We start from the raw sequence: 57,671 nt of genomic DNA, 5'->3' as shown, positions 1-57,671 counted from the left end.
GGCATTGCACGCAATATCCTGTGTGACCGGTTGGCACGGCTCGTGGACAACGAAGTGCTGAAAAAAGTGGAAGTGGGCGAGCACGGCTCACGCTTTGAATACCGCCTGACCGACAAAGGCCGCGACCTATTCCCCATCGTGATTGCCCTGCGCCAGTGGGGTGACAAATGGAACCCGGCACCGGACCAGGCACCGCTGGATCTGCGGGACCGCGAAACCGGACGCACCATTCCGCGAGTAGAAGTTCAAGACGCCGATGGTAACCCGCTGACGGTTCGTGATGTGTTTGTGCCGAATGGTGACGATGCCAGTCGCGTATCCGTAGGCAAAAAGAAGACGGGCTGACAATCCGCAAAACTACGCTCTCCGTCGATTTTTTGAGTTGAATCAATCCGTCAACGAACTCGCAATTCCGGGTTCGCCACACTTGCGCTATATCAAGTTTCCAATCTCCATACTCCTTAATCTGTATTCATCAATTATTCAGGTTCAAGGAGATGGTTATGTCCCGTACATTCAAGCTTGGCGTTCTTGCCGCAGCGGTTATGGCAGCTGCCCCTGCTGCTCAGGCGTTCGAGGCTGGCGATTTTATTCTGCGTGCTGGTGTAGCTCATGTGGCGCCAGATGATTCCAGCGATTCCATTACCGTAGGTGGCTCTCCACTGCTAAACGGGGCGGATTCTCAGGTCACAGTTGACGCAAACACTCAGCTTGGCCTTCGCGGTACTTACATGTTTACCAGCAACTTAGGTGTAGGTTTACTTGCTGCAACGCCATTTAAGCATGACATCAATGGCGGCGGTGATATTCCAAGCGACGTAAAACTGGGTGAAACAAAGCATCTGCCGCCAACTCTGACCTTGCAGTATTTCCCGATGCAGAGCTCTTCGGCTCTTCAGCCTTATGTTGGCGTTGGTGTTAACTACACAACCTTTTTTGAGGAAAAGACTACGGGCACTTTGGACAGTGTAGTTGCCGCAGAATACTCCATTCCGGGAGCAAGCACTTCTCTGGAGCTTGATGACAGTATTGGGGTAGCCTTCGAATTCGGCTTGGACTATATGTTGAGCGAAAACTTTGGCCTGAACGCAGCGATCTGGTGGGCAGACATTAATACTGATGCCAAAGTCAAAGTATTTGACAACGCCGGTAATTTTGCAGCAGAAACCGATGAGTTCGAAGTCGAAATCGACCCCATGGTCTACATGGTCGGCTTCACTTACAAGTTCTGATTTTCGTGCCCACCGGAAACCTCACAGGGCGTGAGTTTCCGGAAGGTACGTCCTCCAGTGCGGGGCCTTCGGGCCCCGCTTTTTTATGGAGAAAGCTAAATCAGGCGGTTTCGCGCTGGGGCGAACGCCGCGCCTGGCCACCGTTGCCATTCTGACTACGGCCTCCACTGCGACCACCCGGCTTGCTACCAAAACTGCGACCATTACCGGCAGGTTTGCCATTGCCGCCAGCATTGCGGGCACGGCTGGGATCTGGCTTGCCCTTCGGCTTCAGCGGCAGATTGTTTGTCGGCTCGAATCCTTCCATGGATTTACGCGGCAGCTGCTTCTTCAGCAGGCGTTCAATACCCGCCAGCATCTTGCCTTCGTCGGCACTGACCAATGACAGCGCATGGCCACTCTCACCAGCACGACCAGTACGGCCAATGCGGTGAACATAGTCTTCCGGAACGTTGGGCAGTTCGAAGTTCACCACCTGCGGCAGTTGTTTGATATCGAGGCCACGGGCGGCGATATCAGTGGCTACCAGTACGCGTACTTCGCCCTGCTTGAAGTCTGCCAGTGCACGGGTGCGGGCACCCTGTGACTTGTTGCCATGGATAGCGGCAGCGGTAATACCGTCGCGCTCCAGCTTCTGAGTCAGACGGTTGGCGCCGTGCTTGGTGCGGGTAAAGACCAACACCTGCTCCCAGCCGTTGTCACGCACCAGCTTGCTCAACAGAGCCGTTTTCTGGCTCTGGTCCACCGGGTAGACGGACTGCTTGATGCTTTCCGCAGCAGTATTGCGGGCAGCGACTTCAACCTGAACCGGGTTGTCCAGCAGGCCTTCCGCCAGCGTACGAATCTCGTTGGAGAAGGTAGCCGAGAACAGCAGGTTCTGACGTTTGGCCGGAAGCAACGCAAGAATCTTGCGGATGTCACGGATAAAGCCCATATCCAACATACGGTCGGCTTCGTCCAAAACCAGGATTTCCACTTCGTTGAAGCGAACAGCGTTCTGTTGATACAGGTCCATCAGACGGCCAGGTGTCGCCACCAGCACGTCCAGACCCTTGCGCAGCTTCATCATCTGCGGATTGATTTTCACGCCACCGAAAACCACGGCGGACTTGGTAGGCATGTACCTGCTGTACAGAGTCACACTGTCGTGTACCTGCGCCGCCAGCTCACGGGTCGGTGTCAGGATAAGAACGCGGGGGCCCTTACCGGTGCGCGGGTTCTCAGCCAGGCGCTGCAACAATGGCAGGGTGAAGCCTGCGGTTTTACCGGTGCCCGTCTGGGCGGCTGCCATCACGTCCCTGCCGGAAAGTACGGCGGGAATGGCCTTGGCCTGAATAGGAGACGGGGTTTCATAACCCTGGTCGGCAGTGGCACGAACCAGCTGCTCGGACAAACCGAGTGAAGAAAAACTCATATTAGATAACTCTTGATTATTCTGCCTCCACGAACACCACTGTGGGCGAATGCGGGCAGATGCCATGAAGATTCATGGAATAAAAAACGACTACAGTCACACTCCGTTAACGGGGCGACGTCCTCTGACAGGTCGTATGGATAGTTCGCAAGATGGCCAAAGCCGAGTACTGCGGAGTCCTTAGAGGCAGGATGCTGGGCACACTAACAGAGTGGTTCGGGAATAGCTATAGGTGGTTGTTTCGTTGGCAGGCGCCGGATAGGCCGAATGGAACTCCCATCCATATTACGGGTCATTAGGCGCCGTACCGTATACAAATTCCGCTGCCGATGACCGGAGAATTCATGCTCAGTGTAGGCGTTGGTCCCTTCAGCCTTTCTATGGGACATCTGTTGCTTGTTCTTGCTTTTATCGTTGCCCTGATCGTCGGGGCATTGGCCGGCCGGAAGGAAAACCTCCCGATATCCGGCGCTCTGGCGGATATTTTCCTGGCTGCCATGGTAGGTGCGCGGATCGGCTTTGTGGTCCGTTACTTTGAACACTACCAGGGTGACTGGCTGGGAATCATCGACATTCGCGACGGCGGCTTCGACATAGTGTCTGGCCTGGCAGTCGCGTTGGCCATCACCGGCTACCTGCTCTGGCGGCGCAACAACATCCGGCGGCCACTGGGTTACGCTGTGGCCTCTGGCCTGATGACATGGGCCTTCACCACCGGCGTCATCGCGTTGATCAACAACCAGACCCAGGGGTTACCCGAGGTCGCCCTGACCGACCTGAACGAACAACCAGTCAGCCTCGACGCCCTCACCCAAGGGCAGCCCACAGTGGTAAACCTCTGGGCCACCTGGTGCCCGCCCTGCATTCGCGAAATGCCGGTACTGGAAGAAGCGCAAGGCCGTTACCAGGGAATCAACTTTGTGTTTGCCAACCAGGGCGAACATCCTGAAACCATCAGCCGGTTTCTCAATGAACAGCAACTGGATCTGGAGCATGTGCTCAGCGACCGGCAGGGTGGCTTCGGCCGCGCCGCCGGCAGCCATGGCCTGCCAACCACTCTGTTCTATAACGCTAAGGGAAAACTGGTGGACAGCCACATGGGTGAACTATCCAGAGCGAGCCTGGCCCGGGGCCTTGAACGCTTCGACGCCAGCCATCTCGAACCATCACCTGCGGCAGTACTTAATCAGTAGCAGCTTTGGCAAAGCCGGCGAGCGCGCCCTTAACTTTTTCAATCACCTCATCACAGCCCTCAATATTGTGGCGCTTCTTGAGGTACCCGGGGTCGTTGTAGCCCAGCCAGACGACCCCCTCACTGTCCTCCCAGATCAGCGCTTTCTGCGGCAGATCGATAGCAACACTCTGGGCGCACTGCATCAGTGGCGTACCAACCTTGGGATTTCCGAAAATCACCACCTCGGTGGGGCGCAAATCCAGCCCCGCCTTGTCAGCGCCTTCAGCGTGGTTGATGCGGTTCATCACCCTCATGCCCTTGTCTTTTAGCACTGATTCCAGCTTGTCCGCTGTCGCCTCGGCACTGTGACTGCTTTTAACCGTCACCATGCCCTCTGCCGCTATCACAGACAGGGGAAGTGCCAAAATGACCATGGCTACCAGGCGCCTGAATACTGAAAACATCAGTCTCTCCTTCAGTTTGAAACCGTACCGACAGCATAGGCCAGTATGCAAAGCACTGCCTACATCGGTAATGGACTATAGTGATACATATTGGTTACAGACCCGTAATGAAAAAGTGAATCCAGATAATAAGAGGCCCTTGATGACTCCAAAGCTAATTGGTGTGCTGATGCCGTATTTGTTCGTTATCGCTGGTTGCAGCCAGGGTGATGCCACCTCCCTGAACAACGATGAATCTGTAGAACCGCTGGCACCACCGGAGGAAACCGGCGTTCTGGAGGTTGCTACCCGAAACGGCTCCACCACCTATTATCTGGACCGCCATGAAAACCCTATCGGCCCCGAGTACAGCCTGATTGCACAATTCGCGGAGAGCCAGGGTTGGCAGGTCAGCTGGACGATGCACGAGTCCACCTCAGAAGTGCTCAAGGCACTGGAATCCGGAGACACCCACATTGCGGCAGCCGGGCTGACCCATCTGCCCTCCCGATCTGAAAACTTCGTCCGCGGTCCGGCCCATACCGAGGTGACAGAGCAACTGGTTTGTCACCGGGAAATGCGACCAATGCCCCGCAAGCCCGAAAGCATCGCTGGCGTCGGAATTGCGGTTACCGCAGACTCCAGTTATGTGGGAACACTGAACCGGCTTGCCGTTGAGAATGAGGGCATTGAGTTCAGCGAGGACGAAGAGCGCACCACAGAAATATTACTGGCTGCAGTGGCAGAAAAATCGGTTGATTGCACAGTCGCCGACTCCAACATTGTTCAGGTGATGCGTCGCCACTTCCCTCATCTCGAGGTGGCGATGAACCTCAACACCGGCAACAACCTGGGCTGGTATCTGCCTGCCGGTTCAGAAGAACTGGCAGGCACCGCCCGCGAGTGGATGAACAGCACTGCAGGGGATGAAGCCATCGGCTATATGGAAAGCCGGTACTACGCCTACATTGGAGAGTTTGATTTCGTAGACCTGAGGGCATTGAACCGCCGCATTGACGACCGCCTGCCAAACTTTATCAACCGCTTTTCCGAGGCCGAAGCCACCACCGGCATGCCGGCGGACCTTCTGGCGGCTCTCTCCTACCAGGAATCCCACTGGGACCCTGCGGCGGTATCACCAACCGGCGTACGCGGCATCATGATGCTTACCCGGAACACGGCGCAGTCGCTGGGTGTTAGCAACCGCTTGGACCCGTCGGCTGCCATCGATGGCGGCGCCCGCTACCTGGCCGACCGTCACCGCCGGCTTCCGGATACTATCCCCGAGCCGGACCGGACTTTTCTGGCACTGGCCAGCTACAACATCGGCCGCGGCCACCTTCTGGATGCCCGCCAACTGGCGCGGGAACTGGGTAAAAACCCGGATTCCTGGGATGATATGAAAGAGGTATTGCCGCTGAAAGCCGACAAGCGTTACTACCCGAGTACCCGTTACGGTTATGCCCGTGGCTATGAGCCGGTGCACTACGTACAGCGCATTCGTAACTATCGGGATGTCATCAGCGCGTCGTTTGAATCAGCGCGGCCTCAGTAGACCTTTTCTGCGCCTTTCGGACGGGTCTTGAAGCGTTTATGCAACCACAGGTACTGATCGGGTTGTTCGCGAATCGTGTCTTCGATGTAGCGGCTCCAGGCTTCTGTGTCACTCTGTTTGTCCGCTCCAAACTCTTCCTGGATCGGTGAAAAGGTAACCCGGTAGCTTCCGTCCGGCATTCGCAGATGGCTTACACAGAGGACCGACGCACCGGATACCCTGGCAATGTAGCTGGGAGACGTTATACAACCTGCTTCTGTGCCGAAGAACGGCACGAAAAGCTCGGTCTTCTTGCCAAAATCCTGGTCGCAGGCAAACCAGACTTCACCGCCCTTTTTCAGAAAGGACACCAGCGGCCGCAATTCACGCTTGGTGAAAGGCCGGATACCGAAATGGCGCCGGCGGCCGTTTTCAATCATGCGATCGATAACCGGATTGTTATTGGGGCGGTACATATAACCCGGCTTTTTCAGATGGCAGGCAATCAGCGGCAACGCGAAATCGAAAATGCTGTAGTGCCCGCCGATCAGCAGCACACCCTTGCCTCTGGCCTGAGCCTCCTTCAAGTGCTCCAGCCCATGCACTTCAGCTTCCTCGCAATACCCCGACATGTCCCGCCACCAGGCATGAATGCTCTCCAGAAAACCACGGGTACAGGCAACGAAATTGTCCCGCACCAGTTGTTCACGGGCCGCTTCGTCGAGCTCGGGGAAACAGGTAGCAATGTTGGTATTGGCCACTTTGGCCCGGGATTTAAGCTTGCCTTCCAGAAAACGGCCCAGCCGCCGGCCAAGGCGCTGTTTGGTCGTCATCGGTAACAGGGAAAGCAGGTAGAGCGTGAATACCAGAAGCCACGAAGGCCAGAATGCGGGATGCCACAGACGCCTGCTGTTGCTGTTCTTACTGCCGGACATACATCATTGCCTGTTCAAAAGCGAGTTTGGAGCCTGCCATAGAATCCGCGCAAAGTGTACTTCCAAATGTGACCGGAAAACTGGTCCCACTGCCCTCAGGAACCGAACAGGGCAGGCTTTACGCTTTTTCCACTGGCCGAATACCATCGAACTCCAGATAACCATCTTCGATCGCTCCAAATCTCAGAGTTTTTACATCTGCTTGATAATTCTGGGTAACCCTCCAGGGGTCATGGGTTCCCTGGCGTGGCAGGCGATCATCCGCGCGACGAATGTATCCGGAGTCCAGCCCTCCCATCACTGTACCCTCGCCACGGCTATCGCCGGTATCCCGGGGCACACACACCTGATTGCCATGGGTGTCCATATGGTTCAGCAGTCGACACAGGTATTCCGCGGCAATATCGACTTTCAGGGTCCAGGAAATATTGGTGTAACCGAAAATCATGCCGGCATTGGGCACGCCTTCGACCATCACATTCTTGTAAATGACCTTTTCCCGCAAAACCACGGGCTGGCCATCAACTGCCAGATCCATGCCCCCGAGCATCTGGATATCCAGCCCCGTGGCCGGAATGATGATATCCGCCGCCAGTTCCTGGCCGGATTTCAGCCGGATACCCTGCTCTGTGAAGCTGTCAATGTGATCCGTTACAACCGACGCCCTGCCAGAGCGGATGGCCCCGAACAGATCACCATCCTTGACCACACACAGGCGCTGGTCCCATGGGTTGTAGCTGGGAGAGAAGTGGCTCATATCAGCCTTGCCGGCCAACTGCCGACGCACCAGTCTCAGCATCAGCCGGCGCATGATTCCCGGGTTCTTGCGCGAGCGGTTGTACAGGAAACGGGCAACGGCCACATTTCGCGCCCGGGTCAGGCGATAAGCAAGTTTCGCCGGAAACATTCGCTGGAGAAGCATCGCCAACCTGTCGTTTGACGGCAGCGGCATCAGATAGGAAGGCGAGCGCTGCAGCATGGTGACGTGTGCAGCCTCCTCCGCCATGGTGGGTACCAGCGTTATGGCCGTGGCTCCGCTACCGATGACCACCACGCGTTTACCTACGTAGTCCAGGTGTTCCGGCCAGTGCTGAGGGTGCACAATCTGGCCCTGGAAACGGGCTTCACCGGGGAAATCCGGCTTATAGCCGGTGTCATAGTTGTAATAACCGGTGCAACCGATCATGAAACCGGCGGTGAAGGTGAGAGTCTCACCTGTAGCCTCTCTTACTGCTGTCAGCGTCCAGCATTTGTCGGTACCGGACCATTCAGCCCGTTTCACTGCAATCCCATACTGGATGTGCTTTTCGATATCGTTTTCTGATGCGGTTTCACTCAGGTACTGTTTGATAGAAGGGCCATCCGCCAGCACCTTGCCACTGGTCCACGGGCGAAAATTATAGCCGAAGGTGTACATGTCGGAGTCGGAACGGATGCCTGGATAACGGAAAAGATCCCAGGTGCCACCCAGGGACTTCCGGCGCTCGAGAATGGTGAAAGACTTGCCCGGGCACTCCCGCTCGAGGTGACAGGCCATACCGATACCGGATACACCAGCCCCGATAATCAGTACGTCGACATGTTGCTTGTTCATAACTATCCCTTGCCGGAAACCAATAACGGCAATTCCGCCCTCTCATCGAGACATTCATCGGAACCCATTTCAAATTCCCGACAAATCCAGGGCCGATTTTCATAAATCGTGCACATGAACGTTTCTCGATCTATTGCAGAGCACCAACCATCCGCCAGTCGCAACATGGTTTCACCACCCCATTCATCGACAGCAATATGCCGGTCGGGAACACCGGTGTCGGAAATAATCATGACTTCCAGACGGCAGCAACAGGCCTGACAATTAGAGCAGGAGACTTCGGGGTTCGTTATATTTTTGATGGGAATAGACATGCGTCTATCTTATCAGCTCGGCTGCGTGCCGCAGAGGAGTTGTAAACAGCGATAAAACCACTGGGTATACAGACGCTTTACGACCATTTACGGACTGGCGGCTGGTAGTTTTTCAGGGCTGACACCAGTGCCTCCGGCTGCTGTTCCACAATCACCATATCTGCATACTCCGGCTTGAGAAAGCCCGCGCCAGACATCTTGCTGATGAACGCCAACAATTCATCGTAGTAGCCGTTGACGTTGTAGAAGGCACAGGGCTTGTTGTGATAACCGAGCTGTGCCCAGGTCCAGGCTTCGAAAATTTCGTCCATGGTACCCGGGCCACCAGGCAGCGCCACAAAAGCGTCTGCCATGTCTGCCATCAGCGCCTTGCGCTCATGCATGGAGCTGACTACGTCCAACCGGGTCAAACCTTTATGTGCCAACTCCCGGTCCCGCAGGGACTCCGGAATGACGCCATACGCCTCTCGGCCGCCCGCCAGCACGGCATCGGCCACTACGCCCATCAGGCCGACATTGCCGCCCCCGAAAACCAGGTCCAGGCCCTGACTGGCCATGTAACTGCCAAAATCTCTGGCGGCATCAGCAAACTGTTTGTCATTGCCCCGGCTGGAGCCACAAAACACTGCGATCTTCATGAGGAGTTCCTGTGACTGGATTCGTTGTTTGGCCTGATCGGTAATATACTGTCAGATACCGGCCAGGGACTGCCAGCATCACGTCATGGATTTACTGAACTGGGCAACAACGATAACGATCCGGGACAATTGCCATCAATTTTTTCAACACGCTCAAAAGCCGATTGATCCTCCTGTTTGGTGGCCTGGTTCTGGTTGCAACCGCCGTAGCAACCTGGCTAATCTCGAGCCTGGCAGTGGAAGAAGTGCGGAAATCCACCAGCCAGAACCTGCAGGAAGTCGCCGTGCAACTTCGCGACAAGATCGAGCTGGATCTGCACGAGCGTTACACTGACCTCAGCATTGCTGCTGCCATTACAAGCCAGTCCATCCTGGGTGACCAGTCCGTCAGTGTTCCCTCTATGGTAAACGCCTTGCAGGATCATTTTCCCAGCTATGCCTGGATTGGCCTGGTATCCCCCAGCGGGACTGTTATTACCAGCACCGATAACCTGCTTCAGGGCATGGATGTGTCGGAGCGGCCGTGGTTCCAGGCAGCCGCCGAGGGACCCTATCTGGGTGATGTCCATCCGGCAGCCCTGCTGGAGTCCAGGCTTGAAAATCCGTCGTCTTCGCCACTGCGGTTTGTCGATATTGCCGTACCACTATTCGCCGACGACAACTCGTTACTCGGCATTCTCGGCGCCCATCTGTATCTGGATTGGGTTGCGTCAATCGGTGAGTCATTGCTGGCCCCCCTGCAGAAGCGTTTGCAGACAGAACTGATGATAGCTGATCGCGATGGCAATATTCTGATCGGACCGGAAGACAGTATTGGTATGCAGATACCCGAAGCCCTGGCGAAAAAGGCAGATACCGCTCCCTCAGGCTACCTGACTGGCGCAATGGCGGTCGGTGAAGCTTCCGGGGCCCAGGGAGACTACCTGACCGGATTCAGCCGGCTGCGTGACAGCGAAGAATACGGCGGCTTCGACTGGTTGGTGATCGTGCGCAAACCCGCATCCACCGCATTTGCACCCGCCAATGAGCTTCGCCTGACATTGATCACGACCGGCTTTGCAGTGGCGTTGATGCTGATTTTCTTTGCATTTTTCGCAGCCCGCTGGATCACCCGACCCTTACTGAGAATGACCGAAGAAGCCAGAAACCTGGACCCGGATCAGCCCGCTACTCTGATCAAGCAAAGGGACGACTACGAAGAGGTGAGCACCCTCTCCTCCACGCTTAGAAACCTGATCCTGAGCCTGACCGCCAGAACCCGGGAGATGAACGAGCTCAACACCACCCTCGAGCATCGGGTGGAAGAGCGCACCCGGGAACTGGAAAGTGCCAATGCATTGCTGGAGGACGAGATAGTCCAGCGGGAAGCCATGCGGCGGGAACGGGAGCGACTGATCCGCCAGCTGGAAGAAACCGTGCGCACCGATGCACTTACCGGCCTGAAAAACCGCAGACACTACTTCGAATTGGGCGAGACCGCAGTGAAGAAATCCATTCGCTCTGGTGCGCCGTTGTCAGCCATCATGTTCGATGCTGACTACTTCAAAAAGGTAAACGACACATACGGCCACGGGGTTGGCGACAAGGCGCTGGTCCATCTCAGCAGGTTTGCACAGGAAACCCTCAGGGACATCGATGTGCTTGCCCGTGTGGGCGGCGAGGAGTTTGCCGTGCTTCTGGAGAACACCGACGAACAGGGCGCAGGTGAAGTAGCGGAACGGCTCCGGAGCGCCATTGAAAGCAATCCGCTCCCCCTTGAGCGGGGCCGCCTGACCCTGACCATCAGCGCTGGCGTTGCCTCCTTCCGGCCCGACCCCTCCGATGACCTGGATACCCTGCTACTCTATGCCGATAAAGCGCTCTATCAAGCCAAGGCCGGTGGGCGTAACCGGGTTTGCCTATACTCCGAGATCCAGCAGGCAACAAACAGCTGATTATCCTCTATCAATACGGTTCCCTTTCCATGAAGACTGTTTTTTCATCCCTGCACAACCGCCGTACGGCCACCACTGAACTGGACGGCGGCATCCTCATCGCGCCCCATGAGAAGCCGTCGCGGGCGGAAACCATACTCGGCCGGGTGAAACAGGAGCAACTGGGGGAGGTGCTCCCACCTCAGGAGTTTGGCCTGGAGCCTATTCTCCGCGTACACACGCACGACTATGTCGCCTTCCTGCAGCAGAGCTGGAACGACTGGGCTGCCGAGGGCAAGCCGGGAGAGGCCATTCCCGCCGTCTGGCCCGGCCGGGGCATGCGGCACAGAGTACCGAAAGACATCGACGGCCGCCTGGGCTATTACAGCTTTGCCGCCGAAACCTCCATCACCGAAGGCACCTGGGACGCCGCCTGCGCTTCCGCCAATGTGGCACTGACCGCGCAGGCCCTGGTGGCGGACGGCGAATCCGCCGCCTTCGCGCTATGCCGCCCGCCCGGCCACCATGCCCACGCTGACCTGTTTGGCGGCTACTGCTTCTTCAACAATGCCGCAATAGCCGCCCAGGCCTTCCGGGATCAGGGCGCCCGGCGGGTGGCTGTGCTCGATGTGGACTTCCACCACGGTAACGGTACCCAGAGTATTTTCTACCAGCGTGACGATGTACTGAGCATCAGCCTGCACGGCGACCCGGACCTGGTCTTCCCCCACTTCCTGGGCTTTGAGGACGAAACCGGGGAAGGTCCCGGTGAGGGTTTTAACCTCAACATTGTCTACCCGCCAGGCACGCCCTTCAGCGTCTGGCGTGAGGGGCTGGAAACCGCCTGTGCCCGCATAGCCGCGTATCAACCGGACGCCCTGGTAATCGCACTCGGCGTGGACACCTTCGAGGACGACCCGATTTCCTTCTTCAAGCTGACCTCCGCGGACTACCTGCTGATGGGTGAACGGCTGGGGCAGCTGAACCTGCCAACCCTGTTTACCATGGAAGGCGGATACGATGTGGATGCTATCGGTGTGAACGTGGTGAACGTGCTGAAGGGATTCGAATCAGTCCGGCTATGAACCGGACTCTTTCAGTTTTTCAAAGGCTTCCGGGTACCGTCGTTTCATCCGGGCCAGCCGATAGATGGTGATGAAATTGGTGACCACCACCATGCCCTCTGCCAGTGTGCCTCCCACCGAACCGATAACGATGTTGTTCAGCATCCAGGCAATGGCAGCCGCCATCAGCATCAACCGCATTGGAATGCCGCGAAGCATAAACATGCCCACTGTGCCGAAGATAGCAGCAGCAATAGCGAAGAAATCCACCGGGCTACGCCAGGTCAGCGCCGCCGCCACCAGGTTCACCGCCAGCACCGCCAGCATTACCTTCCAGCTGCCGAGATAGTGCCGGGCCAGCATGATACGGCCGATGACCAACAAGCTCAGGATGGCCGCTGTCCAGCTGCCAAACAGGGCAAACTGCGCGGCGAAGGCCACGTTGGCCGAGATCAGCAGCACCATCAGGCGGTCGTCGCGCTTGCTGGCAAAACCGACGATGCAAAAGCCAAGCGCGATCAGGCTGACCGCCTGGCCCGCCATGTCGGTATAACTCATTCCCTCAAGCATGGCGGACAACCAGCCACAACAGGGAATGGCTTTGCAGGCGCCGAATCACCGTCTGCGATAATCCGGGTCCGTCCAGCAAAGCGGCAGGGATTCCCCGGACGGAAAGTTCAGGCTGGATTTTTCAAAAGCCTCCGGGTCCTGGGCCTCCTCACCGAAGTGCAGGCTGCCCTTTACTGTCGTTTCGTTGGGATCAAACAGCGCCTTGGTATCCAGCACCTCGATCATGTGACCAGTCGATTTTTCGGCGAGAAACATAAAGCCCTCCCGGATTTCCATGATGATGTAAGAAACGGTCTAGCTCGCTAACTCTATCTTCCTGAAGTCGAGTGTATTCTCTTTGGGCGAGGCTTCAATGCCCATCACTTCGGAACGACGCTTCATAACAATGTAGACGAAGCAGCTGAAGTACAGCGCAATCACCAGTGCGCCGACCCACTGGATGCGCAGGAAATCAAGTTGGAACAGCAGGGTCAGGCCACACATGGCAACCAGGTTGCCCAGGTAGTACTTGCCCTGGCCCAGCCGCCTGGCGGTCAGGTTCAGGTTGTCGGTGTAAAGCCTTATCAGCGAGTCCAGTGAGTTGATCACCATCAGGATACCCACCGTGATCATCGCGATATTGATAAACGCGGCAATGTTCAGGCCCTCGGCATGATAGTGATACAACACCGAGAACCAGGTGCCGATGGCAATCGACGGAAACACCAGCATGGCAATCATCAGCTGCCAGGTCCGCAGGCCGCTGACGAAACGGGCGGTGAACTGGCCGATCATGATGCTCCAGGAGAACCACCAGAACAGGTAAAACTCGTGGTAGTCATTCAACGGCAGCATGAAGTGATGCAGGTTGGTGAAGTATTCACCGATCAGGCCCGCCGTGCCGAAGAAGTCCCCAACGCTGCCATTTCCGGTCAGGAAGGCACGCCCCCACATCACCGCAATCAGCGCGATAAACAGCCAGCTCGAACTCAGACTGAGTATCTTTACATATTTGATTTTACTGCTGGAATGCACCGCCGCAGCAATTGCCGCAAAGACGATCAGATAGAAGGTGGGCACCACGGTTTCACCGTCACCAATTTCCGGCAGGTACCAGGGCAGGTTGACCAGCAACAGGAACGCGGTAAAGGCACAGGTACCAATGATCACTGCATTATTAACCACTCTCACCAGCGGGATGTCGAAGAACTTCACCCGCGGCTCGATCACGCAGAAGTAGAAGCAGGTAAGGAAGTAAAAACCCCAGATCAGGAAGGCCCAGAAGCCAAACTCAACGGCCAGAGGGTTGGCAAATCCATACTCCGGGCTGGCGCTCAGGTCGCCATAGCCGGCAAATTCCGTCAGCGGGAACATGATCAGGCCCACATCCAGGCCGGAGGTAAACAGGATGGCAATGAAAGTGAACGTACGCACCGGCGTCACGCCGATGACTTTCAGGTCCCACCATTTGAACAGGATCAGCGCGATGGCCGCGAAGGTGAAAATCAGGCCTGTGGATAACCAGAGTGTCATACACACCTCCGGGCACAGGAAATCGCTAGTTTATCGGACACCATGGGTGTTCCTCCTCTACTTTGAAGCAAATGCTCATTCGAATCGGACAAAACCTGCCGGGTATGGTCAGGCGAGGTCGCGTCTGGCCCCTCCGGGGCGCTGGCGATCTTGCCATTGCTCATCCATTGCCACGGGGGCATCAGACGGATTCAGCGGCTCCAGGCCACGAATAAGATCAGCGGCACGCTCCGCCACCATGACGGTGGGGGCATTGAGGTTGCCGTTGGGAATGCTGGGGAAAATGGACGAATCCACCACACGCAGGCCAGCCAGGCCATGCACCCGGGTATCCGGGCCCACCACGGCGTGCTCGTCTCCCCCCATCTTGCAAGTACAGGATGGGTGGTAGGCGCTTTCCACCGCCTGGCGGACAAAAGCGTCGATTTCCTCATCGCTCTGCACATCAACACCGGGCTGAATCTCCGGGCCTCGATAGGCGTCCATCGCCGGCTGATTGATGATTTCCCGGGTCAGGCGCACGCAGTCACGGAAGCCTTCGCGATCATCCTCATGCTGCAGATAATTGAACAGGATGCGCGGCGGCTGGCGCGGGTCGTCTGACTGCACGTACACCGAACCACGGCTCTTGGGCTTGTTGTGGCCGATATGCAACTGGAAGCCGTCGCCGTCGAAGGCTTCCTTGCCGTCGTAGCGCATGGCCGCAGGCAGGAAGTGATACTGCAGGTCCGGCCATTCGACACCGGCTTTCGAGCGAATAAACCCGCAGGATTCGAAGTGGTTGGTGGCCCCCAGGCCATCCTTCTTCAGCAACCAGCGCACACCAATTTTGAGCTTGTTCCACCAGTCCAGCTTGCCATTGAGGGACACCGGCTGTTTGCAGCGGAACTGGAAGTAAAACTCCAGGTGATCCTGCAGGTTGCCGCCAACACCGGGCAACTCGTGATTGACCGGAATTTCAGCTTGTTCGAGCACCGATCGGTTGCCAATGCCAGAAAGCTGCAAAAGATGAGGCGAACCGATGGAGCCGGCAGAAAGGATGACCTCTCCGGAGGTTTTCACATCCACGAGCTTGCCGTCTTTCTCATAGCGCACGCCAGTGGCCTGTTTGCCATCCAGCAATACCCTGTGCACCAAGGCATGGGTGACGACGGTGAGGTTGTCGCGATCCATGGCGGGGCGCAGATAAGCGTTGGCGGTGGACCAGCGGCGGCCGTTCTTGACGGTCATGTGCATGGCACCGAAGCCTTCCTGACGGGCGCCGTTGTAATCTTCCGTGGCGAAATAACCGGCATCTACGCCCGCATCCACAAACGCCTGGTAGAGCGGATTCTGCATGTTATTGCCGTTGTTCACGCCAAGCGGGCCCTGGTCACCACGGTATTCATCACCACCGAAGGCCCAGGTTTCCGCCTTTTTGAAATAAGGCAGGCAGTGGCGGTAGTCCCAGCCATCGGCGCCCTGCTGTTGCCATTCGTCGAAATCACGGGCGTGGCCACGCACATAGACCATGCCGTTGATGGAGGAGGAGCCGCCCAGCACCTTGCCCCGGGGGCAGTGCATGCGGCGGTTATCCAGGAAGGGCTCCGGCTCGGTTTCAAATTGCCAGGCGTATTTTTTGGTGTTCATGGGGATGGACAGCGCGGTGGGCATCTGGATAAAGATGCTCTTGTCGCTGCCGCCGGTTTCCAGCAGCAGAACACGGTGGCGGCCATCCTCGGTAAGCCGGTTGGCCAGCACACAACCGGCAGACCCGGCCCCGACAATGATGTAATCGTAGATTGCTTCTTTCATACGCAGCTCCCGACAGCCCGGTTAAAAAGGGCTGTCGATATCCTCCATTCCCACATACACCGCTTTCAGCTGGGTGTAATGGTCGAGCGTGACGCGGCCGTTCTCGCGGCCAATACCAGACAGCTTGTAACCACCCACCGGCATTTCTGCAGGTGAGGCTCCGTAACTGTTAACCCAGCAAATACCCGCCTGGATACGGTGGATTACGCGGTGAGCGCGGCGGATATCGTTGGTGAACACCCCGGCGGCCAGGCCGGTATCGGTGTTGTTGGCACGGCCGATCACTTCCTCTTCATCAGAGAACGTCAACACCGACATCACCGGCCCGAAGATTTCCTCGCGGCAGATGGTCATGTCATCGGTGCAATCGGTGAAAATGGTCGGCTCCACGAAATACCCACCCGGGGCAGAAGCCGGCTTTGCCGCCTTGCCACCATGGCTGAGGGTGGCGCCTTCGGCGATGCCCTTTTCGATGTAGTCCAGTACCAGCTGTTGGTGCTTGCTGGAAATCAGCGCTCCGAAATTGGTATCAGGATCTGTCGGATCGCCCATGCGAATGTTGTTCAGCGTCCGCTCCAGCAACCGGTTCGTGAATTCGGAATACACAGCCTCATGCACAAATACCCGGGTACCATTGGTGCAAACTTCGCCCTGGGTATAGAAGTTGCCCAACATCGCTGCGGAAACGGCATTTTCAACATCCGCATCGTCGAAGATAATCAGCGGTGATTTACCGCCCAGCTCCATGGTGACGTCTTTCAGGGTTGAGGCAGCCGCTGTCATTACCTTCTTGCCAGTACCCACTTCCCCGGTGAAGGACACCTTGGCGATGTCCGGGTTGTGAGTCAGCCAGGCGCCCACGTCACCCGCGCCCTGAACCACGTTGAACACACCCGCTGGCACCCCTGCTTCGGTAAAGATCTCTGCCAGCTTCAGCGCCCCCATCGGCGTTTCCTCAGAGGGCTTGAAGATCATGCTGTTACCCGTAGCCAGCGCCGGGGCGGACTTCCAGCAGGCGATCTGCAGCGGGTAGTTCCAGGCGCCGATACCGGCACACACACCCAGGGGCTCTCTGCGGGTGTAGTAGAAGTCGCCCCCCAGGTCCTGCTGGTTACCCTCAACTGACGCTGCCAGGCCGGCAAAATACTCGAGGGTATCGGCGCCGGTAACCACATCCACTACCTGGGCTTCTTGCCACGGCTTACCGGTGTCTTTCACTTCCAGTGTCGCCAGCTCATCATTGCGTTCCCGCAACAGTGCCACGGCCCGTTGCAGGATGCGGCCACGCTGGGCACCGGTCATCGCAGACCACACTCTGAAACCCGCCTGGGCACTGTCAATCGCCGCCTGCTGGATGGATTCATCGGCAATTTCCATTTCATAGATCACCTCACCCGTGGCCGGGTTCACAACCGGAAAGGTCTCGCCGGAGGCGTTGGCCAGAGGCTGGCCGTTGATGAAATTCTGATAACGGGGCAATGCTGTCATGGGGTTCAAACCTGAGCTGGTGAATTCGTTGACGTGTTGAGCGCATTCAAGGCAAATCGCTTGCACAGCTTTTCCGCCGCGGCGAAACCTTCCTGGGGGTCCGTACTCAATGCACTGCGTAGCCAGAAGCCGTCAATCATCGCGGCCATCTGGCGGGCGGCCTCGGTAGCGGCCTGCTTTGGTAGCCGCTGTGCAAAGGAATACCGCAAATTACTGTACAACCGGGCATTGTTGATCTGCTGCAGGCGTTGCAGTCCTGGCTCGTGCATGGAGCGGGCCCAGAAGCTGAGCCAGGTTTTTGCCGCCAGGTCGGAGCGCTGGAACTCGGAAAAGTTGGCTTCCACGATGCACTGCAGGCGCTGCTCCGGCGAGCCATCGGTGCGTGCCATGCGCTCCCGCAACTCCCTGCCCAGCTGGTCCAGCAGATAGCGAAGAGCCGCCTCGATCAGCCCCTGCTTGCCGCCAAAATAGTGGCTGATAATACCGGACGACATACCGGCACGACGGCTAATGGATATGATCGTGGTGTTCTGCAAACCCAGTTCGGCAATCGATGCCATGGTGGCATCAATCAACTGCTGCTTTCGGGTGTCTTTGACTCCAACAATCGGCATCGCGTTCTTGGCCTGCACTTTCGTTAATTGAACGTTCAATTAAAATAAAGTGTACAGAAAGCAATCTCCCTGTTCAACCCGGCGTCGGAAACCATAAAAAAACCCCGCTATCCGGAAGCCGGATAACGGGGCTGAAAAACACGAACTGTTTAGGGGTCAGCCGTGTGTGAACCTGTTTTCAGGCAGACGGTTCAGGCCGCCTGGTCATCGCTCTCATCAACGGAGTTGCGGATCAGGAAATCGAATGCGCTAAGGGCGGCTTTCGACCCTTCGCCCATGGAGATCACGATCTGCTTGTAAGGCACGGTAGTCGCATCTCCAGCGGCAAAGACGCCCGGAATTGAGGTTTCGCCACGCTCGTCGACGATGAGCTCGCCATGCTGGCTCAGCTCAATGTCGCCTTTCAGCCACTCAGTGTTGGGGATCAGGCCGATCTGGATGAACACACCCTCCAGGCCAACGTGGTGCTCTTCACCAGTATCCCGGTCCTTGTAGTTCAGGCCGCTCACTTTTCCGTTCTCGCCCAGGACCTCGGTGGTCTGGGCAGAGGTCAGGATTTCCACATTCTTCAGGCTGTGCAACTTCTTCTGGAGTACGTCGTCCGCCTTCATTTCAGAGGCGAATTCCAGCAGTGTGACGTGGCCGACAATGCCAGCCAGGTCGATAGCCGCTTCCACGCCGGAATTGCCACCGCCAATCACCGCTACACGCTTGCCCTTGAACAACGGGCCGTCACAGTGCGGGCAGTAAGCCACACCCTTGTTGCGATATTCCTCTTCGCCGGGTACGCCCAGCTGGCGCCAGCGGGCACCCGTAGAAAGCACCAGGGTGCGGGACTTCAGTGAAGCGCCATTGGCCAGGCGCACTTCGTGAAGGCCGCCCTTGCTGGCCGCCGGAATCAGCTTCTCGGCACGCTGCAGGTTCATGATGTCCACGTCGTATTCTTTAACGTGCTGCTCCATGGCCGCCACCAGCTTGGGGCCTTCGGTGTAAGGCACGGAAATCAGGTTTTCGATACCCATGGTATCGGCCACCTGGCCACCAAAACGCTCAGCTACAATGCCGGTGGAAATACCCTTACGCGCCGCATAGATAGCAGCGGAGGAACCGGCGGGGCCGCCACCGACCACCAATACTTCGAATGGGTCCTTGTGCTTAAGCTTCTCGGCCTCGCGGGCTTCGGCACCGGTATCCACCTTGGCAATAATCTGCTCCAGGGTCATGCGTCCCTGGCCAAACGGCTTGCCATTGAGGTAGACGCTGGGAACCGCCATCACTTCACGCTGCTCCACTTCATCCTGGAACAGGGCGCCGTCAATGGCCGTGTGTTTGATCTTCGGGTTCAGCACACTCATCAGGTTCAGGGCCTGGACCACGTCCGGGCAGTTCTGGCACGACAGCGAGAAATAGGTTTCAAACTCGAATTCACCATCCAGTTCTTTCACCTGATCGATCACGTCCTGGCTGGCCTTGGGCGGGTGGCCGCCCACTTGTAGCAACGCCAGCACCAGAGACGTGAACTCATGCCCCATGGGAATACCCGCAAAGCGCACGCCAATGTCGGCACCAATGCGGTTGATGGCAAACGAAGGGCGACGCACATCCGGCGACTCTTCCGTGCGCAAACTGATCTTGTCAGACATCGGCTCGATCTCGTCCAGCAACTGCTTCAGCTCCTGGGACTTATCGCTGTCGTCGTAGGCTGCAACCAGCTCGATCGGCTGCTGCAGCTTTTCCATGTAGGCGTTCAACTGCTCCTTGATACTGGCATCCAACATGCGTTTTCTTCCCCTCCGGATCTCGTGAAACTGAATGTGCGAACTCAGGTTGAGTCGCGAATCAAATCTGGGTGAACGATACGGCCCAGCCAGGCAAAGCTCAAATTAATTGATCTAAAGTATTTGATAGATTATTGCTATACAACTTTTTAAATCAATCGGATAGAAACAAAGAAGGCCCGCAAAGCGGGCCCTCTTACCGGTTTCATTATTGCCGAAACCTTAGATCTTGCCGACCAGGTCCAGTGACGGAGCCAGAGTCGCTTCACCTTCTTTCCACTTCGCCGGGCATACTTCGCCAGGATGGTTACGAACATACTGGGCTGCTTTTACCTTGCGCAGCAGGTCGTCCGCGTCACGGCCGATACCTTCGGCAGTGATTTCCATCGCCTGAATAACGCCATCCGGGTCGATCAGGAAGGTGGCGCGGTCCGCCAGGCCCTGGCCTTCACGCATGACACCAAAGTTGTTGGTGATGGTGCCGGTCTGGTCGCCAACCATGAAATAGTTGATCTTGCCGATGGTCTCTGAGCTATCGTGCCATGCCTTGTGTGTGAAGTGCGTGTCGGTGGACACAGAGAACACTTCCACGCCCAGCTTCTGAAGCTCTTCATACTTGTCAGCCACGTCACCGAGTTCGGTCGGGCACACAAAGGTGAAGTCGGCCGGGTAGAAGAAGAATACTGACCATTTACCTTTTACATCAGCCTCGGAAATTTCAACGAACTCGCCCTGTTTGAAAGCGGTTGCGTTGAACGGCTGAATTTCACTGTTAATCATACCCATAAGAACTATCTCCATTTGGTTAATGCTGGCATAGGCTAACTTGAAGCCGCCACACTAGACGTCTGACCAAAGATAATCAAATTGATTGTTTTTAATTGTTTGATAGGTAACTGCTATCTATTTTGCGGAGGGGGCTTATCAGATTTGGCAAAGGGGCCCGCAGGGCCCCTGAAACAACGATATTTGTCAGGCAGTCTCCACCTGCTGTCTGGCTGAATGGAACAAAATCGGGTTGGCCTGTCGGTTCGGTAAATCTGCCTTTTCCGCTGGCGCTTCGGCCACTTCGAACACATGGTAAGCTTCAGGGCCGAAGGGATCGAGTGCGGTGTCCAGATACTGGTAACTGACAGGTACCGGATCACCCGAGAACACCACGACGAATTGCCGCTCTACCACCGGAATAGTAACGTTCAGTGGTTGCTCCACCCACAGGTAGACCCCTTTCTGGGGCACTACGTATTCGCAGCGAACCACGCGGTAACCTTCCCGCAGTTTCAGCGTGTTGGCTTCTTTGCCGCATTCGAGGCGGAACTTATGGATCGTTTTCATGGCCGGTTCTCCTTCTAAAGGACTCCCGGACATCATCCACAAACAATGATTCGAAAGGAATGCCATTTTTTCGTGTTTATAGTTCGTTTTTTTCGATCTTATCATCAAGCTCGGGGCGTTCCCGCAACAACTCCGCCACTGCCGCATTATGGCTTCCCCTGGCACGAGTCACTCCATACAGGGTGTCCCTGACCTCCTGAATACTGGCCACATGCACCACCTGGTATTGTCGGCAAACCTCATCACGGATGGCAGTGGGTGCGGCGAAGTAACCCAGCCCCTCACGCCCGAATACCTTGATCAGAGCGCTGTCGTCCACCTCGGCAACCACTTTCACCCGGATATTCTGGCTGGCAAACCAGTTCATCAGGGCGCTGATGTACGGGGCATCAAAAGAGGTCGCCAAAAAGGGTTGCCGGTCAAGACTGGTGGGGAAATCAGCTGAAAGCGTACGCGCCAGTTCCGGGGCCGCAAACAGTGACATAGAGGAGCTGGCCAGCCGATGACTGCGGAACTGACTGGCCTCGCCTGACGGAGGCTGGCGGTCGGTCAGCACAATATCGAGCTCTCGCTGGCCAAGGCGCTTCAACAGAGCGGAGGGGTCGCCGGAACGGCAGCTCAGGCGTACCTCACGGGAAAGTGACAGGGCGGGCGCCGTCAGATGATAAGCAATCAATTTGTGAATCGAGGCAGCAATGCCGACAGACAGACTCAGGGGCCTGTTTTCCGGTGGTTGCCGTAGCACATCCGTCAGCGCCTGTGCAGTCTGGAACATGTCATCGGCATAGCTGAACACCGTCTGGCCGAAATCCGTCAGTTGCAGCGCCCGGTTGGCTCGCCGGAACAGGGCATTGCCCAGGGTGGATTCAAAAGTCGCAAGTTGACCGCTCAGGGTCTGTGGTGTCAGGTCCAGGCTCTCTGCCGCACGCACGATAGAGCCTTCCCGGGCTATCACCCAGAAATAATGAAGGTGGCGAAGGTTCAAATTATCCATAGACAAAATAAGTCAAGAGGCCGTAAAGCCCCTAGGGTAGCGAAGGAACCCGATTCCGCCTACTGTAGCTTTCTACAATCCTGCCTGCGCCAGTGTCTGATAAAAACTGATATTGCGTTCCAGCGCCTGCTTCGCCAACTTGCATCGCTCCCGAACACTAACCTTACCGGAGCGGGCAACACACAATTTTTCATTGAGTGCGTCGTGCAGTGGCACCTGATATCGCTTGGACAGATAATACTGATCAGCCGCGTAGGCATCTGGCAAATCCAGTTCCACTAATTTGATCACGGCTGTTCGCATCAGTGACTTACGTTGCTCTTCATCCATCACCACGTGCTGATCCAGATACCGTGTTGCTTCACTCAGTGCACTGAATGTCGCGTCTGGCCTTCCAATAAAGGCAGCTGCCATCTTCGCCGCTTGCTGATGGTCGCCAAGATCAACCAACCCACGGAATTTGATCAGTTGCAGATGGAGGTTGTCCGGCTCGCTTACCATCGACCGATCGACAAGCTGAAAATACGCTGCACTGGCTGGCTCCAACTCGTGAATGGTTCTGAGGGAGGTCACGGGCTTCAGCACTTCCGGATTAATACCCAGTGACGTGAAAGAGCGGGCCAATGTGGCCGGTTCAAGTCCGTAGATCACAGACCGCGCAATCTGACGACGTTCCTCGGAAGACAGATACTCTCTGCCATCCATATCGTCGGATACCGTTGTCAGCCATCTCTGAATCTGGTTATCGCTGATCTCGACCTCCTCTTTCTTTATCTTCTTGGCCATCGCCTCACCCATTTCCTCATAGGCAGAGCCGGCAACCGGGATTGCCTCTTTCCCTTTCCTGAGTTTGGTCAGTAAAGCAATCATTGCCATGGGGCTGTAACGGGACTTTTCCAGTATTTTTGCCGCCAGCAGATCGGCTTCTGTTTCCTGTTGCCGATTCCACTGTGTGAAGCCGGCCGCCGCTATCAGGGCATCTGTGGAGCCCCCCAAGCGCATAGTGGTCTCCCTGGCATCTTCATCGTTGCTGAAAAGGGAAACAGCCTGGACCAGGTCGGTCAGGCCCTTGGCGGCGGATTGCATTTCATTTTTGCTGTGGTGGTCCAGCCAGAGGTGCGAAAGCTCATGGGCGAGCAAAGCCGCCACTTCGTCGCGGGTGTCCAAATACTCCAGAGTACCGGCCTGAATTACGATGGTGCCATGGGGATAAGTGAATCCACCGAAGCTGTAACTCGGCCCGATCCGGACTTGGCAGCGGCAGGGTTCTCCCGCCCAACTCTGTGACAGTTCTTCGGCGATAGCCTGAAGTTCGGCCGTAACGGAAGCGGCCGCCAGGGGGGCAACACTGTCACTTCGTAACAATACTGCATCGGCCATTGGGTCGAGGCCACTTCCGTTGTGCAGGGCCGCTCTGGAGACGAGTTCATCCAGGTGCTTCTGGCGCAATTCGCCATCTTCAGACCACTCCTCGGATTCGTAAGGAGAGGTGCTGCAGCCTGCAAGCAACAAGCATAGAGAAAAAACCAACCCCACAGTCTGATAGCGTCTCATCACTGACACTCCCCTTCAACGCCGCGTGCGCTGGCAATCCGGTAGTCGTCGGCAAAGACAACCTGGGATTGGTCACAAACGACAACAGGCTCTGTGGAGCCGGTGATCACAACTTCTGGCACATAAACCCGGTAACCCTCTCCTTCCGGACCGTTGAACACGTATTGACCGCGTTCCATTCCGGTTATATCCAGAGGAAATACCAGCTCCAGTTCACCTACCGACACCGTAGAACCATCGGGTGTAGTGACAAAAGCATGTTTCTGATCGTGAAATCTCTCAATTTTCAGGGACTCAGCGAGCAGCGGGTTACTCGATGCTAGCAGCAGGGCAAACAAGCTAACGTAGCCTCTCATGTTCTATCTCCTTCCGTTCGCGACGAACGACAATCAGTAACAGCGGTATCAATCCAATCAGATCCGCCAATCCTCCCGGGGTGCGGTGGAAAACGATTGCCAACTGGTAAAGCAACACCAGAGCAATCAGCACCAACACCGTTTCACCCAGTTCCAGTAAAATTTCCGGAATCTCCCAAGTGTTCTCTTCTTTCCATCGCCACTCCAGAACGCGCCGCGCCAGCCAAACAGCTGCAAGCAGCAAAAGGGGCCAAACCAAAAACACGTCAACAGGCAATGACCATTGGGGCGGTCCGTTAAAGCCGAGATTCAGTTCCAATCCCAGGGGCTTGAAATAATCCGCCTGGAAATGAAGAAGGTTTCGCAGAGCCTCGGCATGGAGATAAACGCCAGGCAGGCGGCCGGGTGTGGGCGGGTCAAACAGATCCCGGGCCGACGGCAGGGAGACACCCACCATGGCAATTCTGGGGGTGTCGCACGCATTGGGACCGTCACTATCGAAAAGTGGTTTGCACTCTGACCCACTGAAGAGAACGTCCTGCAAAGTGGCCGTTGGTAGCGGCGGGCAGACGTTGCGTGTATTTTCATCGATGATATCAGGGCCAACCAGGTTCCTCTTGATAACGACCAGCAACTCAACCCACGCTGGATACCACGTCTCATCCAATGTGCGTGGCATGCAGCCTATGGAATCTGACTGATGTTTGGAGGGCATTCCCCAATTCAGATGCATACCAGAAGGTTCCGGTACGAGCCAGGCCTCCTCGGCTCTGGACAGGTCTTCACAAGCCATTGGGCCGGCTTGCCGACAGAAGGCCTGATACCCGGCAAACGCCAGGCTCGGTTCCTGGCGACCATCCGGGAATACATGGTTCAAAGGGTAACCATCGCCGTAGCCAGACCAGCCCGTCAGCCCCAGATCCGAGACCGCATTTACAAGTGGCTGTATTGAATCCTCCAGGTCCTCCGGGTCTGATCCGGCACTCAGAATGACTTCCAGCCCGGCATGCTCGCGAAAATAATCCAGTCGGGTAACCAGGTCATTAAAGCTGCCATCAAGACTGCGCTTACGGTAAAAGGTAACGTCGAAGATGATCGTTCCATATCCCCGTCGCCGGAGCGCATCGATCAACATCAAATGATCGCTATAGGCGAGCGGCCAATCGTTCGCTCTCAAATAGCCGACGCCTTCGCGAGAAAGTTCGCGAATGGATCTGTCGTCAATGAGTATGACGTCCACGAGGTCGGCGGAATCCAACCCCTGCCCACGTGCCAGATCACGAGTGTAGAAGGGGGATACCATCCGGTCGAAGGCATTAGTGATGGCCTTGCTGGTGCTGGAACCAATACCGAATGGATCAGCTAACACCAGCACATAACCAACCAGCAGCACCAGCCAATGGCGCCACAATATTTTCAGCAATGACAGTAGCTTGTTGCTAATTGGCACTCGGGCCTCCGCATCGGGACCTAGTCCCGGATAGCCCGCACTGCGGAAGCGAGCGTTTCAAGAGTGCTTAATCAAGCAACTTTCAAGCCTTTGGTTAATTATTAATCTATTTTTGGGAGCTTAGGGCGTGCCCTCCTGGAACGCCCATTGCAAAATTGTAAATTAAATCGACATTTTGCTTACCACTCCAACTGTGCCCCCGTCTGGTATTCAATCACCCGCGTTTCAAAAAAGTTTTTCTCCTTGCGCATCGTGGCCTGTTCATCCAGCCAGGGCGACACGTTCTTTGCGCCCGGGAACGGTTCTTCCAGGCCTACCGTTCTGGCCCGGCGGTTGGCCACGAAGCGGAACTGTTCGCTGTGGTACTCGGCGGAGTAACCCAGGATCGGATCTCTCAGGATGTAGTTGGCGTAGGCAACCTCCGCAGCTTCGGACTCTTCCCACATCTCGCTGACGGCTTTGGGGTCCAGGGTGATGTTTTCTTCTTCGAGAATCTGGTTCACCACCTTAAGGCCGAACGAAAAATGCATGGCTTCGTCCCGCAGGATGTACTGCAGCTGTTCACCGGTGCCACGCATCAGGCCACGGCGCTGCAGCGCGAAAATGGGGCTGAAACCATTGTAGAACCAGGTGCCCTCAAACACCGCTGCGAAGAACAGGTAGGACATGATGAACTCGTGTAAGTCGTCCTTGTTGCGCAGGTTCATGTCCGAGCGCATGGCGGCGTCCAGGCGGCGGTTGGCCATCTGGATCTTGCCGTTGATGGCAGGCACCACGCGGTAGCGGTTGTAGATTTCGCTCTGGTCGAGGTTGAGGGTTTCGATGCAGTGCTGGTAGGCCCAGGTGTGCATGGCCTCCTCGTACACCTGCCGGGCCTGGTAGATCTGCAGCTCCGGCGCGCTCATTTTCTCCATTACCGCCAGGCCGATGTTGCGCATGGCCAGGATGTCGGAGGTGGTGAGGTAGGCCAACACGTTTTCGTATACGTGCCTTTCGGGCGCGGACAGGCGGTGATGGTAATCATGGACATCCTGGGCCATGTTCACATCCAACGGCGTCCAGTGGTTCTTGTTGGCGTTCATGAAGTACTCCCAGGCCCAGGGGTACTTGAACGGCGCCAGCTGGTTGATGTCGGTTTCGCCGTTGATGACGCGCTTGTCGTCAACGTTGACCGGGGCCGGGCCTTCGGAGTCTGCCGGTTGGGTTCGGGTAGTTGGTTCGTCGTTCCAGTCAAGCATGGTGGATCTCCGTGGTTATTGGCAGGCTTCGCAATCTGGCTCATCGATGCTGCACACCTGTGGCTGCGGCGCGGCGACCGGGGCGGATTTTTCGGCGCCGGTGGCACCCAGGGAGCGCAGGTAATAAGTGGTTTTCAGGCCACGTTCCCAGGCCAGCTGGTACAGGGCATCCAGTTTCCTGCCACTCGGTTCCGCCATATAAAGGTTCAGGCTCTGGGCCTGGTCGAGCCACTTCTGGCGTCTTGCAGCGGCTTCCACCAGCCATCTGGGGTCAATCTCGAAGGCGGTGGCGTAGCGGGCCTTGAGTTCGTTGGGGATGCGGTCAATTTGCTGAACGCTGCCGTCGAAGTACTTGAGGTCGTTGACCATGACGTTGTCCCACAGGCCCTCGGCCTTGAGGTCCCGGACCAGGGACGGGTTCACCACCGTGAACTCGCCGGACAGGTTCGATTTAACAAACAGGTTCTGGTACGCCGGTTCGATGGACTGGGATACACCAACAATGTTGGAGATAGTGGCCGTTGGCGCGATGGCCATGACATTGCTATTGCGCATACCGTTCTTCGCAATCAGTTCCCGCACCGGTGCCCAGTCCAGGCGGCTGGTGCTATCAAGGCTGAAATCGCCATCCCGGCGGTTCTCCCTCACCAGGTTGATGGAGTCGATTGGCAGAATACCTTGCTGCCAGAGAGATCCTTCGTAGGTCTCATAGGAGCCGCGTTCGCCAGCCAGACTGGCAGAGGCGCGAATGGCGAAGTAACTGATCTGTTCCATAGCCAGGTCAGCGAACTCCACCGCTTCGGGGCTGGTGTACGGCAAATTCAGTTGGTATAGCGCATCCTGAAAACCCATCAGGCCGAGACCTACCGGACGGTGCTTGAAGTTGGAGTTTTTCGCCTGGGGCACCGCGTAGTAGTTGATGTCGACCACGTTATCGAGCATGCGTACTGCGGTATTTACGGTGCGTTCCAGGCGCTGCACGTCCAGCTCCCCATCGCGGATATGAGCCGCCAGGTTGATGGAGCCCAGGTTACACACGGCGATTTCATCGGCGCTGGTGTTCAGAGTGATTTCGGTACACAGGTTGGAGCTGTGCACCACGCCACGGTGCTGTTGCGGCGAACGCAGGTTGCAGGGGTCCTTGAAGGTGATCCAGGGATGACCGGTCTCGAACAGCACCGTGAGCATCTTGCGCCAGAGCTGCTTGGCGGGAATTGTTTTGAACAGTTTGATCTTACCTTGCCCGGCAAGAGCCTCGTAATGCTCGTAACGCTCACGGAAAGCGTTGCCATACAGGTCGTGAAGGTCAGGCACGTCGCTGGGTGAAAACAAAGTCCAGTCTTTGTCTTCGCGCATGCGCTCAATCAGCAGATCCGGCACCCAGTTGGCGGTGTTCATATCGTGGGTACGGCGACGCTCATCACCTGTGTTCTTGCGCAGCTCCAGGAATTCCTCGATATCAAGGTGCCAGCTTTCCAGGTAGGCACACACTGCGCCCTTGCGCTTACCCCCCTGGTTGACCGCCACTGCGGTGTCGTTGACCACCTTCAGGAACGGCACCACACCCTGACTACTGCCATTGGTGCCTTTGATGTGAGCGCCCAGAGCCCGCACCGGGGTCCAGTCGTTGCCCAGGCCACCGGCCCACTTGGACAGCATGGCGTTGTCGCGGATGGCACCGTAGATGCCTTCCAGGTCGTCCTGCACCGTGGTGAGGTAACAGGACGATAGCTGGGAATGTTGGGTACCGCTGTTAAAGAGGGTGGGCGTGGAGGCCATGTAGTCGAACGACGAAAGCAGATCATAGAATTCGATGGCCCGGGCGTTGGGGTCGTCCTCTTGCAGCGCCAGACCCATGGCCACGCGCATGAAGAAGACCTGGGGCAGTTCCAGGCGGTCGCCATTCCAGTTTATGAAGTAACGGTCGTAAAGCGTCTGCAGGCCCAGGAACCCGAATTGAAAATCCCGCTCCGGCTTGAGCGCTGCACCCAGGCGCTCCAGATCATAGGCTGCCATCGCCTCATCCAGAAGGTCCTGGCGAATACCCTGATGAACAAGCGCACTCAGAGCCTGTGGATAAACCTCCGCCAGCGGCAGGTCCAGGGGCAATTCGAGGGCAGTGGCGGTTTCGAGCCGCAGTTGTTCCAACAGCAGGCGGGCGGTGACGGCACTGTAGTCCGGCTCCTGTTCGATGCGCCCGCGGGCCGTCATGATCAGGGCAGACAGCACTTCCTCCTCGGCAATACCGTCATAAAGGTTGCGCAGCGCCCCTTCCACCAGGGACTCGCCATCAATACCATCCAGCCCGGTAGCGGCGTGCTCCACCTGCTGCTTCATCAGGCCCAGATCCAGAGGAGCAATGCTGCCATCAGCTTTCCTGACAGTCAGGTGGGGGTGAGCTTCCATCGGCTCGTCGATGGCTCGTTGGCGGGCGTGGTCCTCACGGTACAGTACATAGGCACGGGCAACCTTCTGCTCCTCCGCCCGCATCAGGGCCAGTTCCACCTGGTCCTGAATGTCTTCGATGTGTACCTTGCCGCCAGCTTTCAGGCGCCGGCTGATGGCCTGGATGACTTGCCGGGTGACCCGTTCCACGGAATCGTGAATGCGGGCTGAGCCCGCGGCTTCATCACCTTCCACGGCAAGGAAGGCCTTGGTCACCGCAACACTGATCTTGGCTGGATCGAATCCAACCAGGGTGCCGTTGCGTTTAATAACCTGTAGGGAGGTGGTATCGGTTGGCTCGAAAGCCCGGGACTCGACTAGGGTCGCCGTGGACATATTGATTCTCCTGAATACGCGTTGCTTTCCATGTCCTTCGCGCAGGCAGAGAGAATCGGAGGGACGTTATTGAACGCCCGATGTCGGTTCTACGATTCTGCTCACCTTGAAACGCGAAGGTGCAGTTGTCTCCCTGGCAGGTCTTCGGACTCAGGGGCATGAACCGTCTGGTTCGGCCTTGCGTGGCGACTTCCCGGCGTTAGCCAGTGTCTTTGTGCCACGCTTGTTCCCCAATACCGCTGCGCGTCAGTTCCGGATTTTCACCGGATTCCCAGTACCAATGTAATCACCATATCTGGTACTTAACCAAGGATACAAATACTATATACAGTAAAATCGATCACGACAAGAGAGCACCATGAAACTCGCACTCAGATACTTTCTGACAATCCTGATCCTCACCACTCCGGTCCATGCAGACAGTGAAGGCGGCTCGCTGGTAAAACCTTTTTCAGCCATGACATCCCTGGAGGATGGCTGGGAGCCGCTGGAATTTCCGAAAATCGACCGCCACAGCCACTATCAACTGGTTGATGACGACGGCAGTCAGGTTGTCGAGGCAAACACCGACAACAGCGCGTCCGGCCTCATTGCTCGTGCATCGGTTGAACCCGGAGACACGCTGATCCTACGCTGGCGCTGGAAGGTTTCCAATGTTTTCGATCAGGGCGATGCCCGCAGGAAGGACGGCGATGACTACCCCGCCCGCATCTATGTGGCGTTCGAATTCGAGCCCGGGAACGCCGGCTTTTTTGAGCGCGCCAAACGGAAAGCGGTGGAACTGGTGTTCGGGGAGCAACTGCCCGGCAACGCCCTGAACTACATCTGGGCCAACCGGTTGCCAGCTGGAAAAATCGTCGCCAATCCCTTCACCGATACCACGATGATGGTGGCGGTGAATTCCGGAGCCGAAAAAACCGGCCAGTGGGTCACCGTGGAAAGGGACATCGTTGCAGACTACAAAGAAGCGTTCGGACGCAAACCCCCAAAGCTGGTGGGAATAGCGATCATGTCAGACTCTGACAATACCGGGGAATCTGCCACCGCCTGGTACGGCGATGTAGAGCTGGTCCGGCCCTAAGGCGATTGTGGTAGTCCTGGAAGCACAAAACCTTCACTGAATGCCCGATACAGCGGAACTTCACCCCTGTCTGCAAGACGGAGGTAAGCATTGTCAAATTCGTCCCGCAATTGAGCACTTCTTGGGTTGGCCAGTGAGAATACCCAGGCGGCGTTCCTGGTTCGCACGGGGTAATCGCGAATCCCGGGAACCGGGAACTCCTTGAGCACAGCCCGGACCGCTTGGCGAAAACCGAGTAGGTAATCTCCCCGCCCACGCGCCAGCATCGCGACGCCAGCCCGGTGATTCGGCGCATAGATCACCGTGATTGCAGGACTGGATTCCAGCACGGAATCCAGTCCGCTGTGGGTATAGCCTGCAATCAGAATAAGAGTCTTACCGATCAGATCGTTAAAGTGAGCCACCGGCGGCGCGTTTTGCACCCCCCAGGCACTGAGTTGTAAAGAAAAGGGGCTGACAAAGCTCTCCAAGACTTGATTTTCGAGCGCCGGTATATCGGTGGCACCCGGCCATACGTCGATGCCGCCTGTGCGCAGGTAAAAATAGGCGCGGCTTATCGGCAAATACCGGAACTCCAGATCATACCCGGCTTCTTCCGCGACCTGACGGGTCAATTCAATAAAAACGCCTTCGGCACGGCCATTTTCAGCCTGGTATGTCAGCGGTGGCACATCCAAATAACCAACTTTCAGAGTATCGCGGACCTGCTGCGCGTGCGCGGGGCCGACAAGCGACAGGTATACGATCAGCAAAAGAGTCAACGGGCGAGCAACACCTAACTGCCCGCAATGCAGAACAAAACGGAACAACCTCATCAGATCTCTGGCTTTTATTATCATCGTTGCCGGTGGCCAATTCTTTTCAATATACAAAAAAGAGTAACAGACCTGCGCAGGAATGCACTGATCGCCAGCCGGTTTCAGACCAGGTTGATAACGCTGAACAGGCCAACCGCAGCCATCACGATGGTATAGGGGAACGCCATGATGACCATCCGCCCGTAGGACAAACGCACCAGTGGAGCGATGGCAGACGTCAGCAGAAACAGGAACGCCGCCTGGCCATTGGGTGTGGCTACGCTCGGCAGATTGGTGCCCGTATTGATAGCAATGGCCAGTTCCTGGAAATGCTCGTAGTCGATACTGCCGGCATCCAGGGCCTGTTTGATTTCGCTGATGTAGACCGTTGCAACAAACACGTTATCGCTGATCATCGACAGCAGCCCGTTGGCAATAAAGAACATGCCCGGTTGCTGGTCCTGAGGCAGGCTGAGCACAAAATCAATGATCGGCTTGAACAGATGCTGCTCATGAATCACCGCAACGAGAGCAAAGAACACCACCAGCAGGGAGGTGAAAGGCAGAGATTCCTGAAACGCTTTGCCGATCTGGTGCTCGTCGGTAACACCGGTGAACGACGTAATGAGAATAATCACCAGCAGGCCAATCAGCCCCACCTCCGCCAGATGAAATGCCAGGCCAATAACCAGAATCAGTGCCGCCAGTGCCTGTACCCACAAAGCAGCCTGGTCAGCCTTGGTACGCTTGGTGCGTTCGTTGTCAGCAAATTCCTCCAGCACCTGCCGCACCGGTTTCGGCAGGCGGGCGCCATAACCGAACCAACGTAGCTTCTCCAGCAGCCAGCAGGTCGTCAGGCCAGCGGCCAGCACCGGTAAGCTGACCGGTGCCATGTGTAGGAAGAAACTGGCGAAATCCCAGCCCACTACCTTGGCGATCAGCAGGTTCTGTGGCTCTCCGACCATGGTGGCCACCCCGCCCAGCGCGGTACCGATGGCACCGTGCATCAACAGGCTGCGCAGAAACGCCCGAAACTTGTCCAGGTCTTCCCGGTGCAGTTCGATCACATGGTCATCGCTGTTGGCGTTGTGATCAGCGTGGTGGTAACCCTTGCCGGAAGCCACCTTGTGGTAAACCGAGTAGAAGCCCACGGCAACACTGATAATCACTGCGGTAACAGTCAACGCATCCAGAAAGGCCGACAGCAATGCCGCAGCGGCGCAGAACAGCAGTGACAACGCCGACTTGGAACGCACGCCCACCAGTATCTGGGTAAACGTCACCAGCAGCAGCTCTTTCATGAAGTAGATGCCCGCAACCATGAACATCAGCAGCAGGATAACCGGAAAGTTCACCAGCACTTCGTGGTACACCGCATCGGCTGTGGTCATGCCCACCAGCAGAGCCTCAATGGCCAGCAGGCCCCCCGGCAGCAGGGGGTAGCATTTCAGGGCCATAGCCAGGGTAAAGATAAACTCGCCCACCAGAACCCAGCCGGCCACGGCGGGGCCCAGAGTCCATAAAATCAGCGGGTTAGCAATCAGAAAAAGAATAATGACCTGTTTGTACCAGGCGGGTGCGTTACCCAGGAAGTTGTGAGTAAAGCCGGACAGAACGGTTGTGGGCATTGCGGGAATCTTCTGAGTTAGCGGACGAGCGACAGTATATGGCAATCGCCCGTATCTTCCTTGATATTTCCCTACCCGGTAATCCATCGAAGGTACCGGGTAGGTGACTATTTGGTATTAACCGCAACCAGGAAGGGGGCCGGTCAGAAACGGTAGGAAAGAGACGCCGTTATGTTCCGCTCAGCGCCGTAGTAACAGAAATCCAGGCTGTTGTAGCAGGAGGCTACATACTCCTTGTCGAGCAGATTATTCACATTGAGTTGAGTGGAAACGCCGTCCAGGCCCAGTTTGCCAAGATCGTATCCCAGGGCCAGATCCACGAGGGTGTAGTCCGGTACCTTCCTGGTGTTGGCATCATCGGCATAGATATCCGCGATATGGCGCACACCCAACCCGGCATTGGCGCCGTCCAGTATCCCGCGGGAGAACCGGTACCCTGCCCAAAGGGTCAGCTGATGCTCGGGAACCTGGCTTGCACTTTTACCCTGACGGTACGCTTCGGACTCCTCGAAGGTGACGTCGGTGTAGGCGTAACCGAACTGAAGATTCAGGTTGTCAGTTACGTGAGTATTGGCCTCGAGCTCCACACCCCGTGATTCGATTTCACCAATACCGCGGTAGAAGGTTTCCTGTGGCAGCTTGGTAGCCAGATTCTCCTGGTTGATGCGGAACAGGGATATCGTGTACTGATCACGGGTGCCCACTGGCTGGTATTTCAGCCCGGTTTCAATCTGCCTGCCCTCGCTGGGTTCCAGCAAATCACCATTCTCATCGGTAAAGGCACTGGGCGAGAACGATGTGGAGTAAGAAACATAGGGTGCGATGCCATTATCGAAAAGGTAGAGCAGACCGGCCCGACCACTGAACTGGTTCTCCTCCAGTTCGGTTACATCGCCGGTGTCACGGTTGGTGTTTTCGATCTCGACCCGGTCATGACGGCCACCCAGCGAAAGCCGCCAGCCACCGACGGCCAACTGGTCCTGAACATAGACCCCGATCTGTTTCTGCTTGCGCAGATGGCGTACAGGCGGATACAAGGCTGATGGTTCGGCTCCGTATTCGGGGTCAAAGGCATCAATGGCAGGAAACGCCCCTGACGGCCACTCGACGTCGTTCTCCCGCTGCTGATAGTCAAGCCCCAGCAGCAGAGTATGGTCTACAGCGCCGGTTGTAAGCTCGCCCTGAAGCTGGTTATCCACGGTGACTGCCTGCAGGTCTTCGTCACCACCGGAGTAGTACCGGTTAAGCTCGGTATCCGACGCCCAGCGGAACGCATACACCTGCTTCAACTGGACATCGGAATCCAGGTAACGGGCTTTCTGCAGCGCGGACCAGTTATTGTTGATTCGATGCTCCAGATCGTAACCCGCCATGGCCATATCGCGCCGGAACGAGTCGTAATCCGGCTCACCCTCAAAAAAGCTGTTATCAATCTTTCTGCCATTACGGGAAACGACTGTGCCCTCGTAAGGCAAGCCACTGTGGTAGCCACCTTCAGGATCGCGCTGGAGGTACGCCAGCAGTGTAAGGCTGGTGTCGTCGGTCATGTCCCAGGTCAACGAAGGGGCAATGGCCCTGCGCTCCAGTTCCACTTTGTCCTGTTGCGCATCAGCAGCGGAAGCAATCCCGGTCAGGCGATAAGCCAACCGCTGCTCATCATCCACTGGCCCGGTAACATCAAAGGCGAAACTACGTTGTGCATTATTGCCAAGGCTTACCCGGATTTCGCCCTGGTCTGTGAATTGCGGCCGCTTGCTGGTTAACGCCACGATACCGCCGGGGGAGCCCTGCCCGTAGAGTACGGAGGTGGGGCCTTTGACAATCTCGATGCGCTCAAGGAACCAGGGATCAATAGCGAATGAGCTATAGGACCCGCCATCATTCATCACACGCAGACCATCCAGGTAGGTATTATTGATGCTGCCATCGGAAAAACCACGCAGGATCAGGTAATCATAACGATTGGACGAGCCCACCTGATTGGTGCCCACACCCGGGGTGTAATCAGCGGCACGCTGCACGGTGCGCGCCCCTTTCTCTTCCCAGTTTTCACGGTCGATCACGGAGACGGAGTGGGGCGTTTCCATCACCGGAGTTTCGGTTTTGGTGGCGCTGCGGGTTGCTGTCACATTCAGAGCATCCAGCATTTCCGGCTCACCCTGTCCCTGGGCCAGGACCGTTGGCGAGCCTGCAGTGCCGGCAAGGGCAGCGGCAATGACCAATGACAATCGGGTGTGTTGGAACATCAAAAACCTCTCTTGGATCTGACAATAATGTAATGCGAATTATTCTCTTTTGGATCCAAAAATAGATATGAGGTATGACAGGTTTTATATGGCCAACGCCAGATCTGGCAAGATCAACGGATGTCTTTGGGGGAGAGGCCGAACTGCCTGCGGAAGGCAGTGGCAAAATTGGTAGCGTGCCGATAGCCTGACCGATGAGCTGCCTGTTGCACCGAGTACCCCTGCTCCAGATAGTTTCTGGCCAGCGTCAGGCGGCAATTTCGCAGGTACTCGAACACCGATAATCCATAGGTCATCCGGAATTTTTCCCTCAGGCTGCTTGGGCTCATGGCGGCTGTGCGTGCAAGATCATCCAGGGAATATTCTTCCGCCGGGGCGAATTCCAGAAGCTGGCGAACGGCTTCCAGGCGCTGATGCTGCTGTGAGGAGGTGCGGCTTCTTCGTCCAGGCGGTTGTACCTGTTCCGGCAGGCCAAAACCCGTCAGCTGCATCGCAAGACCCTCGAGCACCAGGGTTTTCTGGAGTGTGGGCAATGTCGCGCAAAGGGAACGTTCAAGGGCAACGAGAAGGAAGGGCGGTACCTCCCAGAGTGCCACCGGATCATGAACGCCCCTGAGCAAAGCCCGAAGGGACCCCTGTTCTAACTTTGCGGGCACTGGTTCCGCCGGATCAAAGGCCAGGACAACGGTTTTTAACCGTTGCCCCGCAGGCTGATGCGCTTCAAGGGCATATTCCGGTCGCAGTTGCAGGCTGGCGGCCATTCCACTTTGCAATCCACGCTGCACGGCACCGATCGATAACCGGACCTGACCTTCAAGTACAATCACTATCAACAGGGGTGCGTGACCCAGCGACACCGATTCGTAGCTGTGAAAGACCGTCAGATCGGAGTGTGTGAAACGAAACCCGGATGGCAAGGCGGTTTCGTCGATGATTCCGTTGGCAACAATCAGGTCGCTAGCCAGCGCATCAGGATCAGCAACTCCGGGAAAACGGTAGTTGATTCCGTATTCACGGCCAAACGTCAGGAAATCCCGGATACTGAATGACGCTGGGCCGGGAGGTGTGTTCAACGGCCCGGCGACGCGGGCTCAACCGCCTCGGCCAGCATCTCGGCGGTGATCGCCGACAGTGTCCAGCCCAGATGGCCGTGCCCGGTGTTATAGAACACCGTGGGCAGGCGACCAGGGCCGACGCGCGGCATCATGTTCGGCAGCATGGGACGCAGGCCCGCCCAGGGCACCACGCGCCGGGTACAGACCCCCGGGAAGCACTGCTCGACCCAGCGGGTAAGCGGCTGAATCCGGTCATCGCGGATATCCCGGTTAAATCCACTGAATTCCGCCGTACCGGCAACACGGAAACGTTCGTCACCCAACCGGCTGGTGACGATCTTGGTGGCATCGTCCAGCAGACTGACCGTGGGCGCCGCCTTCCGCGAATCCTCGTCGTCCAGCTGCACCGTGATGGAATAGCCCTTGACCGGGTAGATGTTGACGCGATCCCCCAGCTTTGCGGCCAGTTCCCGGCTGCCCACGCCCGCACAGATCACCACACCATCAAACGTGTCACGGGTTTGCTCTTCACCATCAAACGATGTGACCCAGGCATGGGACTGATCCGCACTCAGTTCCGTCACCGAGTGTTCATAGCAGGTTTTGACACCGAGCCGGACCATGGCCTCCGCCAGGCCATTGGTGAACTTGTGGATATCTCCGGTGGAATCACTTTCAGTGTAGAAACCGCCGTAATAGGTGCCAGCCAGGGTGGGTTCGATGTCGCGCATCTCATCGGGAGTGACCGCACGCCGGTCAAGGCCTCCGGCGGCCAGCAGTTTCGACACCTTCGCAGCGTGGTCAAAACCGGCCTTGTCCCGATAGATGTGGAGGATGCCCTGCTTCTTCAGATCGAAGTCGATACCTTCTTCCTTCGCCCAGGCAAACAGGAATTCCCGGGCGGCAATCGCCAACCGGGCGGTTTCGGTAGTGTTTTTCTGGTACTGGGGAATGGCGGCAATAAACTCGGCAAACCAGCTGAGTTTGTGCCAGGAAGGCTTGGGATTGACCAGCAGCGGCGCATCCCGCCGCGACATCCACTTGATGCCCTTGATCACCGTCTGCCAGTTGTTCCAGACCTCGGCATTGGAAGCCGACAGTTGGCCGCCGTTGGCAAAGGAGGTCTCCATCGCCGCATAGCGGTGTTTTTCGTAAACAGTGACGTCCAGGCCACGCTTGGCCAAGGTGTAAGCGGTGGTAATACCGGTAATGCCACCACCAATAACTGCAATTCGCTTCATAACCGTCTCCAGGGGCGTCAAGGGCTTCCTCGCTACACAGATTGGTAGAGAGCACCCCTTCCGTCACTGGACCTGAGAGATTCACGCGCCGTTTCAACCAAACTGAAAACGACCGCTTGCTCCTTCGGTGTGCCAACAGACGCAATCGTCGGCAACTCTTCGGAAAGTCTTCATGTCAGCGGTCCTTTTGCCTGAGAGTTTCCGGGGCTGTTGCTCCTTCGGCGCCGAGTAAGACTCGATCTCTCCCGCTGACTTATCTATTTTACATTGAATATCAATCTGCTCCAGAACATAGCAAATAATTCCACTTCATGACACCTGGAGCTCAGCCCGGACGGTTCAAAAGCGCCAGCAACAGCCGGCGCACACAGGCCTTGGAGGACTCATCAGCACATGAGAAATCCTGGACATACAACTGATGCTCGCGCAGGAGCTGGTAAAGGCGGTCGGCATCGATTGCAATAGACACTGTTTCTGGCTTGAAATCCCCAAGCCAGTCGATACCTTTCTCGCCAGTGCCCTGTAGATGTCCCTGGTCCGGTTGCCTGAATGGCATGCCCATGCTACCCCCGGTTTCAGTGAAGCACCCTGGAACAGGCTCTGTTCGCCAGACCAACCGGTAACGATGGCCAGTTCAGGTAGTCGGCGAAAAACTCCGCCTGGCGCGAGCGATCCAACAGCACTGAAACGCACTCCTTCAACTCACAGCCGTCATGGGAAGCCGCATAACGCTCATCGGCCAAACACTCCACTGCACGAAAGACCACACGCTCCGATCCGGCACGATCACCGCAGTAACGCAGCACCTTGGATACCAGAATGGCCGCAAGCGTCATTTCGAGGTGCATGGAGGTCTCATCATTCTTACTATCGAGGCTCGCCAGATCGAATGCGCTACCAGCGAGGGAGACAGCGTCCCGCCACTGCTCCCGCTCGCTGCACGCATGGGCATTTTCCATCCAGAACAGCCAGAGGTCCTTTCGTTCCTGCAATGGCAGCTCGGCAAATTGCCGGCGATGATTGGGGCACAGAAAGTCCATATCGTTCTCCTTGCATCATGTCACAAATGATAATAATTACCATTTGCGTTAGATGCAAGAAGAGTGGCCGAAAATTTTCTGAGGATCTGCTGTTTATTCCACCGTCACACTTTTAGCCAGGTTTCTGGGCTGGTCCACATCAGTGCCTTTCAATACCGCCACGTGGTAAGAAAGCAGCTGCAATGGCACAGTGTAGACAATCGGAGCAGTAATCGGGTGCACTGATGGCAGCTGCATTACGTGAATACCCTCCTGAGCCTTCACATTGGCCGCCTGGTCGGCAAACACGAACAGTTCGCCACCCCGGGCCCGCACTTCCTCCAGATTGCTCTTCAGCTTTTCCAGCAGTTCGTTGTTCGGGGCGACCGTTACCACTGGCATTTCGCCATCCACCAGGGCCAGCGGGCCGTGCTTGAGTTCTCCGGCCGGGTAGGCTTCGGCATGGATGTAGGAGATTTCCTTGAGCTTCAGCGCACCTTCGAGTGCCACCGGGAACATTGCGCCGCGGCCCAGGAACAGGCTGTGGAACTTGTCCATGAACGATTTCGACAGTTCCACGATCTCGCCATCCAGTGCCAGCACCTGTTCCACCTGCCCGGGAACCAGACGGATGGCTTCAACAATTTCTGCCTCCCGCTCTTCCTCGAGGCCGTTATGACGAGCCAGTGCCAGGGTGAAGATCAAGAGTGCCGTCAACTGTGTGGTGAATGCTTTCGTTGAGGCCACGCCGATTTCGGGGCCGGCCTGGGTCATGATCACCAGATCGGATTCCCGCACCAGAGAACTGCCGGGGACGTTACAGATAGCCATGGCCGCGCGGAAACCGGCCTTCTTGGCCTGGCGCAATGCTGCCAGGGTATCGGCGGTTTCACCGGACTGGGAAATGCACAGGAACAGGGTATCGGGTTGGATAACGTGTTTGCGGTAGCGGAACTCCGAGGCTACTTCCACGGAGCAGGGCACGCCTGCGAGGTCCTCAATCCAGTAGCGCGCCACCATGCCGGCGTGATAGCTGGTACCGCAGGCGATGATCTGAACATGGCGTACATTTTCCAGCAGGTTGCCGGCCTGGGTACCGAGGGCCTGTTCCAGCACACGGGTATTGGTTAGCCGGCCTTCAGTGGTAGCGCGAATCACCTTCGGCTGCTCGTGGATCTCCTTGAGCATGAAGTGACGGTACTCACCTTTTTCAGCGGCATCCGAGCTGTGCTCGAAGCGGGTGATTGCACGCTCTACAGGTTGCTTGTCACGGTTATGAATCTCGATATGGTCACGACGGATATCAGCAATATCGCCCTCTTCGAGGAACATGAAACGGTCCGTCACCGGCAGCAATGCTAACTGGTCGGAGGCAATGAAGTTCTCGCCAATACCGACACCGACCACCAACGGGCTGCCTTCACGGCAAACCACCATGTGGTCCGGCTCGTCGGCGTGGATCACAGCCAGGGCGTAGGCGCCGCGTAAGTGCTCAATCGCCGAGCCGACCGCCTGGTAAAGATTGTTGCTCTGGCGGTATTGCTTTTCGATAAGGTGGGCGACCACTTCAGTGTCGGTCTGGGAGGTAAACTCAAAGCCTTCAGCTTTCAGCTCCTCCCGCAATTCCTGATAATTCTCGATAATACCGTTGTGCACGATTGCCAGCCGCTCGCCGGACATGTGCGGGTGAGCGTTGATCTGTGAAGGCTCGCCATGGGTGGCCCAACGGGTATGGGCAATACCAGCAGCACCCTCGAGGCCGTCACCGGTAATAACGTCCGCCAGTGCGGCAACCTTGCCCACTTCCCGCGCGCGGTTTATGGCTTGGTTGCTGTCGATAACAGCCATACCCGCCGAATCATAACCCCGGTACTCCAGGCGGCGCAGACCCTCCAGCAAGATACCCTGAACGTCCCTTTCCGATACTGCACCTACAATTCCACACATATAGCTATCACCTGTTCTTGATGTACCAAAGCCTTTTCGGACTTCTGAGTCAGTCTTTTTTAACCGGGCGTTCCCAGTTGTCGATATTACGCTGGCGGCCACGGGCTACGGCAAGGCCGCCCTCGTCCACATTACGGGTAATCGTCGAACCTGCACCGATAGTGACATTGTCTGCCAGTGACACAGGCGCTACCAGGGAGGTATTGGAGCCCACGAAGACACCGTCGCCGATAACGGTTTTGTACTTGTTCACCCCATCATAATTGCACGTAATGGTTCCTGCACCCACATTCACATTACGTCCGAGCAGGGCATCGCCCACGTAACTGAGGTGATTGATCTTGCTGCCCTCACCGACTTCCGCCTTCTTGGTTTCCACGAAATTGCCGACCTTGGTGTGGTCAGCCAGCCTGGTACCGGGACGCAGTCGCGCAAACGGACCGATTTGGGCACCAGTGCCGATGTCCGCTCCATCAATCACAGAATTGGCTTCAACCCGGGTTCCAGTGCCAATGGTGGCATCGCGGATGACACAATTAGGGCCGATGCTGACATCGTTCGCCAGGGTAACGTCGCCTTCAAAAACCACGTTGATATCGATCAGCACGTCCTGGCCCACCGACAGGTTGCCCCGCACATCCACTCTGGAAGGATCTGCCAGGGTAGCACCCTCGGTCATCAGGCGATTGGCTTCCTGACGCTGATACCACCGCTCCAGTTCCGCCAGTTGCAGCCGGTTGTTCACACCCTGCACCTCGTATTCATTGGCCGGCTGGGCCACCGCAATCGCGACACCATTGTCTGACGCCATAGCAATGATATCCGTGAGGTAGTATTCCCCCTGGGCGTTACTGTTGGACAGCCGGGGCAACCAGTCCTTCAGATGACGGGCCGAGACGGCAAGGATGCCGGTGTTCACTTCTTTAACGGCTTTCTGTGCATCGGTGGCGTCTTTCTGTTCCACGATTGCCGTAACCCTGCCATCGTCGTTGCGGAGGATACGGCCATAGCCATCCGGATTATCCAGGGTCACCGTCAACAGCGCCAGTGAGTCCTCACTAACCTGGGCGACGAGTGATTCAAGGGTTTCCGGGCGTGTTAACGGCACGTCACCATAGAGAATCAGCACCCGGGCATCGTCCGGAAGGTTTGGTAGCGCCTGTGCCACGGCATGTCCGGTACCCAGTTGTTGTTCCTGCAGAGCCCATTGCACATCCTCAACCGGGGTAATTGCTTTCACGTCATCGGCACCATGCCCGATAACACCGTGAATGCCAGCCGCTCCCAATTTACGAGCGGTGTCCATCACATGGTGAAGCATGGGTTTGCCGGCAATGCGATGCAGTACCTTTGGCAACGCGGATTTCATACGGGAACCCTGGCCCGCGGCCAGAATTACAACGTGCAGGGATGTCATAGGTATACCATGCTCCGCAATGGTGGCGAGTTTCGGTGTATTGAATAAAAAAAGCCGCGTCCCTGGCAAATGACACTCCGGAAACCTTCCGGTGAGTCATCCGTTTCAGGATGCGGCTCTTGTCAGGCGAACAGCTGCCGATACGCAGAATCCGGAGATAACCGGCCTCAGCGAACGTTTTTACGCAGCTTTTGAATCGTACGCAGCTGGGCGGCGGCTTCTGCCAGCTCGGCTGCGGCACGGGAGTATTCAAACTCGCCTGTCTTGTTTGCCAGTGCCTTTTCAGCTTCTTTCTGGGCTTCCAGTGCGGCTGCCTCGTCCACATCCTTGGCGCGGATAGCCGTGTCAGCCATCAGGGTAACAAGGTTGGGCTGCACTTCCAGGTAGCCACCTGAAACGTACAGAATTTCCTCTTTCCCGTCCTGCTTGATGATCCGCACTGATCCGGGTTTGAGCTCGGTCAGCAGCGGAGCGTGGCCCAGCTGTATACCCATTTCACCCTCGGTACCGGTAGCGATCAGCATCTCTACCAGCCCGGAGTAAATGTTTTCTTCGGCACTTACGACGTCACAATGTACTGTCATAGCCATTTCTGATGCCTCTTGGGTCCGAAAGCGAAGGAAGTATTACTTCTTCTTGCCTTCCTTCTCTTTCATTGCCTTCGCTTTCTCGATCACTTCCTCAATGCCGCCGCACATATAGAAAGCCTGCTCGGGCATATCGTCGTATTCACCGTTCAGAATACCTTCGAAGCTGGCGATAGTCTCTTTCAGAGACACGTATTTACCCGGAGAACCGGTAAATACTTCAGCAACGTGGAACGGCTGGGACAGGAAGCGCTCGATTTTACGAGCACGAGACACCGTCAGCTTGTCTTCTTCTGACAGCTCATCCATACCCAGAATGGCGATGATGTCCTTCAGCTCTTTATAACGCTGCAGAACGTTCTGTACACCACGGGCCACGTCGTAGTGCTGCTCGCCAATGGTCAGCGGATCCAGCTGGCGTGATGTTGAATCCAGCGGATCGATCGCCGGGTAAATACCCTTGGAGGCGATGTCACGGCTCAATACCACGGTCGCATCCAGGTGTGAGAAGGTGGTCGCCGGCGACGGGTCAGTCAGGTCGTCCGCCGGAACGTAAACTGCCTGGATAGACGTGATGGAACCGGTCTTGGTGGAGGTAATACGCTCCTGCAACTCGCCCATTTCCTGGGCCAGAGTCGGCTGATAACCTACCGCTGATGGCATACGGCCCAGAAGTGCGGATACCTCGGTACCGGCCAGGGTGTAACGGTAGATGTTGTCCACGAACAACAGTACGTCACGACCTTCGTCCCGGAACTTCTCGGCCATGGTCAGGCCGGTCAAAGCAACACGCAGGCGGTTTCCGGGAGGCTCGTTCATCTGCCCGTAAACCATGGCTACCTTGTCCAGTACGTTGGAGTCCTTCATCTCGTAGTAGAAGTCGTTACCCTCACGGGTACGTTCACCTACACCGGCGAATACCGACAGACCGGAGTGCTCTTTGGCGATGTTGTTGATAAGTTCCATCATGTTAACGGTCTTACCAACGCCGGCGCCGCCAAACAGGCCAACCTTACCACCCTTGGCGAACGGGCAGATCAGGTCGATAACCTTGATGCCGGTTTCCAGCAGGTCAGCGGAGGCTGCCTGGTCGGCATAGCCCGGGGCTTTCCGGTGGATAGCCCAGCGCTCTTCTTCGCCAATCTCGCCCTGCTCGTCGATGGGACGGCCCAGAACATCCATGATGCGACCCAGAGTCTGAGTGCCCACGGGTACCGAAATCGGCTTGCCGGTGTTTTCTGCTTTCAGGCCGCGCTTGAGGCCTTCGGTGCTGCCCATCGCGATGGTGCGGACAATGCCGTCGCCCAGCTGTTGCTGAACTTCCAGAGTTGTCTCACCACCTTCAAGCAGCAGTGCGTCGTAAACGCCCGGAACGGAGTCACGTGGAAATTCCACGTCGATAACCGCGCCTATGATCTGAACGATGTGTCCGCTACTCATGCTCGGTTCCTCGTTATCTTGATAGTCAATAAAACCAGTAGGATTGTGGGCAGGATCAGACCGAAGCCGCGCCGCTCACAATCTCGGAAATTTCTTGCGTAATGGCTGCCTGACGCGCCTTGTTATAGGCCAGCTGGAGCTCGTTAATGATGTCGCCGGCGTTATCTGTCGCGCTCTTCATGGCAATCATCCGCGCAGCCTGCTCGCAGGCAAGATTCTCTACCACGCCCTGATACACCTGGGATTCGATATAACGTGGCAACAGCCCATCGAGGATGGGGCGCGAATCAGGCTCGTAGATGTAATCCCACTGGTGACCGACTTCTTCATCATCGCCTTCCTGCAAGGGCAGAAGCTGCTCTGCTATCGGTGCCTGAGTCATGGTATTCACGAACTCATTGTAAATGAGGTAGAGGCGATCAATCTTGCCTTCCTCAAATGCATCAAGCATGACCTTGACGTTACCGATAAGCTTTTCAGCACTGGGACTGTCACCCAGATGCGTGAGCGCAGCAACTACGTTTCCGCCGTAGCTGCGGAAGAACGAGGCAGCCTTCTGCCCGATGGCGCAGATATCGGCCTCTACACCTTGTTCTTTCCATGCACGCATTTCACGAACGAGCAGCTTGAACGCGTTGGCGTTCAGACCACCACAGAGTCCCCGATCAGAGGACACCACAATGTAGCCAACACGCTTGACGTCACGCTCTTTCATGTATGGATGCACGTAATCCTTGTTGGATTTGGCAATATGTCCGATTGCCTGCCGCATCTTTTCCGCATAGGGACGAGTTGCCCGCATGCGTTCCTGAGCCCTGCGCATTTTACTCGCAGCCACCATTTCCATGGCGCTGGTAATCTTCTGCGTGCTCTTGATGCTTCCGATCTGGTTACGTATTTCTTTTCCGACGGCCATAAGTCACTGCCTTTTCAAGTTAGACACTCTTGTGGACCAACCGGCCCGCAATCGCGGGCCAGGTGTGTTACCAGCTTTGAGTGGTCTTGAATTTCTCCAGAGCAGCTTTCAGGCCGGCTTCAACATCATCGTCGAATTTGCCTTCGGCGCCGATCTTGTCTAGCAGGTCTTTCTGTTCAGCGCGCATCCAGTCGATAAGTTGTTCCTCGAACTTGACCACTGCGTTGACCTCGACATCGTCCAGGAAGCCTTCGTTAGCTGCGAACAGTACGGTACCCATTTCTGCAACAGTCATGGGGCTGTACTGGTTCTGCTTCATCAACTCGGTTACCCGCTGACCGTGCTCCAGCTGCTTCCGTGTGGCTTCGTCCAGGTCCGATGCGAACTGTGCGAACGCCGCCAGTTCACGGTACTGGGCGAGCGCCAGACGGATATTACCGCCGAGCTTCTTCATGATCTTGGTCTGGGCGGAACCGCCTACCCGGGATACCGAGATACCGGCGTTCATTGCCGGACGGATACCGGAGTTGAACAGGTTGGTTTCCAGAAAGATCTGACCATCGGTAATGGAAATTACGTTGGTCGGAACGAACGCGGATACGTCACCAGCCTGAGTCTCGATGATCGGCAGCGCAGTCAGGGAACCGGTCTTACCCTTCACTTCACCGTTGGTGAGCTTCTCAACCTCGTCGGCATTGATCCGGGAAGCACGCTCCAGCAGGCGGGAGTGGAGATAGAAAACATCACCCGGGAAAGCTTCACGGCCCGGCGGACGACGCAGCAGCAGGGAGATCTGACGATAAGCAACAGCCTGCTTGGACAGGTCGTCGTAAACGATCAAGGCATCTTCACCACGGTCACGGAAGTACTCACCCATGGAAGTACCGGAATAGGGAGCGAGGAACTGCATCGCGGCCGGGTCGGCGGCACCGGCGGCAACCACGATGGTGTGATCCATGGCACCGTGCTCTTCCAGCTTGCGCACAACCGCAGCTGTGGAGGACTGCTTCTGGCCGATGGCAACGTAGATACACTTGATGCCGGTGTTTTTCTGGTTGATGATCGCGTCAATCGCAACAGCGGTCTTACCGATCTGGCGGTCACCGATAATCAGCTCGCGCTGACCACGACCGATCGGAACCATGGTGTCGATTGCTTTGAGACCGGTCTGTACGGGCTCGTCAACGGATTGACGGGCGATAACACCCGGTGCAACCTTTTCAACCGGGGAAGTCAGGGAGTTACCCAGTTCGCCCTTACCATCGATGGGGTTACCCAAGCCGTCTACGACGCGACCCATTAGCTCCGGACCGACCGGAACCTCCAGGATACGACCGGTACAACGGACTTTCTGGCCTTCGGCCAGGTCTTCGTATTCACCCAGTACAACGGCACCTACGGAGTCACGCTCCAGGTTCAGTGCCATACCGAAAGTACCGTTAGCGAATTCGATCATCTCGCCGTACATAACGTCGGCCAGACCGTGAATCCGCACGATGCCGTCGGAAACGGAAAGGATCGTACCCTCGTTCTTTGCGTCCGAAGAGATATCAAGCTTTTCGATTCTCTTCTTGATGATGTCACTGATCTCGGATGGATTCAGTTGCTGCATGCCTTTGTCCTCAAACCTTGTGCTGAAATCAGGAGCCCACGGCGTTGGCCATTTTCGCCAACTTGCCACGAACCGAAGCGTCGATAACCAGGTCGCCCGTACGTATAACCACCCCGCCGATCAGCGACTGATCAACCGAGGATTCAAGTTCGACCTTGCGCTCCAGTTTCCTGGACAGGGCATCGATCAACTTCTGCTGCTGCTCGGCTGTCATTTCGAACGCTGTACTCACTTGCATCTTCACCGTGCGTTCGAGATCAGCGCGGTAGAGGCTGAACAGCTCGGATATAGCTGGCAACAGGGCAAGCCGCCTGTTTTCGGCAAGAATCGACAGAAAATTGCTGAGCGCTTCCGGGAGCTGTTCTTCAAAACAGTCAACGAAGAGCTGTGCCTTGCGTTGCTCAGACAGGCCCGGCTTGGCCAGAATGATTTTCACCTCTTGGTTAGCCGCAACCTGAGCGGCAAATGCCAGCGCCTGATCCCACAGATCGACAGCGTTCTGGTCCTGCGCAGCGTCAAAAACGGCTTTCGCGTAGGGTCGGGCTAACGTAGTCAGTTCTGCCATGATGACCCTCTTTTAGAGTTCTGCGGCCAGCTTGTCCAGCATCTCGCTGTGAGCTTTGGCGTCGACAGAGGTTTCCAGGATCTTCTCGGCACCGGCAATGGCAATGGCTGCCACTTCTGCCCTAAGTGCGTCACGAGCCTGAACACGCTCCTGTTGAATTTCCGCCCGGGCCTGTTCGATGAGCTTCTCGCCTTCTTTGCGAGCGTCATCCTTGGAGGCCTCAACGATCTGGGCGGCACGCTTGTTAGCCTGGTCAATCAGAGCTGCGGATTCTTCTTTCGCTTTCTGCAGTTCCTTGGAGGCTTTTTCCTGCGCAAGTTCCAGATCGAGGGAAGCCCGATCTGCGGCAGAGAGGCCGTCGGCAATTTTCTTCTGGCGCGCACTCATGGCCTCGGTAATCGGTGGCCATACATATTTGACGCAGAACCAGACGAAAATAGCGAAGGCAATCGTTTGCCCTATTAACGTAAGGTTTATATTCACGGCAGTGTACCTCTTGCTATTCGTTGCGTCCCGGTGTCCGTAGAGCGCGGCGCCGCTTCAATTCAACGGAGCAGCGCCCGACAACCCTTTCGGCTGATTAACCAGCTACAACGAAGATCAGGTACATAGCGATACCAACACCAATCATGGGAACAGCGTCCAGAAGACCAGCCATGATGAAGGCCTTGGTTTGCAGCTGGTTGCCAAGCTCAGGCTGGCGAGCGGTAGACTCAAGCAGCTTGCCACCGAGCAAACCGAAACCAATGCCAGCGCCCAGGGCGCCCAGTCCGATGATCAGTGCCGCTGCAATAAATACCATTTCCATTGAAGACTCCTCAGTTTTCTCAGATAGTTAAGGGTTTATTTTCGGGTATCAGTGATCTTCGTGCGCAGCGCTGAGGTAAACCACAGCCAGCGTCGTAAAGATAAAGGCCTGCAGCGTTACTACCAGTATGTGGAAGATCGCCCAGGGAACGTTCAGCGTCCATTGGATCCACAATGGTAACAGCGCAATCAGGATGAACACGACCTCACCGGCGTACATGTTGCCGAACAGACGCAGTGCCAGGCTGATCGGCTTGATAATCAGCGCCAGCAGCTCGAGCACCAGGTTGAATGGCACCAGCGACCAGTGATTGAAAGGTGTGAATGAAAGCTCTTTGGCGAATCCACCAGGGCCTTTTACTTTGAAACTGTAGAACAGGATCAGCAGGAAGACGCCAATCGCGATCCCGAAGGTACCGTTGGGATCGGTCGTGGGAACAATCTTGAAGTATTCCAGACCCAGTGCGTGGGCGATGGAAGGAATGTAGTCCACTGGAATCAGCTTCAGACTGTTCATCAGGAAGATCCAGACAAACATGGTCAGAGCCAACGGCGCAATGATTGGATTCTTGCCGTGGAAAACGTCGCGTACGATGTTCTGTATGAATTCGACCGTCATTTCCACGAAGTTCTGCAATCCGGAAGGTGTATCCGTTGTGGCCTTTTTTGCCACCAACCGGAACAGGCCGAGAAACAGCAGACCCATGGCGATAGACCAGCCCATGGTATCAACATGGATAGCCATGAAGCCCATATCCATCGCTTCCTGCCCGGTGCGGGCCATCGTCCAGGTCGCTTCCTCAACAACAGTACCGTCGGCACGTTCGTAGCCTTCAGGCAACTTGCCATAGGTAAGGTTTTGTAGGTGGTGCTTTATATACTCTACTGGGGTATCAGCTGCCATACTGCTCTCGTCCAGTCATCGCTGTGGTTTTGGCCGGATGAACCAACGCATAAGCGGGCTCAACGCAACCATCACAGCAAAAGTGAATAACAGAGCCGGCACATGTACAGGCTCCATTAAGATGAAAACGGCCGCAAAAAAGACGGCTGTCAGGGCCAACTTGACGGTTTCAGCCCTGAACATGTTGCCCACCACGAGGTGCGCGTTCTGCGCGCCCTCAAACCGGTACATCCGGTGAGCAAAATACGCGTTTGGTATTACGTAAATAAGACCGCCGATAAAAGCGGAATAACCTGCCAAACGACTCTCTGTGATCCAGACAAGACTCAACACAATAATGAGCCCGCCTTCGATTGCCAACCACTGTAAAAAAGGCAACCGGTTAATTCGCTTTCTGGTCGGGGGCATAGAACCCTGTCCGGAGTTAATGCAAGCGCGCGAAATTATATGTGTTAACCGATAGGTGTTCAACAGAACTGGCAGGAAAATTTGATGGAAAAATAGCCAGTTTTCACGGCAATTCCCACCAATATCACACAAGTTGTGCTTTTAAACTATTTCGATCACGACATGTGGTGTTTTAAGGGCGAGTCAGTACTTTCGCACTATCGACCAATGGCTCTACTTGATGTGGCCCAGGATACCATCCAGCTCATCCAGTGAGGTGTATTGGATCACCAGCTTGCCTTTTCCACGCTGACCATGATCGATAGACACCCGCGCACCCAGACGTTCAGCAAGATCATCCTGAAGGGCACGGATATTGGGGTCCAACTCACCAGGGGATTTCTTGCGTCCCGGGATTTCCTGTTGCACCCGGCGAACCAGAGCTTCAGTCTGGCGAACCGACAGGGACTTGGCCACTACCTGTTTCGCTACCTGCATCTGCTGTTCCGGCTGCAGGGTCAGCATGGCACGACCATGGCCCATTTCCAGATCACCATGTTCCAGCATTAGCCGCACGTCTTCAGACAGGCTGATCAGACGCAGCAGGTTAGTGATGGTTGTTCGCGATTTACCGACTGCTTCCGCCACCTGCGCCTGAGTCAGGCCGAATTCGTCCTGCAGCCGCTGCAACGCAAACGCTTCTTCAATGGGGTTAAGATTCTCGCGCTGGATGTTCTCGATCAGCGCCATGGCAATGGCGGCGTCATCCGGCACATCACGAATGATGGCAGGGATACGATCGAGCTCGGCCATTTGTGTCGCCCGCCAGCGGCGTTCGCCAGCAATCAGCTCGAATCGGCCCTCTGCGATCGGGCGCACCACAACCGGTTGCATCACGCCTTGTTGGCGGATGGAGTCAGCCAGTTCCTGCAAGGCCGCCGGGTCCATATCCCGGCGGGGCTGGAACCGGCCACGCTGGATCAGGTCGATCGGAACTTCACGCAACTCGCCGTCGTGATCCTTCAGTTCCTGGTCCAGGTTGACCCTGGAGCCCTGCAGCAGAGCGCCCAAACCGCGCTCGCCCAATCCTCGTTTCTTCGCCGCCATGGTGTTTGTCATTCTTCCCGCTGAAAAATCTGTGTGCAAAGGAGAGGTAGTTTACACGGCAACGGCCGCGGATGTCTTTTGTGAACCGTGCCGGCGAACCATTTCGCCAGCCAGCGCCAGGTAAGCGATTGCTCCCTTGGAGGTACGATCGTATTTCAATGCCGGTACGCCATAACTGGGCGCCTCCGCCAGCCGCACGTTGCGGGGAATCACTGCCTTGTAGACCTTATCGCCGAAAAATTCGTTGAGCTGACCGGATACATCAAGGGTCAGGCTGTTTCGCGGGTCATACATGGTGCGCAGGATACCTTCTACCTGCAGATCCGGATTAACGGTTTCCTGGATCTGCTCAACCGTATTCATCAGTGCCGCCAGACCCTCCAGTGCATAGTATTCGCACTGCATCGGGATGAGCACGGTGTCAGCCGCAGATAACGCATTGACGGTCAGCAGACTGAGGGACGGCGGGCAATCGATCAGGATGTAATCGTAATTTTCCCGCACTTTGTTAAGGGCGAGGCGCAGGCGATGTTCGCGGCCGATTTCGTTCATCAGCTCCACTTCGGCAGCGGTCAGGTCACCATTGGCGGGGAGGATGTCAAATCCGGAGGCCTCTGCCCGGAAGATCACTTCGGCGGCCGTGGCGCGCTTGGTAAGCATGTCGTAACCGGAGCGCTCCAGAGCATTCTTGTCGACACCGCTACCCATGGTGGCATTGCCCTGAGGATCCATATCCACCAGCAACACCCGGCGCTTGGTTGCAGCCAGGGAAGCCGCCAGGTTCACGCAGGTGGTGGTTTTACCCACACCGCCTTTTTGATTGGTCACTGCAATCACACGCGCCATGACTAGCCTCCTGTGGTGAAACGCTGATCGCCGGAATCCCGCCCGATCGCCAGCAAATGCCGTTCGCAGTCCGAGCCGGGCACCGACAGCGAATGCCGGGCCGTTACCTGCCACCCTACCGGCAGGGCAGCCACCTCATCATCCGGAAACTGGCCTTTCATGGCAAGGAACTCGCCTTCATCCGCGAGTAAATGTCCGCACCAGGCGATCAGGTTGTCCAAAGCCGTGAATGCCCGGCTGCTGATCTGACGGTATTGGATCGCAGGGTCACAGTTTTCCACACGACCGTGAATAATATCGACATTCTCAAGCCTCAGTTCCAGAACACATTGGGTCAGGAACCGGGTTTTCTTGCTGTTACTGTCCAGCAGCGTAAACCGTTTATGAGGCAAGGCAATGGCCAGAGGAATGCCGGGCAGTCCACCACCGGCACCCACATCCAGCAAATGATCGGTAGTCACGAACGGCAGAATGCTGAGGCTGTCCAGCAACTGGCGCGACACCATTTGCCGGGGTTCACGAACGGCCGTGAGGTTGTAAGCCCGGTTCCATTTGTTCAACAAAGCCAGAAACGCCAGCAGCTGCTGCTGGCTGGCGTCATCAAGTTCGAGGCTGAGGTCGGCCAGCCCCTCGGCGAGCTGGCGTTGCCACATTGCGTCGCTCATGGGCGCACTCAGGCGGATTGTTTGCGCAGCAGGTCGCGCTTCTTGAGATGCACAAGCACCTGGGAAATCGCCGCCGGAGTCACCCCCTGGATGCGCGAAGCCTGGGCCACGGTTTCCGGCCGGACTTCTTTCAGTTTCTGCCGGATTTCGTTGGACAGACCGCCGATAGCATCAAAATCGATATCGTCCGGCAACCGGGTATTCTCGTTCCGGCGCAGGCGTTCGATTTCGTCTGTCTGACGGGAGATATAGCCTTCGTACTTGATTTCGATTTCCACCTGGTCCGCGACAACGGGATCGTCCGCCACACCATCGGCCATCTGCGCGATATGGCTGTAGTTGATCTCCGGGCGCCGCAGCAGTTCCGCCAGGGTCTGGTCCCGGTTCATGGGCTGACGCAGAAAGCTGTTAGCTGACTTGCCACCCGCTGTACCCGGGTGAATCCTCGTGGTTTCCAGGCGTTTACGCTCGGCGGCGATGGCTTCACGCTTGGTGTTGAATGCCTGCCAGCGGGTTTCATCCACCAGCCCCAGTTTGTGGCCTGTTTCGGTCAGCCTCAGGTCAGCATTATCTTCCCGCAGGATTAACCGGTATTCAGCGCGGCTGGTAAACATACGGTAGGGCTCGGAGGTGCCCATGGTGATCAGATCGTCCACCAGCACGCCGAGGTAGGCTTCGTCGCGGCGCGGATACCATTCATCCCGGTCCTGAGCACGAAGCGCGGCATTGATACCCGCCAGCAGGCCCTGGGCTCCGGCTTCTTCATAACCCGTGGTGCCGTTAATCTGGCCGGCAAAATACAGCCCCCGAATAAACTTGGTTTCCAGGGTATGGCGTAAATCCTGCGGGTTAAGGAAATCATACTCGATGGCGTAACCAGGCCGGGTAATATGGGCATTCTCGAACCCGGGAATGGTACGCACGGCGGCCAGCTGGATATCGAACGGCAGGCTGGTGGAGATGCCGTTAGGGTACAACTCGTTGGTGGTTAGCCCTTCCGGCTCCACGAAAATCTGGTGCGAGTCCTTGTCCGCAAAGCGGTTGACCTTGTCCTCGATGGACGGGCAATAGCGCGGCCCGATGCCTTCAATATTACCGGCAAACATGGGCGAGCGGTCGAAGCCGCTGCGAATGATGTCGTGAGTCTGCTCGGTGGTACGGGTCACGTGGCAGCAGACCTGCTCCGGATGCTGATCGCGAGAGCCCAGGAACGACATCACCGGTGCCGGGTCATCGCCCCATTGCTCCTGCATCACCGAAAAATCCACACTGCGGGCATCGATACGGGGCGGGGTACCGGTTTTCAGGCGCCCGACATTGAACGGTAGTTCCCGCAGACGTTGGGCCAGGGCGTTCGCCGGTGCATCACCGGCACGGCCGCCGGAGTGTTGCTGCATGCCAATGTGAATCACACCGCCCAGGAAGGTGCCGGTGGTCAGCACCACAGTCGGCGCACGGAAACGGATACCGGACTGGGTCACCACGCCGGTGATGCGCTCGCGCTCAACAATGAGGTCGTCGGCAGCCTGCTGGAACAGGGTCAGGTTGGGCTGGTTCTCGAGGATTTCGCGGATCGCCGCCTTGTACAGTACCCGGTCGGCCTGCGCACGGGTAGCGCGAACCGCCGGGCCCTTGCGGGAGTTAAGCACACGAAACTGGATGCCAGCCTTGTCAGTGGCCATCGCCATGGCACCACCAAGAGCATCAATTTCTTTCACCAGATGACTTTTACCAATGCCACCAATGGCCGGGTTGCAAGACATCTGGCCCAGGGTTTCGATGTTGTGGGTCAGCAAAAGGGTCTGTGAGCCCATGCGCGCGGCCGCCAGCGCAGCTTCAGTGCCGGCATGGCCACCACCAATGACAATCACGTCGAAACGGGTCGGATAATCCACTACATCACCTCGGCAAACGGGGTATCAAAAAATTCCGGGTATAAAAAAACAGCCTGAAAATCAGGGCGGGGAGTATAACGCCTAACCCGGTAAATTGCAGTCAGAATGTGCAAATTTTAACCAGACTGGCGACCCACATGAACCCCCAGTACACCTTTCAGTCACTTTCAGGTGTTCCACGGCAGGTTTCATGGATAAGGAAAAACCGAAATTCGAAAAATTTCAGCGGTTTGTAGAGTTCTTTTCAAAAAACTTTTCAAGAAAGTTATCCACATTCCTGGAATGCCAACAAGGGCATTAAAACCTAATTAAAACACTGTTTTTAATAGTTATTTATAGATTTAATCAAAGCTTATCCGAAGGTTATCCAACTATTTATCCACAACTTTGCAAGCTCATCCCAGAATCTGCAGGCCTCTTTCCCCCGCTGTTCTGTTTATGGGCGAATTCAAACCTCCGGACGCATTTTTGCCCTTTTAAGGTGCATATTGATAGCGGCCTCAAAAGATGATTTTTTATTGACGTCTTTATCGGCTCTTTAACGCCTGTTTTATGACAAATTGGCATGAAATTCGCGAGGGTTTACTGCTATCACTAAAAATTCAGCAAAAGTCCAGACCAGCTCGGCTTCACTGTTGAAGGATCCTGATCATGGCCAGTGTAATTTCGTTCTCACGTTACCGAACGCGCAACGCTCATCCCTATCGGAAAAAGAATATTTTTGCAGAGTTTGATTTCAACTCCCTGTATCAGCCAATTTTCAGCCCGACCCACCAGAAACTCGTCGGTTTCGAAGCGCTGGTGCGAGTAAATCGTGATCACCAGCCAGTGTCACCAGTGGAATTGTTCGAGAACGCCCGTAGCAGCAAACAGACAGTGGAACTGGACAACTTCCTGTTACACCGTCACCTGAGGCGTTTTGCAGAGCATTCGATACCGTCGTGGCTATTTCTCAATATTAATCCGGAGACCTGCACTCATCCTGCCTCTTCCCTGGACCGTCTCATAGAGCAGTGCAATGCTTGTGGCGTATCCGCCGACAAGGTGGTGCTGGAGTTGGTGGAGACTGCCAGCGAAAACCCAGGCGCCTTGTTAAAGTTTATAGACATCGCAAAAGCCAGGGGTTTCCGTATCGCAATCGACGATTTTGGTACTGGAGACTCGAATTTCGAGCGGCTATGGCAGATGGACCCGATGATTGTAAAGCTTGATCGCAGTCTGCTGGTCAATGCCGAACAGCACCACCGCGCCCGCCAGTTGCTGGAAAGCCTGGTGCGGATGATCCGCGAAAGTGGCAGCCTGGTACTCCTGGAGGGCATTGAAAACCAGGCGCAGGCCCGGATTGCGCTGGCAACAGAGGCCGATTTACTGCAAGGATTTCTGCTGGGGATGCCTGATGTCATCAATCAGGACAAAGTGGCACAGGGCGAGGCCGCCTTGAAACTGGTTATGAACCAGTCTGTACAATTTTCGATTAACGAAAGTTCAGACCATGAGGGTTTTTTACGTTTACTGAGGTTTGAAATTCTGGAAGCCTGTCACCGTCTGGCCAGAGGTGAACGGTTCACCGCTGCCTGCGAAACAACACTTGAGATCGAGGGTGTCAAACGCTGCTTCCTGCTCAACAGAGATGGTGTTCAGCAGGGGAATCTTGTGTGTTCCACGCACGATACCGCACCACATAACTTTAATCCGCTCTATCAATCCGCAGGCGCATGCTGGGCCCATCGGGAATATTTCCGTAATGCGCTGACCCGGCCGCAACTTCTCAATGCCTCTCGGCCCTATGTGGCATTGCCGGACGCCGTTCGTACGGTGACATTGTCCACATCACTCACCATCGGTAACGACCGGAAAGTGTTCTGTGTCGACCTTCACCCTGACGAACTATTTGACGGCCAGCTCTGTTTTCCGCAAACGCTGTAGGTGGCCTCGGTCAGAACCGATCCATCTCTTTCGATTGCGGAGCTGCGGCCACTCCACGGCCGCCTGCAGAGTGACTGGCCTGTTTCTCAAGCTCAAGGGCGACCGCATTGGTGGATTTCGCAAAGCGCGCCAGCAGATTGTAAAGCACAGGAATGATAAACAGGGTCAGGGTGGTGGCGAAGATCAATCCGCCAAGGATAACGATGCCGATGGAGGCCCTGTTTTCAGCACCGGCACCGGTTGCCAGTACCAGTGGCACTGCACCGAAAACGGTCGAGATAGTGGTCATCAGAACCGGCCGGAAGCGCAGTATCGCGCCTTCCAGGATGGCATCACGCACTTCGTAACCTTTGTCCCGCAGCTGGTTGGCAAATTCCACAATCAGTATTCCATTCTTGGCCATCAGCCCCAACAGCATGATGATGCCTATCTGGCTGTAGATATTCAGGGTAATGCCCGAAAACAGAAGGGCAAACAATGCACCCGTTACCGCCAGCGGCACGGAGAGCATGATAATCATCGGGTGAATCCAGCTTTCGAATTGCGCCGCCAACACCAGGAAAACAATCACGAACGCCAGACCGAAGGTCACGTAAATGGCCGCGGACGAATCCTGAAACTCCCGGCTCAGGCCCTTGTAACTGACCCTGGCCTCCGGCGGCAGGTTGTCCACAGCAAGGTTATTCAGATAGTTCAGGGCTGAACCAAGATCATAGCCGTCTGCCAGGGAGCCGCTGATGACCACGGCCGGTAATCGATCGATTCGCCGCAAGTCCGGGTTGGCCCCCACCTCCTCAATCGTTACCAGAGCTTCCAGGGGAATCAGATCACCACCCTGTCGTGGACGCAGAAACACACGCCCGAGATCGTTGGGGGTGGCCCGGTCGATATCCGCCGCCTGCACGATAACATCGTACTCCCGGCCACGGTCCAGATAGGTGGTTACCTGTCGCGAGGCCAGCATGGTTTGCAGGGTCAGACCCACGTCTTCCACGGTAATGTCTAGATCCGCGGCGCGTTCCCGGTCGATGGTGACGTTCAGTTCCGGGCGGGTCAGCTCGAAGTCGGTTTCCAGGCTGAGCAGGTTGGGGTTCTCCTGTGCCCGCTCGACAATTTCCTCGCTCCACGCCTGGACTGATTCATAATCAGGGCCACCGATAACAAACTCCACCGGCTGATTGAATCCACGCTGGCCCAGGCCCGGTGGATTGACCGCGACGGATCGCACACCGGGAATGCTCGCCAGTTTTCCCCGAAGCTCGCTGGTAATTTGCTGCTGCTTGATCTCCCGCTGATCCCAGGGCGCCAGGCCCATGATCATGAAGGCATTGTCTGCTTCGTTGCGGAACCCGACGATGGAGAGTAAACGGGTGGCACTGCCGTCTTCCAGGTAAGGCAGCAACTGCTCTTCGGCCTTGCGGACATGGTGGTCGGTGTATTCCACCGTGGAACCTCGGGGGGCGCTGGTGGGCATTATAATGACACCACGGTCCTCGGTGGGTGCCAGTTCCTGAGGCAATTGCGGGAAGACCACTACCGCCATGATCAGGCCCACCACACCGAGGCCCAGCAACAGGCCGGGCTGGCGCAGGGAAAACCGCAACATGCGAGCATAGCCGTTGGTAAGCCCATTGAGCGCACGCTCGCTGGCAGCCCAGAGACGATGGCCCTCTTCCGTTTCCGGGCTGTGCCTCAGCCACTTTGAACACAACATCGGCGCCAGTGTCAGTGCAACAAGACTGGATACCACAACCGCAGCCGCCAGGGTAAAACCAAACTCCGCGAAAAGTCGGCCAACATTGCCCCCCATGAACGAGATGGGCACGAACACCGCAATCAGCGTCAGAGTAGTGGCGATAACAGC

52 protein-coding genes and 2 riboswitches (2 of these 54 cut by a window edge) are annotated in these 57,671 nt (G+C 56.4%); of the genes, 8 read left to right on the top strand and 44 right to left on the bottom strand.

What is annotated here, in order from left to right:
* Window positions 1–345, top strand: partial view of a winged helix-turn-helix transcriptional regulator gene (locus tag M8010_RS02280; RefSeq protein WP_250087686.1) — the 3' portion only. The gene continues 138 nt to the left of window position 1, outside the view; only the last 345 of its 483 coding nucleotides appear in the window; the start codon falls outside the window, past its left edge; its stop codon occupies window positions 343–345.
* Window positions 346–503: 158 nt separating this feature from the next.
* On the top strand, window positions 504–1,232 hold the full coding sequence (locus M8010_RS02275) for an OmpW/AlkL family protein (RefSeq protein ID WP_250087685.1): 729 nt from the start codon (window positions 504–506) through the stop codon (window positions 1,230–1,232).
* Window positions 1,233–1,332: 100 nt separating this feature from the next.
* Here the strand turns inward: M8010_RS02275 and M8010_RS02270 are convergent, their stop codons facing one another.
* Complete coding sequence (locus tag M8010_RS02270) at window positions 1,333–2,646, bottom strand: DEAD/DEAH box helicase (protein ID WP_250087677.1); 1,314 nt, start codon at window positions 2,644–2,646, stop codon at window positions 1,333–1,335.
* A 344-nt stretch (window positions 2,647–2,990) separates the two neighbouring features.
* Between M8010_RS02270 and M8010_RS02265 the strand changes: the two genes are divergently transcribed.
* Window positions 2,991–3,839 (top strand): TlpA disulfide reductase family protein, encoded by an 849-nt coding sequence (locus M8010_RS02265; protein ID WP_250087658.1) that lies wholly within the window; start codon window positions 2,991–2,993, stop codon window positions 3,837–3,839.
* Here M8010_RS02265 and M8010_RS02260 read toward each other — a convergent pair.
* Window positions 3,829–4,284, bottom strand: coding sequence for a DUF302 domain-containing protein (locus M8010_RS02260; RefSeq protein WP_250087641.1), 456 nt, complete (start codon window positions 4,282–4,284; stop codon window positions 3,829–3,831). The genes M8010_RS02265 and M8010_RS02260 overlap by 11 nt on opposite strands.
* A 142-nt stretch (window positions 4,285–4,426) precedes the next feature.
* Here M8010_RS02260 and mltF point away from each other — a divergent pair, with 142 nt between their 5' ends.
* Window positions 4,427–5,818 carry a membrane-bound lytic murein transglycosylase MltF gene (mltF, locus tag M8010_RS02255; RefSeq protein WP_250087640.1) on the top strand — a complete coding sequence of 464 codons (1,392 nt, stop codon included), beginning with the start codon at window positions 4,427–4,429 and terminating at the stop codon, window positions 5,816–5,818.
* Here mltF and M8010_RS02250 read toward each other — a convergent pair.
* The 4 genes from M8010_RS02250 to M8010_RS02235 all read right to left on the bottom strand — a co-directional run bounded on the left by M8010_RS02250 (window position 5,812) and on the right by M8010_RS02235 (window position 9,278).
* Window positions 5,812–6,732: a lysophospholipid acyltransferase family protein gene (locus M8010_RS02250; protein WP_250087638.1), complete on the bottom strand. Its 921-nt coding sequence runs from the start codon at window positions 6,730–6,732 to the stop codon at window positions 5,812–5,814. The two genes, mltF and M8010_RS02250, sit on opposite strands and share 7 nt — an antisense overlap.
* Before the next feature lie 118 nt (window positions 6,733–6,850).
* The gene (locus M8010_RS02245; protein WP_250087636.1) at window positions 6,851–8,326 is read right to left on the bottom strand and encodes a flavin-containing monooxygenase; all 1,476 of its coding nucleotides are present in this window, start codon (window positions 8,324–8,326) and stop codon (window positions 6,851–6,853) included.
* A gap of 2 nt (window positions 8,327–8,328) precedes the next feature.
* A complete protein-coding gene (locus tag M8010_RS02240; RefSeq protein WP_250087634.1) occupies window positions 8,329–8,640 on the bottom strand; it encodes a YkgJ family cysteine cluster protein in 312 nt (103 codons plus the stop codon).
* 77 nt (window positions 8,641–8,717) lie between these two features.
* Complete coding sequence (locus M8010_RS02235) at window positions 8,718–9,278, bottom strand: LOG family protein (protein ID WP_250087619.1); 561 nt, start codon at window positions 9,276–9,278, stop codon at window positions 8,718–8,720.
* A gap of 164 nt (window positions 9,279–9,442) precedes the next feature.
* On the opposite strand from M8010_RS02235, the gene M8010_RS02230 reads away from it, so the two are divergent.
* Both M8010_RS02230 and M8010_RS02225 read left to right on the top strand, forming a co-directional pair.
* On the top strand, window positions 9,443–11,212 hold the full coding sequence (locus M8010_RS02230) for a sensor domain-containing diguanylate cyclase (protein ID WP_250087618.1): 1,770 nt from the start codon (window positions 9,443–9,445) through the stop codon (window positions 11,210–11,212).
* 29 nt (window positions 11,213–11,241) lie between these two features.
* A complete protein-coding gene (locus M8010_RS02225; protein ID WP_250087616.1) occupies window positions 11,242–12,276 on the top strand; it encodes a histone deacetylase family protein in 1,035 nt (344 codons plus the stop codon).
* On the opposite strand, the gene M8010_RS02220 is transcribed toward M8010_RS02225, so the two are convergent.
* The 15 genes from M8010_RS02220 to M8010_RS02150 form a co-directional block, all read right to left on the bottom strand.
* Complete coding sequence (locus tag M8010_RS02220; RefSeq protein WP_250087614.1) at window positions 12,271–12,825, bottom strand: YgjV family protein; 555 nt, start codon at window positions 12,823–12,825, stop codon at window positions 12,271–12,273. The genes M8010_RS02225 and M8010_RS02220 overlap by 6 nt on opposite strands.
* A 45-nt stretch (window positions 12,826–12,870) precedes the next feature.
* The gene (locus tag M8010_RS02215; protein ID WP_250087606.1) at window positions 12,871–13,080 is read right to left on the bottom strand and encodes an acetyltransferase; all 210 of its coding nucleotides are present in this window, start codon (window positions 13,078–13,080) and stop codon (window positions 12,871–12,873) included.
* Window positions 13,081–13,119: 39 nt separating this feature from the next.
* Window positions 13,120–14,337, bottom strand: a complete 1,218-nt coding sequence (locus tag M8010_RS02210; RefSeq protein ID WP_250087604.1) for a BCCT family transporter — start codon at window positions 14,335–14,337, stop codon at window positions 13,120–13,122.
* Between the two features lie 108 nt (window positions 14,338–14,445).
* A complete protein-coding gene (betA, locus tag M8010_RS02205) occupies window positions 14,446–16,131 on the bottom strand; it encodes a choline dehydrogenase (protein ID WP_250087595.1) in 1,686 nt (561 codons plus the stop codon).
* Between the two features lie 21 nt (window positions 16,132–16,152).
* Window positions 16,153–17,619, bottom strand: a complete 1,467-nt coding sequence (gene betB / locus M8010_RS02200) for a betaine-aldehyde dehydrogenase (protein ID WP_250087592.1) — start codon at window positions 17,617–17,619, stop codon at window positions 16,153–16,155.
* A 5-nt stretch (window positions 17,620–17,624) separates the two neighbouring features.
* Window positions 17,625–18,233, bottom strand: a complete 609-nt coding sequence (betI, locus tag M8010_RS02195) for a transcriptional regulator BetI (RefSeq protein WP_250087589.1) — start codon at window positions 18,231–18,233, stop codon at window positions 17,625–17,627.
* Window positions 18,234–18,424: 191 nt separating this feature from the next.
* Window positions 18,425–20,011 carry an alkyl hydroperoxide reductase subunit F gene (gene ahpF, locus M8010_RS02190; RefSeq protein ID WP_250087583.1) on the bottom strand — a complete coding sequence of 529 codons (1,587 nt, stop codon included), beginning with the start codon at window positions 20,009–20,011 and terminating at the stop codon, window positions 18,425–18,427.
* Between the two features lie 222 nt (window positions 20,012–20,233).
* The gene (gene ahpC, locus M8010_RS02185) at window positions 20,234–20,797 is read right to left on the bottom strand and encodes an alkyl hydroperoxide reductase subunit C (RefSeq protein WP_191966879.1); all 564 of its coding nucleotides are present in this window, start codon (window positions 20,795–20,797) and stop codon (window positions 20,234–20,236) included.
* Window positions 20,798–20,983: 186 nt separating this feature from the next.
* Entirely contained in the window at window positions 20,984–21,346 is a 363-nt protein-coding gene (locus tag M8010_RS02180) for a DUF7352 domain-containing protein (RefSeq protein ID WP_250087570.1), read from the bottom strand.
* Window positions 21,347–21,422: 76 nt separating this feature from the next.
* Window positions 21,423–22,340: a LysR family transcriptional regulator gene (locus M8010_RS02175; protein WP_250087567.1), complete on the bottom strand. Its 918-nt coding sequence runs from the start codon at window positions 22,338–22,340 to the stop codon at window positions 21,423–21,425.
* A gap of 72 nt (window positions 22,341–22,412) precedes the next feature.
* A complete protein-coding gene (locus M8010_RS02170) occupies window positions 22,413–23,894 on the bottom strand; it encodes a M48 family metalloprotease (RefSeq protein ID WP_250087565.1) in 1,482 nt (493 codons plus the stop codon).
* Window positions 23,894–24,250 (bottom strand): hypothetical protein, encoded by a 357-nt coding sequence (locus M8010_RS02165; protein ID WP_250087563.1) that lies wholly within the window; start codon window positions 24,248–24,250, stop codon window positions 23,894–23,896. Before M8010_RS02165 ends, M8010_RS02170 begins: the two co-directional genes overlap by 1 nt.
* Window positions 24,234–25,700: a CHASE2 domain-containing protein gene (locus M8010_RS02160; RefSeq protein ID WP_250087561.1), complete on the bottom strand. Its 1,467-nt coding sequence runs from the start codon at window positions 25,698–25,700 to the stop codon at window positions 24,234–24,236. Before M8010_RS02160 ends, M8010_RS02165 begins: the two co-directional genes overlap by 17 nt.
* A gap of 179 nt (window positions 25,701–25,879) precedes the next feature.
* Window positions 25,880–26,938 carry a ribonucleotide-diphosphate reductase subunit beta gene (locus M8010_RS02155; RefSeq protein WP_250087559.1) on the bottom strand — a complete coding sequence of 353 codons (1,059 nt, stop codon included), beginning with the start codon at window positions 26,936–26,938 and terminating at the stop codon, window positions 25,880–25,882.
* Between the two features lie 15 nt (window positions 26,939–26,953).
* A complete protein-coding gene (locus tag M8010_RS02150; RefSeq protein WP_250087540.1) occupies window positions 26,954–29,719 on the bottom strand; it encodes a ribonucleoside-diphosphate reductase subunit alpha in 2,766 nt (921 codons plus the stop codon).
* A 118-nt stretch (window positions 29,720–29,837) separates the two neighbouring features.
* A riboswitch (cobalamin riboswitch) is annotated at window positions 29,838–30,045 on the bottom strand.
* A gap of 131 nt (window positions 30,046–30,176) precedes the next feature.
* Here M8010_RS02150 and M8010_RS02145 point away from each other — a divergent pair.
* Window positions 30,177–30,800, top strand: coding sequence for a DUF3047 domain-containing protein (locus tag M8010_RS02145; RefSeq protein WP_502846199.1), 624 nt, complete (start codon window positions 30,177–30,179; stop codon window positions 30,798–30,800).
* On the opposite strand, the gene M8010_RS02140 is transcribed toward M8010_RS02145, so the two are convergent.
* The 22 genes from M8010_RS02140 to mnmG all read right to left on the bottom strand — a co-directional run bounded on the left by M8010_RS02140 (window position 30,797) and on the right by mnmG (window position 53,881).
* Window positions 30,797–31,672, bottom strand: coding sequence for a substrate-binding periplasmic protein (locus M8010_RS02140; RefSeq protein WP_250087532.1), 876 nt, complete (start codon window positions 31,670–31,672; stop codon window positions 30,797–30,799). The genes M8010_RS02145 and M8010_RS02140 overlap by 4 nt on opposite strands.
* Window positions 31,673–31,719: 47 nt before the next feature.
* Window positions 31,720–33,225, bottom strand: coding sequence for a sodium/proton antiporter NhaB (nhaB, locus tag M8010_RS02135; RefSeq protein ID WP_250087523.1), 1,506 nt, complete (start codon window positions 33,223–33,225; stop codon window positions 31,720–31,722).
* A 143-nt stretch (window positions 33,226–33,368) separates the two neighbouring features.
* The gene (locus tag M8010_RS02130; protein ID WP_250087515.1) at window positions 33,369–35,471 is read right to left on the bottom strand and encodes a TonB-dependent siderophore receptor; all 2,103 of its coding nucleotides are present in this window, start codon (window positions 35,469–35,471) and stop codon (window positions 33,369–33,371) included.
* A 113-nt stretch (window positions 35,472–35,584) separates the two neighbouring features.
* Window positions 35,585–36,544 (bottom strand): helix-turn-helix transcriptional regulator, encoded by a 960-nt coding sequence (locus M8010_RS02125; RefSeq protein WP_250087513.1) that lies wholly within the window; start codon window positions 36,542–36,544, stop codon window positions 35,585–35,587.
* On the bottom strand, window positions 36,541–37,767 hold the full coding sequence (locus M8010_RS02120) for a D-amino acid dehydrogenase (RefSeq protein WP_250087510.1): 1,227 nt from the start codon (window positions 37,765–37,767) through the stop codon (window positions 36,541–36,543). Before M8010_RS02120 ends, M8010_RS02125 begins: the two co-directional genes overlap by 4 nt.
* 169 nt (window positions 37,768–37,936) lie before the next feature.
* Window positions 37,937–38,025: riboswitch (glycine riboswitch) on the bottom strand.
* 67 nt (window positions 38,026–38,092) lie between these two features.
* On the bottom strand, window positions 38,093–38,323 hold the full coding sequence (locus tag M8010_RS02115) for a hypothetical protein (RefSeq protein ID WP_250087508.1): 231 nt from the start codon (window positions 38,321–38,323) through the stop codon (window positions 38,093–38,095).
* A 19-nt stretch (window positions 38,324–38,342) separates the two neighbouring features.
* Window positions 38,343–38,807 (bottom strand): hypothetical protein, encoded by a 465-nt coding sequence (locus tag M8010_RS02110; protein WP_250087506.1) that lies wholly within the window; start codon window positions 38,805–38,807, stop codon window positions 38,343–38,345.
* A gap of 93 nt (window positions 38,808–38,900) precedes the next feature.
* On the bottom strand, window positions 38,901–40,733 hold the full coding sequence (glmS, locus tag M8010_RS02105; RefSeq protein ID WP_250087504.1) for a glutamine--fructose-6-phosphate transaminase (isomerizing): 1,833 nt from the start codon (window positions 40,731–40,733) through the stop codon (window positions 38,901–38,903).
* Between the two features lie 49 nt (window positions 40,734–40,782).
* On the bottom strand, window positions 40,783–42,150 hold the full coding sequence (gene glmU, locus M8010_RS02100) for a bifunctional UDP-N-acetylglucosamine diphosphorylase/glucosamine-1-phosphate N-acetyltransferase GlmU (RefSeq protein ID WP_250087502.1): 1,368 nt from the start codon (window positions 42,148–42,150) through the stop codon (window positions 40,783–40,785).
* Between the two features lie 167 nt (window positions 42,151–42,317).
* Complete coding sequence (locus M8010_RS02095; RefSeq protein ID WP_250087500.1) at window positions 42,318–42,740, bottom strand: F0F1 ATP synthase subunit epsilon; 423 nt, start codon at window positions 42,738–42,740, stop codon at window positions 42,318–42,320.
* Between the two features lie 36 nt (window positions 42,741–42,776).
* Window positions 42,777–44,177, bottom strand: a complete 1,401-nt coding sequence (atpD, locus tag M8010_RS02090; RefSeq protein ID WP_250087498.1) for a F0F1 ATP synthase subunit beta — start codon at window positions 44,175–44,177, stop codon at window positions 42,777–42,779.
* 55 nt (window positions 44,178–44,232) lie between these two features.
* Complete coding sequence (gene atpG / locus M8010_RS02085) at window positions 44,233–45,093, bottom strand: F0F1 ATP synthase subunit gamma (RefSeq protein ID WP_250087491.1); 861 nt, start codon at window positions 45,091–45,093, stop codon at window positions 44,233–44,235.
* Window positions 45,094–45,160: 67 nt separating this feature from the next.
* On the bottom strand, window positions 45,161–46,705 hold the full coding sequence (gene atpA / locus M8010_RS02080) for a F0F1 ATP synthase subunit alpha (protein WP_250087481.1): 1,545 nt from the start codon (window positions 46,703–46,705) through the stop codon (window positions 45,161–45,163).
* 28 nt (window positions 46,706–46,733) lie between these two features.
* Window positions 46,734–47,270, bottom strand: coding sequence for a F0F1 ATP synthase subunit delta (locus M8010_RS02075; RefSeq protein ID WP_250087478.1), 537 nt, complete (start codon window positions 47,268–47,270; stop codon window positions 46,734–46,736).
* A gap of 12 nt (window positions 47,271–47,282) precedes the next feature.
* Complete coding sequence (locus M8010_RS02070; RefSeq protein ID WP_250087464.1) at window positions 47,283–47,753, bottom strand: F0F1 ATP synthase subunit B; 471 nt, start codon at window positions 47,751–47,753, stop codon at window positions 47,283–47,285.
* A 97-nt stretch (window positions 47,754–47,850) separates the two neighbouring features.
* A complete protein-coding gene (gene atpE / locus M8010_RS02065) occupies window positions 47,851–48,078 on the bottom strand; it encodes a F0F1 ATP synthase subunit C (protein ID WP_027830230.1) in 228 nt (75 codons plus the stop codon).
* 48 nt (window positions 48,079–48,126) lie between these two features.
* The gene (atpB, locus tag M8010_RS02060) at window positions 48,127–48,981 is read right to left on the bottom strand and encodes a F0F1 ATP synthase subunit A (protein ID WP_250087461.1); all 855 of its coding nucleotides are present in this window, start codon (window positions 48,979–48,981) and stop codon (window positions 48,127–48,129) included.
* Window positions 48,982–48,996: 15 nt separating this feature from the next.
* Window positions 48,997–49,389, bottom strand: coding sequence for an ATP synthase subunit I (locus M8010_RS02055; RefSeq protein WP_250087458.1), 393 nt, complete (start codon window positions 49,387–49,389; stop codon window positions 48,997–48,999).
* Window positions 49,390–49,602: 213 nt separating this feature from the next.
* Window positions 49,603–50,475 (bottom strand): ParB/RepB/Spo0J family partition protein, encoded by an 873-nt coding sequence (locus M8010_RS02050; RefSeq protein WP_250090095.1) that lies wholly within the window; start codon window positions 50,473–50,475, stop codon window positions 49,603–49,605.
* Window positions 50,476–50,526: 51 nt separating this feature from the next.
* Entirely contained in the window at window positions 50,527–51,321 is a 795-nt protein-coding gene (locus M8010_RS02045; RefSeq protein WP_250087455.1) for a ParA family protein, read from the bottom strand.
* 2 nt (window positions 51,322–51,323) lie between these two features.
* Window positions 51,324–51,986 carry a 16S rRNA (guanine(527)-N(7))-methyltransferase RsmG gene (gene rsmG, locus M8010_RS02040; RefSeq protein ID WP_250087453.1) on the bottom strand — a complete coding sequence of 221 codons (663 nt, stop codon included), beginning with the start codon at window positions 51,984–51,986 and terminating at the stop codon, window positions 51,324–51,326.
* Between the two features lie 8 nt (window positions 51,987–51,994).
* A complete protein-coding gene (mnmG, locus tag M8010_RS02035) occupies window positions 51,995–53,881 on the bottom strand; it encodes a tRNA uridine-5-carboxymethylaminomethyl(34) synthesis enzyme MnmG (protein WP_250087451.1) in 1,887 nt (628 codons plus the stop codon).
* Window positions 53,882–54,532: 651 nt separating this feature from the next.
* On the opposite strand from mnmG, the gene M8010_RS02030 reads away from it, so the two are divergent.
* Window positions 54,533–55,807: an EAL domain-containing protein gene (locus M8010_RS02030; RefSeq protein ID WP_250087449.1), complete on the top strand. Its 1,275-nt coding sequence runs from the start codon at window positions 54,533–54,535 to the stop codon at window positions 55,805–55,807.
* 10 nt (window positions 55,808–55,817) lie between these two features.
* Here the strand turns inward: M8010_RS02030 and M8010_RS02025 are convergent, their stop codons facing one another.
* A protein-coding gene (locus M8010_RS02025; protein ID WP_250087440.1) for an efflux RND transporter permease subunit crosses the window boundary here: on the bottom strand, window positions 55,818–57,671 show its 3' portion. Its footprint extends 1,296 nt past the window's final position; only the last 1,854 of its 3,150 coding nucleotides appear in the window; the start codon falls outside the window, past its right edge — the gene reads right to left on this strand; the stop codon is at window positions 55,818–55,820.

This window comes from Marinobacter sp. ATCH36 (assembly GCF_023555055.1).
In the GTDB taxonomy this organism is placed as follows: Bacteria; Pseudomonadota; Gammaproteobacteria; order Pseudomonadales; family Oleiphilaceae; genus Marinobacter.
The sequence above is the reverse complement of the archived record's forward strand: the minus strand, read 5'-3'. Positions and strand labels throughout refer to the sequence as shown.

Excerpts from the sequence above, each read along its gene's own strand:
- M8010_RS02260 (WP_250087641.1), bottom strand. The coding sequence starts at position 4,284 with ATGTTTTCAGTATTCAGGCGCCTGGTAGCCATGGTCATTTTGGCACTT.
- M8010_RS02175 (WP_250087567.1), bottom strand. The coding sequence starts at position 22,340 with ATGGATAATTTGAACCTTCGCCACCTTCATTATTTCTGGGTGATAGCC.
- glmU (WP_250087502.1), bottom strand. The coding sequence starts at position 42,150 with ATGACATCCCTGCACGTTGTAATTCTGGCCGCGGGCCAGGGTTCCCGT.
- M8010_RS02045 (WP_250087455.1), bottom strand. The coding sequence starts at position 51,321 with ATGGCGCGTGTGATTGCAGTGACCAATCAAAAAGGCGGTGTGGGTAAA.
- M8010_RS02235 (WP_250087619.1), bottom strand. The coding sequence starts at position 9,278 with ATGAAGATCGCAGTGTTTTGTGGCTCCAGCCGGGGCAATGACAAACAG.
- M8010_RS02245 (WP_250087636.1), bottom strand. The coding sequence starts at position 8,326 with ATGAACAAGCAACATGTCGACGTACTGATTATCGGGGCTGGTGTATCC.
- M8010_RS02155 (WP_250087559.1), bottom strand. The coding sequence starts at position 26,938 with ATGCTTGACTGGAACGACGAACCAACTACCCGAACCCAACCGGCAGAC.
- betB (WP_250087592.1), bottom strand. The coding sequence starts at position 17,619 with ATGACAGCATTGCCCCGTTATCAGAATTTCATCAACGGCCAGCCTCTG.
- M8010_RS02265 (WP_250087658.1), top strand. The coding sequence starts at position 2,991 with ATGCTCAGTGTAGGCGTTGGTCCCTTCAGCCTTTCTATGGGACATCTG.
- M8010_RS02210 (WP_250087604.1), bottom strand. The coding sequence starts at position 14,337 with ATGACACTCTGGTTATCCACAGGCCTGATTTTCACCTTCGCGGCCATC.
- betA (WP_250087595.1), bottom strand. The coding sequence starts at position 16,131 with ATGAAAGAAGCAATCTACGATTACATCATTGTCGGGGCCGGGTCTGCC.
- M8010_RS02275 (WP_250087685.1), top strand. The coding sequence starts at position 504 with ATGTCCCGTACATTCAAGCTTGGCGTTCTTGCCGCAGCGGTTATGGCA.
- M8010_RS02050 (WP_250090095.1), bottom strand. The coding sequence starts at position 50,475 with ATGGCGGCGAAGAAACGAGGATTGGGCGAGCGCGGTTTGGGCGCTCTG.
- M8010_RS02240 (WP_250087634.1), bottom strand. The coding sequence starts at position 8,640 with ATGTCTATTCCCATCAAAAATATAACGAACCCCGAAGTCTCCTGCTCT.
- rsmG (WP_250087453.1), bottom strand. The coding sequence starts at position 51,986 with ATGAGCGACGCAATGTGGCAACGCCAGCTCGCCGAGGGGCTGGCCGAC.
- M8010_RS02030 (WP_250087449.1), top strand. The coding sequence starts at position 54,533 with ATGGCCAGTGTAATTTCGTTCTCACGTTACCGAACGCGCAACGCTCAT.
- atpE (WP_027830230.1), bottom strand. The coding sequence starts at position 48,078 with ATGGAAATGGTATTTATTGCAGCGGCACTGATCATCGGACTGGGCGCC.
- glmS (WP_250087504.1), bottom strand. The coding sequence starts at position 40,733 with ATGTGTGGAATTGTAGGTGCAGTATCGGAAAGGGACGTTCAGGGTATC.
- M8010_RS02055 (WP_250087458.1), bottom strand. The coding sequence starts at position 49,389 with ATGCCCCCGACCAGAAAGCGAATTAACCGGTTGCCTTTTTTACAGTGG.
- M8010_RS02270 (WP_250087677.1), bottom strand. The coding sequence starts at position 2,646 with ATGAGTTTTTCTTCACTCGGTTTGTCCGAGCAGCTGGTTCGTGCCACT.
- M8010_RS02170 (WP_250087565.1), bottom strand. The coding sequence starts at position 23,894 with ATGAGACGCTATCAGACTGTGGGGTTGGTTTTTTCTCTATGCTTGTTG.
- betI (WP_250087589.1), bottom strand. The coding sequence starts at position 18,233 with ATGCCGATTGTTGGAGTCAAAGACACCCGAAAGCAGCAGTTGATTGAT.
- M8010_RS02145 (WP_502846199.1), top strand. The coding sequence starts at position 30,177 with ATGACATCCCTGGAGGATGGCTGGGAGCCGCTGGAATTTCCGAAAATC.
- nhaB (WP_250087523.1), bottom strand. The coding sequence starts at position 33,225 with ATGCCCACAACCGTTCTGTCCGGCTTTACTCACAACTTCCTGGGTAAC.
- mltF (WP_250087640.1), top strand. The coding sequence starts at position 4,427 with ATGACTCCAAAGCTAATTGGTGTGCTGATGCCGTATTTGTTCGTTATC.
- M8010_RS02120 (WP_250087510.1), bottom strand. The coding sequence starts at position 37,767 with ATGAAGCGAATTGCAGTTATTGGTGGTGGCATTACCGGTATTACCACC.
- M8010_RS02075 (WP_250087478.1), bottom strand. The coding sequence starts at position 47,270 with ATGGCAGAACTGACTACGTTAGCCCGACCCTACGCGAAAGCCGTTTTT.
- M8010_RS02115 (WP_250087508.1), bottom strand. The coding sequence starts at position 38,323 with ATGCCATTCAGGCAACCGGACCAGGGACATCTACAGGGCACTGGCGAG.
- M8010_RS02095 (WP_250087500.1), bottom strand. The coding sequence starts at position 42,740 with ATGGCTATGACAGTACATTGTGACGTCGTAAGTGCCGAAGAAAACATT.
- M8010_RS02250 (WP_250087638.1), bottom strand. The coding sequence starts at position 6,732 with ATGTCCGGCAGTAAGAACAGCAACAGCAGGCGTCTGTGGCATCCCGCA.
- M8010_RS02220 (WP_250087614.1), bottom strand. The coding sequence starts at position 12,825 with ATGCTTGAGGGAATGAGTTATACCGACATGGCGGGCCAGGCGGTCAGC.
- atpA (WP_250087481.1), bottom strand. The coding sequence starts at position 46,705 with ATGCAGCAACTGAATCCATCCGAGATCAGTGACATCATCAAGAAGAGA.
- ahpC (WP_191966879.1), bottom strand. The coding sequence starts at position 20,797 with ATGGGTATGATTAACAGTGAAATTCAGCCGTTCAACGCAACCGCTTTC.
- ahpF (WP_250087583.1), bottom strand. The coding sequence starts at position 20,011 with ATGTTGGATGCCAGTATCAAGGAGCAGTTGAACGCCTACATGGAAAAG.
- M8010_RS02165 (WP_250087563.1), bottom strand. The coding sequence starts at position 24,250 with ATGAGAGGCTACGTTAGCTTGTTTGCCCTGCTGCTAGCATCGAGTAAC.
- M8010_RS02130 (WP_250087515.1), bottom strand. The coding sequence starts at position 35,471 with ATGTTCCAACACACCCGATTGTCATTGGTCATTGCCGCTGCCCTTGCC.
- M8010_RS02225 (WP_250087616.1), top strand. The coding sequence starts at position 11,242 with ATGAAGACTGTTTTTTCATCCCTGCACAACCGCCGTACGGCCACCACT.
- atpB (WP_250087461.1), bottom strand. The coding sequence starts at position 48,981 with ATGGCAGCTGATACCCCAGTAGAGTATATAAAGCACCACCTACAAAAC.
- atpG (WP_250087491.1), bottom strand. The coding sequence starts at position 45,093 with ATGGCCGTCGGAAAAGAAATACGTAACCAGATCGGAAGCATCAAGAGC.
- M8010_RS02215 (WP_250087606.1), bottom strand. The coding sequence starts at position 13,080 with ATGTTTCTCGCCGAAAAATCGACTGGTCACATGATCGAGGTGCTGGAT.
- M8010_RS02180 (WP_250087570.1), bottom strand. The coding sequence starts at position 21,346 with ATGAAAACGATCCATAAGTTCCGCCTCGAATGCGGCAAAGAAGCCAAC.
- M8010_RS02150 (WP_250087540.1), bottom strand. The coding sequence starts at position 29,719 with ATGTCCACGGCGACCCTAGTCGAGTCCCGGGCTTTCGAGCCAACCGAT.
- M8010_RS02110 (WP_250087506.1), bottom strand. The coding sequence starts at position 38,807 with ATGGACTTTCTGTGCCCCAATCATCGCCGGCAATTTGCCGAGCTGCCA.
- atpD (WP_250087498.1), bottom strand. The coding sequence starts at position 44,177 with ATGAGTAGCGGACACATCGTTCAGATCATAGGCGCGGTTATCGACGTG.